This window comes from Staphylococcus sp. HMSC070D05, from assembly GCF_001815595.1.
GTDB classification, from domain to species: Bacteria; Bacillota; Bacilli; order Staphylococcales; family Staphylococcaceae; genus Staphylococcus; species Staphylococcus hominis.
The window spans coordinates 1-49,609 of sequence record NZ_KV821124.1 but is presented as its reverse complement, the minus strand read 5'-3'; the positions used below and the strand labels follow the sequence as shown (position 1 = coordinate 49,609).

Genomic DNA, 49,609 nt, shown 5'->3' with positions numbered 1-49,609 from the left:
TTAAGTTCCCATTTTAAGGGTTCAGTGCCATTCATTTACTGGCTTTTTATTTACAATACTTCGTATTGTTGACTCACTTTCTTAGAGGACAGCTTCAGCCTGTAGTCTTCAGCTTGTCTTGTTTCCTCAAGAGTCTTGACAAAATACTTTGTATTTATATGTAATTTTATATTGAAATACTTTAAAAAAATAAGGCTCCTTCGTATAATTTAATAAATACCAATAAACTAAATTAACGAAGTACTTTATACATAAAGATTATAATATGACTCAACTTACTCTACCAATGGAAACTTCATTTCTTATCCCCACAAATGATATGTCACGACATGTAAATGATATACTATAGAAATAATTCCTAAGACTGAATTCGATGAATTCAGACATCATCGTGGTGCAACACCATACCATCCAAAAATGATGTTAAAAGTATTCTAGTCTACACACAATCTGTGTTTTCAGGACGTAAGATAGAAAAATGACTTAATGATAGCATTCGAATAAGAAAAGTAGCAGCTCAACGAGCTGAAAATAATTAAAAAATTTATAAAAAAGATAATTTCTATTGAAATAATATAGAAATTATCTTTTTTCACTTATTCAGAAACTTTATATTTCGGACTCTTTACTATTAAAGTTCGGCTACGAATGCTTCAAAAGGTCTCATATTAGTGATCTCTAAATCATTTTTATAATTGTGTAGCTTAATATGAGACGGTTCAATTTCGAATGGTAAATTTAATGATGCAACAGTATCTGTTAAATTTCCTGCAACTAGAATTGTCTTATTATTTAGTTTACGTGTGTAAGCAAAAATATTCTCGTTCGCATCATCGATTAAATTAAACTCACCATAAGTATATATATCATCAGATTTTTTTAATTTAATTAGACGTTTATAAAAATTAAGAACGGAATCTGAATCCTCAGATTGTTGTGCTACATTTATTGTTTTATAGTTAGGATTGACTGGGAACCATGGTGTACCTTCAGTAAACCCTCCATTTATTTCATTAGTCCATTGCATAGGTGTTCTAGAATTATCACGATTCTCCATTTTATATTTATCTAATAACTGATTAACATCTCCACCTTGAGATTTAACAATTTGATATTCTGTTTTTACAGCAACATCGTTAAATGTTTCAATACTTTCAAATGGATAGTTTGTCATACCAATTTCTTGACCTTGATAAATAAAGGGTGTGCCTTGTTGTAAGAAATATACCACTGCATGGCTAGTAGCAGATTCAAACCAATACTTTTTATCATCTCCCCAAGTAGAAACACGTCTAGGTTGATCATGATTTTCTATAAATAGTGCATTCCATCCTATGCCCTCTAATTGTTTTTGCCAACGGTTTAATACATTTTTATAAGATAAAACATCAAATTTAGAATCTCCAGTGCTCCATAAACCTAAATGTTCAAATTGGAAAATCATATTGAATTTACCTTCTTTTTCTCCAACCCACTCTTTTGCATTATCTGGATTCACGCCATTTGCTTCTCCAACAGTCATAATGTCATAATGGCTAAGTGATTTGTCCTTCATTTCTTGAAGCCAATCTTGAATGCCTGGTTGATTCATATCAACATCAAATGCTGGCGCGTATTGTTTTCCTTTTGGAACAGGTAAATCACCAGCTTCAAATGTTTTTTTAATATGAGTGATCGCATCGACTCTAAAACCATCAATTCCTTTTTCAAACCACCAATTCATCATTTTAAAAACAGCTTCTCTAACATCAGGATTACTCCAATTTAAATCAGGTTGCTTTTTACTAAACAAATGGAAATAATACTGTTTTGTTGTGTCATCATATTCCCATGTTGAACCATTGAAAATACTTTCCCAATTATTAGGTTCAGAACCGTCAGATTTAGGATCTGCCCAAATGTACCAATCTCGTTTAGGATTATCTTTACTAGAACGAGATTCTATAAACCATGGGTGTTCATCAGATGTATGATTAACAACAAGGTCTAAAATTAATTTCATTCCACGCTTATGAACCTCAGATAACAAATGATTAAAGTCTTCCATTGTTCCAAATTCTTCCATAATATCTTGATAATCACTAATATCATAACCATTATCGTCGTTTGGAGATTTATACATTGGACTAAGCCAAATGACATCAATACCTAAATCTTTCAGATAGTCCAACTTTTCTACCATTCCTGGTAAGTCACCAATACCATCATTATTGCTATCATTAAAACTTCTTGGATACACTTGATATGCTACGGCTTCTTTCCACCAATTTCTTTCCATTTATACCGCTCCTTTGAAAATATTATGTAAATAAATTAAGTTAGTCTTCAATATATATAATCTAAATTTTCTGGATTTATAAAAATATAAAATAATATGTAATAGCATTATATTTCTATAATCCAATTTTTTAGAAAACGTTTACAACTATATTTATCGTACTAATCGAGTTTCTAAATGTCAACTTGGAATATATCGATTAAATATAAATTAAAATAACAAAACTATATTTATTAAGACATTTATACTAAACTGTCATAATAAAAAATCTGGGACACTGAATGATGTCCCAGATTTTTAATCATGCAATAATTATTCTTCAGTCCATTGAGTATGGAAAACACCATTTTTATCTTTGCGTTCATAAGTATGTGCACCAAAATAATCACGTTGTGCTTGAATTAAATTAGCAGGTAGATCTTCTGAACGGTAGCTATCATAATAGCTGATACTTGCTGAGAAACCAGGTGTTGGCACACCATTTTTAACACCAGTAGCAACTACTTCTCTAAGTGCATCTTGATATTCAGTAACAATACCTTTGAAATAAGGGTCTAATAATAAGTTTTGAAGACCTGAATTATTGTCATATGCGTCTTTAATTTTTTGTAAGAATTGAGCACGAATAATACAACCTTCACGCCAAATCATTGCTAAATCACCTAATTTAAGGTTCCATTCGTTTTCATTGCTCGCTTTACGCATTTGGGCGAAACCTTGAGCGTATGAACAAATTTTACTCATATATAACGCTTTACGGATTTTTTCTAAGAATTCTTCTCTATTTCCATTAAAGTTTGATTTAGGACCACTTAATACTTTCGATGCATTCACGCGTTCTTCTTTAATTGAAGAAATGAAACGTGCAAATACAGATTCAGTAATAATTGTTAATGGTATTCCTAATTCTAATGCATTAATTGATGTCCATTTACCAGTTCCTTTTTGACCAGCAGTATCAAGAATTTTTTCTACAAGAGGCTCATTATTTTCATCTAATTTAGTGAAAATATCGCCTGTAATTTCAATTAAATAACTTTCTAATTCTCCAGCATTCCATTCTTTAAAAGTTTTAGAAATTTCTTCATGAGACATACCTAATAATTCTTTCATCATTGCATAACTTTCTGCAATTAATTGCATATCAGCATATTCGATACCATTATGAACCATTTTTACATAATGTCCTGCACCATTTGGTCCAATATATTCTACACATGCAGCTCCATCTTTTGCTTTAGCAGCAATGGCATCTAAAATATCACTTACTTTGTTGTAAGCTTCTTGTTGACCACCAGGCATTAAAGATGGACCAGCTAACGCACCGATTTCACCACCAGAAACCCCCATTCCAATAAAGTTGATGCCACTTTCAGCAAGAGCTTTGTTACGACGAATTGTATCTTGATAGTTTGTATTACCCCCATCAATTAAAATGTCATCGTCATCTAATAAAGGCAATAAGCTATCTATTGTTGCGTCTGTAGCAGGACCAGCTTTAACCATTAATAATATTTTGCGTGGTTTTTCTAAAGAGTTCACAAAATCTTCTAAAGAATACGTTGGATGAATTTGTTTACCTTCTGATTCCTTAATCATTAAATCTGTTTTATCACTAGAACGGTTATAAACAGATACGCTATAACCACGTGATTCGATATTCCATGCAAGGTTTTTACCCATAACAGCTAAACCTACAACACCTATTTGTTGAGTCATATTACTTACCTCTCTTATTCAATAATTTCATTAGTATTGTATCACAAAAATATAAATGTCTTCACTAAAGTAAAATATTATTTCGCTACTAATTCAACAATTTTAATCAATTGACTCGTAAGTTGATTTAAAGCAGCTACAGGAATACGTTCAGAAGTAGTATGAATATGTTCATATCCTACACCTAATATGACAGTTGGAATATGATACGTGTTAATAATACTGCCATCTGAACCTCCACCAGCAATAACAGTTTTACCTGAAAGACCTAAAGTTTTCGCACTCTTTATAGCATACTGAGTTACAGTCTCAGAATCGTTTCTTCTAAAACCAGGATAACTCTTAGAAATTTCAACATTTGTTTTACCGCCTAATTCTTTTGCTGTAGTTTCGAAAGTTTCTTTCATATGGTTGACTTGATACTCTAAACTTTTATCATTATGCGAACGAGCTTCTCCCTCTAAAATGACTTTATCTGCAACAATATTTGTAGCAGAACCGCCATAAAATTTACCAATATTAGCTGTGGTATCTTGATCAATCTGACCTAAATGCATTTTATTGATCGCCTTAGCTGCAATATGAATTGCACTTATACCTTGGTTGGGTTTACTAGCATGTGCTGTTTTCCCATAAATAGTTGTATTAATAATCATTTGAGTTGGGGCACCCACCACTGTTGTTCCAACCGCTTGGCTGGCATCGACAGCATAGCCGAACTCTGCATCTATTAAGTTTTGATCTAATTCTTTAGCACCTTTTAAACCTGCTTCTTCTCCTACAGTGATAATAAATTGAATTTGTCCATGAGGTAATTCTTGTTCATTTATAGTTTGAATCATTTCTAACAAAGCAGCTATACCTGCTTTATCATCTGCCCCTAATACAGTTGTGCCGTCTGAATATACATAGCCATCTTCTTTAAGGATCGGTTTAACGTTAATGCCTGGAACAACTGTATCCATATGGCTAGTAAAATAGATTTTAGAAACATGTTCTTTTCCTTCACTACTTGGTAAGGTACAAATTAAATTATTTGCACCTAACCATTCTCTTTTAGACGCATTATCTTCTACAACATTTAATCCTAAATCTATAAATTTCTTTTTTAGAATGGGTTGTATCGTTTCTTCATTCCCAGTTTCAGAATTAATTTGCACTAACTCTAAAAAAGTATTAAGTAAACGGCGACTATTAATCATTATGAAAACCCCTTTCTTATATAGTTAATATTTTAACTGACTTTGAGAATTAGAGTAAATAAATTGATTGCCATTTTTATCGAAATCATTTAAGGTTATTTTATATATTATAAGTTATTAATATAAAGAATAATTAAATTATTTAAAAGTTTCAAGGAGCGTTTACATTGAATAATAAAGTGCTAAAAATTATTATCATTATCATGTTAATTGCAGTTGTAGCTGCACTGTTACTTACAAGTCTTGTTCCTCTCATGCATTAAAAATTAATTAGATTAGAAACTATCGACAAAAAACCAAATTTGACGATAGTTTTTATTATTATTTCTTAAATTTATGCATATAAAAAAGACAAACTTTTTGTATTTAAAGGAAGTTTGTCTTTTTACTTTGATTAGAAATTATTTTTAGATGTTATATTTCACTATGTAATTTTAAAGAGCCGAATTGAGATTTAATATTTAAATATTCTTCTAATTCATTTAAAATTTGCATCATACTTGCTCTTGATTTTAAAGATTGATGTGATTCTGGCAATGGCAATTCGTCTAATTTTAAACGTATCTCATATAATGAATGTAGTCTTAACACAGTGTAATCATTACTATTAACATTATCTCCAATTTCAGCCATTAAATGGGCAACAGTCTCTATCAAAGGATCATTAGATGAAGTATTATGAATTAATGTTTGTATTCTGCGTAGTATTTCTAGTTGTTCTTCTCTCATATCGAAATAGTGATAATATGAGTTTTCATTTCGCACAAAGTGATTTTTAACGTCTCTAAAAGCAATAGATTTAGCCTTACGAATATTGTTTTCTAATGTATCAAAAGAAATTGACAATTGTTTATTAATATTTAAACACGCTTCACTATATTGTTTAAATATCGTTTTAATTTCATTTTCAATTTTTTTCTTAAAATTACCTAATGTATTATCTAGACTAGGCATAATTAAATTCATTAAAAATGCTATTCCTAAACCAATTATAAGAAGTAAAATTTCATTAATAATTAAATGAAGACCAATCACTTTGGCATTAAATACGTGAAGTAAAATGACACAACTTGTCACTACACCTTCTTGAACATTCAACATCACTGTAAATGGAATAAATAATAAAACAATTAATCCTAAAACGACTGCATTTTGACCAAGTAAATTAAAAATAAATGAACCAAAAAATAACATTAATAAACACGAAACGAATCGAGAACCAATTGCTTGTAGTGAGTGAACTTTAGTATGTTTAATACATAGAACAATGAGGATAGCACTTGAAGCATAGTTATCAAGTCCTATCCATTTAGCTAAAATAACACCTAATGTAATTCCTACAGCTGTTTTAAGTGTTCTAAATCCAATTCTATAAGGATTTAAAGTTAGCATATATTGTTCCTCTTATCTTTCTTCACAATACTTATCAAATAACTTTTGAAGTTGATTGATAACATCCATTACGTCATGACCTTCTATTTGATGGCGTTCTATCATTTCAGTAATCTTACCATCTTTCATAAGTGCAAATGAAGGACTTGAAGGTGCGTATCCTTCAAAATAGTCTCTTGCTTGCTGAGTTGCTTCTTTATCTTGACCAGCAAATACAGTAACTAATCTATTAGGTAACTTATCATAGTGAAGTGCGTGGCTTGCGGCTGGACGCGCTATACCTCCTGCACATCCACAAACTGAATTTATCATTACTAGTGTAGTGCCATCTTGTTTAAATACTTTATCAACTTCATCTGAAGTAGTTAATTGTTCATAACCAGCAGATTCAATTTCATTTCTAGCTTGTTCTACAACACCATTCATATATAAATCAAAATTTAAATCCATTTAGAATCACCTTTCAGTCAATTGTTATGTATTGTCATTTTACTAATTTCCAACATATAGTTCAAATAGGTTGGTTGTAATATAACAAACTTTTAATAAATATTTGTTGTTTCAATTGAATAGCTTTCAATTCGATTTTTTACTTGCGACATAAATCGTCCAGTTTGAACACCATCTAAAATGCGATGATCAATTGAAATACATAAATTAACCATATTTCTTATAGCTATCATATCGTCGATTACAACAGGTTTTTTAACAATTGATTCTACTTGTAAGATTGCTGCTTGAGGATGATTAATAATACCCATTGAAGATACAGAACCGAATGTACCAGTATTATTAACTGTAAAAGTACCACCAGTCATGTCTTCTTGAGACAGTTGTTGATTTCGAGCTTTTTGTGCTAGTTGATTGATTTCTCTAGCAATACCTTTAATTGATTTTTCATCAGCATTTTTAATTACAGGAACATATAATTTGTCTTCATCAGCTACAGCTATTGAAATATTGATGTCTTTATGAATTATAATTTCATTACCATCCCAACTGCTATTAAGTAATGGATTAGATTTCAAAGCTTCTGCTACAGCTTTTACAAAGAAAGCAAAGAATGTTAAATTATATCCTTCTTGTTTTTTGAACACAGTCTTATAATGATTTCTAGTTTTCACAAGGTTTGTAGCATCGACTTCTATCATCATCCAGCCATGTGGAATTTCAGTGGCACTGGTAACCATATTTTGGGCAATTGCTTTTCTCACGCCTTTAACTGGTATGGTATCATCGTCTAATGGTTCATTTGATGATGCGTTATTATTTCTTGAAGTCGTTTCGGAATGATTGGTTATCTGAGTGGCATGTGTTTCTTTTGAATCTTGTTGGTTATTTTCTTGAATATAAGCTTCAATATCTTTTTTTGTTACTCTACCTTCAAATCCTGTGCCTGGTACTTGTGATAAATCAATATCGTTTTCTGAAGCTATCTTAAATACGACTGGAGAAAATCTTCCATTATTGATCGAATTCTTAGATGATTGATTTGTGTTAGAAGACTTAGACTGACTTTTTTCAGAATTGCTTTGTGTTTGACGAGTTGTTTCATTAGTATCATCTTGATTAGAATTTAAAGATGTATCGTCGGGTTGAATTTTACAAATGGTTTGATTGATTTCAATCGTTTCACCTTCAGTAGCAATTAACTCTGTAATTGTACCAGAAATAGTTGAGGGAACTTCTGCTGTTACTTTATCTGTAACTACTTCACATAGTGGTTCATATTCATCCACATGATCCCCTTTAGAAATTAACCATTGTTCGATTGTACCTTCATGAACACTTTCTCCTAATTTTGGCATTTTAACATCCATTATGTTACCTCCCTAAAATTGTGCTAATTCACGCATTTTTTTTAATATCTTATCAGGATTCATCATTACTTCATTTTCTAAGTTAGGAGAAAATGGCATTGATGGAACATCAGGACCAGCTAATCGCATAATTGGTGCATCTAATTCGAATAAACAATGTTCCGCTATGATTGCTGAAACTTCAGACATGATGCTACCTTCAAGGTTGTCTTCAGTTACAAGCAAAATCTTACCATTTCGTTTAGCGCGTTCAATAATCGTTGTTTTATCTAATGGATAAACTGTTCTTAAGTCAACTACTTCAACATTAATGCCATCTGTCTCTAGAATATCTGCTGCTTGAATACAATAGTTAACACATAAACCATAAGTGAAAACTGTAATATCATCGCCTTCACGTTTAACATCAGCTTTACCTAAAGGGATAGTATAGTAAGAATCGGGTACTTCTTCTTTTAAAAATCGGTATGCTTTTTTATGTTCAAAAAATAATACTGGATCATTTGATTCAATTGAAGATAATAATAAACCTTTCGCGTCATATGGAGTTGAAGGGATTACAATTGTTAAACCAGGTGTAGACGCAAAGATACTCTCAATACTTTGAGAATGATATAAACCGCCATGTACGCCACCACCAAATGGTGCACGAACAGTTAAAGGACATTGCCAATCGTTATTAGAACGATATCGCATTTTAGCAGCCTCACTAATAATTTGATTAACTGCTGGTAAAATAAAATCTGCGAATTGAATTTCAGCTATAGGGCGTTTGCCAAGCATTGCTGCACCAATTGCAGTACCGATAATATTTGATTCTGCTAAAGGTGTATCAATTACGCGCAGTTCTCCATATTTTTCTTGCAAATCACGTGTAGCACCGAATACCCCACCTTTTCGTCCTACATCTTCTCCTAATATAAAAATATTATTATCTTTTTCCATAGCCAAATCTTGTGCATTTTGAATGGCTTCTATATAACTCATTTTAGTCATTGAAAATATCTCCTTCCGGATCATACACATAGTGATATGTTTCTTCTACATCTGGATATTGAGCATTTTCAGCATCTTTTGTAGCCTTATCTATAATAGATTTATGTGTGTTATCTAATTCGTTTAACCAATCTTCATCAATAATGCCTAAATCGAGTAACTCATTTTTGAATTTAAGATTACAATCAGATGTCTTGAACGAATCTCTTTCTTCTTTAGAACGATATGTATCATCATCATCTGAAGAATGAGGAGTCATTCGAATAGTCACTGCTTCAATCAGTGTTGCTCCTTCCCCATTCAGTGCTCTTTCTCTTGCTTCTTTCATCGCTTTGTACATAGCAATTGGATCATTTCCATCTACAGTTTCTCCATGAATACCATAACCTATTGCTCTATCAGATAGATGCGTTGCTGCGTATTGTAATGAATCTGGTACTGAAATTGCATATTTATTATTAATAATTACACATACAAATGGTAATTTATGGACTCCAGCAAAATTCAATCCTTCATGAAAATCTCCTTGATTAGAACTACCTTCTCCTACAGTAGCAGTTGCTATATTAGATTGTTGATTCATTTTTAATGCTAATGCTGCTCCTACTGAGTGCGGGATTTGTGTTGCTACCGGAGAACTTTGAGATAAAATACCTTTTTCTCTATGACTAAAATGAGAGGGCATTTGTTTCCCTCCAGAATTAATGTCATCCTTTTTACCGAAAGAAGCTAACATTGTATCATAAGGTGAAATCCCCATATATGTAACAAAAGCTAAATCTCTATAATACGGAGATGAAATATCTCCTTCTTTCATTGCATACGCCATACCAATTTGAGTGGCTTCTTGTCCCTGACCACTTACTACAAATGGTATTTTTCCAGCACGGTTAAGTAACCAAAGACGTTCATCTAGCTTTCGTCCTAAATCCATCCATTTATATATTTCTCTCAAATCTTCATCTGTAAGTCCCACAGATTTGTAGTCAATCATTTTTACTTCCTCCTTTAAACGTGTATTGCTCTGTTTTCAGCCTTTAGCCCAAGTTCCATCAATATTTCAGATAATGACGGATGTGCATGAGTCGTTAACCCTAATTCTAATGTTGATCCATTCATAAATTGTAATAAAGCAACTTCATTTATCAACTCTGTGACATGTGGGCCTATCATACTTATACCAATAATATCTCCATTGTCCTTATTTAATATAATTTCACAAAAACCACGGTTATTTTTAGTTTCTTCAATAACTGCTTTTCCAATAGCATTAAATGGCACTTTATAACTTATTGCCTTAATATTTTGAGATTTAGCAGTTTCTATATTTAAACCGATAGATGCGACTTCTGGATAAGTATAAACACATTTGGGCATTAAATGATAATTCAATGGAAGCGGATGATCATTAAACATATGTTCAACTGCAGTGATTCCTTCTTTAGAAGCTACGTGAGCTAATTGTAATGTTCCGATACAATCACCTGCTGCATAAAGATGCTTATCACTCGTTTGTTGAAATTCATTTACTTTGATATAACCATGAGTATCTAATTGAATTTTAGTATTTTGAATACCAATATCACTTGTATTAGGTACGCGACCTACTGCAACTAATATTTTATCAACTGTAATAGTAGTTTTTTCATTTATATGTATTTGGATGACATCATTTTTATGTATGATATTCTTTTCACTTAGCTGGCAATCCTCAAAAAATTCTACACCCCGTTCAATTAAACTGTTTCTTAAAAATGTAGAAATGGATTTACTTTCAGAAGGTAATATACGTTTACCTGCTTCAATCACTTTAACATTTACATTTAAATCAGTGAGTAAGGAAGCAAATTCAAGACCAATCACGCCACCCCCAACAATAGCAATACTGTCTGGAAGTGCATCAATTTGTAATATATCATCACTCGATAAAATATTCCGGTGATTCATTTCTAAAAATGGTAATGTTTGGGGGCGTGATCCTGTAGCGATAAGTACAAATTGATTTGGAAGTAACTCTGAGCTACCATCTTCGTATTCAACAGAAATTGTCCCGCTTTGTGGAGAAAATATAGAAGTTCCCATAATACGTCCTGTACCATTATAAATATCAATATGATTTTTTTGCATTAAACTTTGAACGCCATTATGCATTTGATTAACAATATCCGCTTTTCGATTCATCATTGCTTCAAAATTAATATATAAACCGTTTGTGTCTATACCAAATTCTGAAGATTGTCTAACAGTGCGAGTCACTTCAGCAGATTTAAGTAGCGCTTTAGTAGGAATACACCCTTTATGTAAACATGTGCCACCTAATAAAGATTTCTCTACAATTGCTACCTTTTTCCCTAATTGAGAAGCACGAATCGCTGCTACGTATCCTGCTGTCCCACCACCTAAAACAACTAAGTCATATTGTTTTTCAGACATTTTGCTACTCCTTATTAATCAGATTTAAAGGTTAGAATTGAAAAGCGTGAATAAACAATTTGAATATAAAAAATAATATTATACTCAATATGGTCTATTTCTTTTCGACATCCAACCTTAATTTAAATTTTTCAATTATAATCTATTTATGATTTTGAGCAATCATTTCTCTAGCATTTTCTCTTGTTAATTCAGTTACACTTGCTCCAGAAATCATACGAGCAATTTCGTCAATTTTATCTTCTTTTTTTAACTCTTTCACTTGAGTTGTTGTACGATCATTCTTAGACATTTTACTAATTAATAAGTGATGATCACTCATAGAAGCTACTTGCGGTAAGTGAGATATACAAATAACTTGAATATATTTTGCAATATCTCTCATTTTTTCAGCCATTTTTTGAGCTGCTTGACCAGAAACACCCGAATCAACTTCATCAAACAAAATAGCGGTTTGACCTCTTGATTCAACGAATATACTTTTTAACGCTAGCATAATACGAGAAAGTTCTCCTCCAGAAGCTATTTTATTTAAACTTTTAAGTGGTTCGCCCTTGTTAGGACTAATTAGAAACTCTACAAACTCAATTCCTTCTATTGTAGGAGTTTCTAATGGCTGAAATGAAATTTCTAGGTTAGCATCTTTCATTTGTAAATTTTGAATTTCAGTCACAATATGATCCCGTAATGTTCGAGCTACAATTCGTCTTTCCTTTGATAATGACTGTCCATATTTTATTACTTTTTCATAAAGTAGGTCAATTTCTTCTTTTAATTGAGAAGTACTTTCTTCATAATTTTCAATCTTAGCAATTTCATTTTCTAATTTAGATTGATAAGTAATAAGTTCATCAATGTTTTTACCGTATTTACGTTTGAGATTATTCAGTAAGTTCATTCTAGATTCTAATTCATTAAGTAATTGTTCATCGAATTCAGTATTTGACATTTCATCGTATAGTTCATGTTTAGCATCCTCTAAGGTATAGTAGAACTGATCAATATCTTCTTTAAGTTTTTTAAATCTACCTGGAATAATGTCATCAATAGTTTGTAAATGATTACTTAATTCATATAAACGGTCAGTGATAGCATGTTCATCTGTAAGTGTGACATGTGCATTGTTTAATGCTAAACTTAATTTTTCAGAATTCTGGATTCGTTTTATATCAGATTCTAATTGAGTAATTTCACCTTCTTTTAGAGAGGCTTCTTGCAATTCCTCAAATTGAAACTTCATTAAATCAAGACGTTGCAATAATGCTTGATCAGCAGACTGTAACTCTTCAAGTTCTTTTTTCTTTTCTTTATATTCATTAAATGTAGTTTCATATTGTTCTTTAACACTGCTATATTGATTTTCAGCATAATCATCTAATAATTTCAAATGATATTTTTGTTTTAATAACGTTTGCGTTTCATGTTGGCCATGTATGTCTAAAAGTTCTTGCATCACTTTTCTTAGATCTTGAAGAGTAACAATTTGATTATTAATACGACAAATACTTTTTCCCGAACTAAAAATCTCTCTTTTTACTAATAGAAAGTCTTCATCAATATCAATATCTAACTCATTTAAAACTGAAATGGCCTCTTTACTATTATCAATATCAAAAATTCCTTCAATAATTGCTTTTTTTTCTCCATGTCTTACAAAATCAGAAGAGGCACGCATACCAATAAGTTGGCCTATTGCATCTATAATAATTGATTTACCAGATCCAGTTTCACCGCTAAGCACAGTTAAACCATCAGAAAAGTGAATTTCGAGTTCATCTATAATTGCAAATTGCTTTATTGATAAGGTTTGTAACATAGATTAATCGCATCCTTATAATAAATTGAAAATTCTTGTTTTAATTGTAAGACTTGCTTCTTCATCTCTGCATATTAATAGACAGGTATCATCACCACAAATAGTTCCTAATACTTCATCCCAATCAATTTGATCTAAGATTGCTCCGATAGATTGAGCATTACCAGGAAGCGTTTTTAGCACGAGTAAGTTTCCTGTTCCTTCAATATTTACAAATGAATCCATTAAGTATCTACCTAATTTTTCTAAAGGATGGTACTTTCTATCGTTAGGAAGGCTGTATACATATTGTCCTGATGAAGCAGGTACTTTAATTAATTGTAATTCTTTAATATCACGAGAGACAGTCGCTTGAGTAACATTTAGGTCGTATTCATTTAGACGTTTTACAAGTTCATCTTGTGTTTCAATTTGTTCACTTGAAATAATCTCTCTTATTTTTATATGTCTTACAGATTTTTTTGCCATTATGAACACTCCTAGTTTCGAATATTTATACAATGATTTTAACACAACGTTATTTTAACTACTACTAAAGTTATCCTTTAGAAAGGTTGATTTGAAGAATGATATTATTATTTATGATACTTATCATCATATTTTCTATTTAAATTAAATTTAAATTTATATACATTTATGCATTTAAAATCATTAAAAGTAGAATACTAAAACAAAAAACTCTTTAAAGATTATTGTTTTAATAATCTTTAAAGAGAAAAACTCTAACTATTAATGGTCACGTGAATAAAATAAATCTACAATTTCTAGAAGTGGTTCCACATCATATTGTAATTTCAATTGATTAATTGCATCTATTGCAGCATCTTTATGATATTTTAATTTTTCTTCAGCACCTGATTTACCAAGTAAAGAAACATAAGTACTTTTATGGTTTTCTAAATCGCTTCCCACTTTTTTACCCAATTTTTTCTCGTCACCATAAACATCTAATAAATCATCTTTTATTTGAAACATTAGGCCTAAGTGTTCACTGAAACTATTTAAAGTATTTAAAATTTCATCGTTTACATTGGCAATATCGGCAGCACTTAAAATAGAAAATTTTAAAAGAGCTCCAGTTTTTGTCCTATGAATTTGCTCTAGAGTATGTAATTCTATTGGAGTATTCTCACTATCCATATCTAAGGTTTGGCCACCAACCATGCCGAGATTGCCACTATCATGTGCAAGTCTTGAAATAACTTTTACTTTTGTTTCAGCATCTAAGTTTTTATCATTTGCAATTAATTCAAATGCTTTTGTTAGTAAGGCATCTCCCGCTAAAATCGCTTTCCATTCTCCGTACACTTTATGATTTGTTAATTTTCCTCTTCTAAAATCATCATTGTCCATTGCAGGTAAATCATCATGTATAAGTGAATAAGTATGAATCATTTCTAATGCCAATGCGGTTTGTAAACCTTTTTTATAATTTTCATTTAACACTTCTAAAGTCAGTAATACAAGCACTGGACGAATTCTTTTACCACCAGCATCAAGTGAATATTGCATACTTTCCTCTAGTTTAGTATTTAAAGGAGACGGTTTTATAATACCGTCAAGATTATTATTTATAATTTCAATCAATTCATTCATTGATTTCTTCAACATCATCTTCATCCTTTGCTTCTTCTTTGATTAATTGATTTACTTTATTTTCAGCATCTTTCAAAGTTTTGTCACAAGCAGATGATAATTTCATACCACGTTGATATAAATCAAGAGATTCTTCTAATGAAACAGTTTCATTATCTAACTTTTGAACTATACTTTCTAATTCTTTCATCATTTCTTCAAAACTTTGTTGTTCTTTACTCATCTTCACACCTTACTTTCTTAACTATAGCATCTACATTACCGTCTTTCATTGATAATGTGATTTCATCTTGTTCATTTAAATCATGTGTGCTTGTAATGACTTTATTATCCTTATTAACAATTGAATATCCTCTTAACATTGTATTAGTTGGACTAAGTTGATTTAATTGTTCAATTTTATTTTTTAAATTAGCTTTATTATGATTAATTAAGTTATATGTTAAATTTATTAATCTATTTTCATTATTACGGCTCATTTTTTGATATTGTACAATTGAATCATTTAATCTTCTTATATTAAAATGTTGACGCAATATAGCGATATTGTTTCTTTTTTTGTCAATATTTAATATTAAAAGTTGTGTTAGTTTTTTCTCTAAATCATCTCTTCGTTGAATCTGTTGATCATATAACAATGTAGGTTGTTTAAATTTATAATATGATGATAAATAATCTAATTGTTTATGTTGTTTTTCTACTAGTTGTTTAATACTTTTAGTAAGAGAAAATCGATACTGATGTATTTGTTGAATGAGTTCGTACTGATCTGGTGTGGCGATAACAGCAGCTTGAGTAGGAGTTGCTGCTCTTATATCTGCTACAAAATCACTTAGAGTAAAATCAGTTTCATGTCCTACAGCTGAGATAATTGGTGTATGACACTCATATATAGCTCGAACAACTGCTTCTTCATTGAAATTCCATAAATCTTCAATAGAGCCGCCTCCACGACCTAGAATGATGGTATCTACTCCTAAAGTATCTGCATACTTAATTTTTTCAATAATATCATTTTTAGCATTAATACCTTGTACTAATGTACTAATTGATATTTTTTCTACTAGAGGGTATCTACTGTCTATGGTAGTATGAATATCTCTGATTGCTGCTCCAGTATCAGCTGTAAGAATAGCAATCTTTTTAGGGAATCTAGGGATTGCTTTTTTATGATCTTGATTAAAAATCCCCTGCTTATTTAGTTTTTCTTTTAATTGTTCTAACTTTTGGTATAAATTTCCTATACCGTCAATTTCCATTTTATTAACATAAATTTGATAATTTCCTCTACGTTCATAAACCGAAACTCGAGCTTCTAATAAAACTTCGTCTCCTTCTTTAGGATCAAATGTCAGTTTAGAAGCATTTCCCTTAAACATCATAGCACTTATCACACTATTTTTATCTTTCACATTAAAATAAAGATGACCACTAGAATGTTTTTTAAAGTTTGAGAGTTCACCTTTTAATAGGATAGATTGCAAGTGTGGATCTTGATCAAATTTATATTTAATATATTTAGTTAAAGTAGAGACACTTAAATATTCTGACATGATTCATCACTCAAATATGTTTATTTTATATTACTTAAGACACCGTTTATAAATTTATAATGACCTTCATCACTAAATTGTTTTGTTAGCTCTACTGCTTCATTAATGATTACTTTAGGAGGCGTATCACTATGAAGCAATTCAAATGTAGCCATTCTTAAAATAATACGATCCGTTTTTAATAATCGTTGTATAGACCAGTCTTTTAATTTTGGTTCAATTGTTTGATCTAAAACTTGTTCATGATCTTTAACCCCTGTAACAAGCCAATGGATGAACTCAAAATCTAAGTCTGGGTAATCGTCTTTTATAAAATTGATAGCTTCATTGATTGTTAAATCTGTATTTTTCATTTCTAGTTGAAACAATGTCTGAAATGCTTGTTTTCTTGATTCTTTACGACTCATAAGAAACTCCTTTGTGTTATGGTAACTTTAATTTATTCAGCTGTGATGTGCATGATATGAATGTTAATTTCTTTTGGTTCAATAGATGTCATTGTTTTAATGGAATTAAAAATAGAAGTCTGAATTTTACTTGCAACTTTAGCTATTTTTATTCCATGTTTAATAGAGCAATAAACATCAATATGAATACCATCATCTTTAGTATTAACTTTTAAATTTTTATTTAAATTTTTACGACTTATTTTTTCAATATTACTATTTTTTAGTTCATAAAAGTGCCCAGTTACTCCTTCAACTTCAGAAACAGCAATACTTGCTATTACTGAAATAACTTCTGGTACAATTTCTACTTTACCTAAATTAGAATGTGAATAATCTGCTACATTTACCATTGTTTTATCCTCCTATTCACTCTCAGCCATAATATTATACTTTTCTAAAAAGTTTGTATTATAATCTCCAGATTTAAAAATATCATTATTCATTAATTTAAGATGGAATGGAATTGTTGTATCTATTCCTAGAATTAAATATTCACTTAGTGCTCGAATCCCAGTCATTATTGCTTCATCTCTAGTAGGTTCATGCACAATCAATTTTGCTACCATTGAGTCATAATAAGGAGGAATCGTATAGTTTGTATAACATGCTGATTCGATTCTCACTCCGTATCCTCCTGGCGCAAGGTATTGTGTAATTTTACCTGGTGAAGGCATAAAATTTTTATATGGATTTTCAGCATTAATTCTATATTCAATAGCATGGCCACTTATTGTAATATCCTCTTGCGCATAAGGTAGTGGTTCGCCCATAGCAACTTTTAATTGCAATTTCACTAAATCTACACCTGTTACCATTTCAGTAACTGGATGTTCTACTTGAATTCGTGTATTCATTTCCATAAAATAGAATTTATTTTCATTTAAATCATATATGAATTCTATAGTACCAGCATTTTCATAATTCACTGCTTTAGCTGCTCTAATAGCGGCTTTACCCATTTCTTTACGTTTTTCATCTGTAAGTATTGGCGAGGGTGACTCTTCTACTAATTTTTGCATACGTCTTTGAATTGTACAGTCACGTTCACCTAAATGAATTACATTACCGAATTGATCACCAATCACTTGAATTTCAATATGACGGAAATTTTCAATGAATTTTTCTAAGTATAATCCACTATTACCGAAAGCTGTTTGTGCTTCTTGTTGTGTCATACGGTAACCATTTTCTAACTCTTTCTCATTTCGTGCAACACGAATACCTTTACCTCCGCCACCAGCAGTAGCTTTAATAATAACTGGATATCCTATCTTTTTAGACACTTTTTTAGCATCTTCAATCGAATCAACTAATCCATCACTTCCTGGTACTACAGGCACGTTAGCTGCTATCATTTCAGCTTTAGCTACATCTTTAATACCCATTTTTTGAATAGATTGATAACTTGGTCCAATAAATTTTAATTGGCAAGCTTCACAGAGTTCAGCGAAATCACCATTTTCGGCTAAAAATCCATAACCTGGATGAATTGCATCACATCCTGTTGAAGTCGCTATAGATAGGATGTTTGGGATATTTAAATATGAATCTTTAGACTGAGTTGGACCGACACAATATGCTTCATCAGCGATTTGAGTATGTAATGCATCTTTATCTCCCTCAGAATATATAGCAACAGTTTGAATACCTAAATCATGGCAAGCTCTAATAATTCTAACTGCAATCTCACCACGATTTGCGATTAATACTTTTTTCATTATTTCACCTTAAATAACGGCTGGCCATACTCTACCATTTGTCCGTCTTCAACTAAAATTTCAACAATTTCTCCTGTAACTTCTGCTTGAATTTCATTAAATAATTTCATGGCTTCTAAGATACATACAGTTGAATCATTAGTGACTTTATCTCCAACTTGTACATAAGCTTCCTCTTCAGGTGATGGAGATTTATAAAAAGTCCCTACCATCGGAGCATTAATTGTTTCGTAGTTTGACGTTTCATTTTCTTGGTTTACTTCACTAGTTTGAGACATTTCATTTGCCATTGGTGTTTGTACAGATGGTTGAGATGCCATCACTGTTGGTTGTTGGGAATATTGAGGCGTAATAATTTCAGTTTCTTTTTGTTTTTTTAAATTAACTACGCTACCTTTATTATCTTCTATATTAATTTCAGTTAAACTTGATTCATCAAGAATTTGAATTAATTCTTTAATTTCTTTAAAGTTCATAATTTAATGACTCCTCGACTTAGTTTTCATCTACCCGTCTATTTTACTTGAGTGTGAAAATCAATTCAAGCTTGTTCATTTAACTGAGATCTAACTTATGATTAAAAAAGTATATCAATAATTATAATATAGTAAATTTATATTAAAAATTAGATACTAAAATATTGATTATTCTTTTTAATTACTTATATAAAAACAGGTTAATCCATAATTAAATATGCATTAACCTGTTTTAATTTAAATTTTTAAAATTATTAATTATGCTCTTGAAATGTAACTACCATCGCTTGTATTAATAACTAACACATCGCCTTCGTTAACGAATAATGGTACATTTAAAGTATAACCGGTTTCAACTGTAGCAGATTTTGTAGCACCAGTTGCAGTATCACCTTTAATACCTGGCTCTGTTTCAGTAACTTCAAGTTCAACAGTTTTTGGTAATTCAATACCAATCGTTTCACCTTCATATGACTGAATTTGAACTTCCATATTCGCTTTTAAATATTTTAATTCATCTTTTAAGTAATCGCCAGATAATTCTGTTTGATCAAATGTTTCATTATCCATGAAGACATGAGTATCTCCATCAGCATATAAATATTGCATACGACGATTTTCAATCATTGCTTGTTCTACTTTTTCACCAGCTCGGAAAGTTTTTTCTTGAATAGCACCTGTTCTTAAATTACGTAATTTTGAACGAACAAAAGCAGAACCTTTACCTGGTTTTACGTGTTGGAAATCAATTACTTTCCAAATTCCATTATCTACTGAAATAGTTAAACCTGTTTTAAAATCATTAACCGAAATCATTCAGTTTCCTCCTCAATTATACGCTTACTATAAAATAATAAGGTCTTTTGTGCATTTAGTAAAGACTTCACACCCATTTTCAGTAATTAAAATGTCATCTTCTATACGCACTCCACCAAGACCATCTACATAAATACCTGGTTCAATAGTAACACAATTATTAACTTGAACTGTATCATTAGTATTTTTAGATAATACTGGGCCTTCATGAATATCCAAACCAATACCATGACCTAAAGAATGACCAAATTCATTACCATAACCATGTGCTTTAATATAATCTCTAGATAATGCGTCAGCTTCCTTAGTTGTCATACCTGGCTTGATTTCTTTAATTGCCTTTATTTGAGATTGAAGCACGATAGTATAGATTTCTTTCAATTTTTTATCAGGTTCACCAATCGCAAATGTTCTAGTAATATCTGAACAATATCCTCTATAATATGCACCAAAGTCAAGAGTAATCATGTCACCTTTTTCGATTACTTTATCACTAGCAACTCCATGAGGCAATGCCCCTCTATAACCAGAAGCAACGATTGTATCAAATGATGGACCATCAGCGCCTAGTTCTAACATTTTGCTTTCAAGCAATGCTTTTAACTTTCTTTCAGTCATTCCAACTTTTGCAATGTTTAAAATGTAGTTATAAGTATCATCCACGATCTTAGCCGCATATTTTATTTTATCGATTTCTTCAGGTGATTTAATTTCTCTAATTTTTTCAATGGCATTGCCTATACTTACGTAATTCGTATCAATTTGGCTTAATTCTCGAAACGTATCATAGCTAACTAAATGACCTTCAAAACCTACTGTTTTATACTGCTCGTTTTTTATAATTTCTTTTATCTCATCAATAATCCCACTACGTCGATTTACAATTTCAAAGTGAGTGGCTTGATTTGTGGCTTGTTCAATATAACGGAAATCTGTAATCAACTTATTTTCATTATTAGAAATGATTAAAGCGCCACTTGTTCCAGTAAAATCAGAAATATAACGTCTATTATAGTCAGATAATATAACAAGAGCATCAAGATGTTCACTTTCTAATATATGACGAACTTTAGCTAATTTATCCATTTAATCCACTCCTAGTATAACGTTTGTACATTTTTATTATATACATTAAAATAATAACATACTTAAAATATTAAAGATATTTTGATTTAGGGAGATTTACATGAAACGATTATTAACGATTTTAGGAGCTTCTTTGTTTTTGGTTGGCTGTGGCTCTCAAAATTTAGGACCTTTAGAAGATAAAACAACCAATTTAAGAGATGAGAATCATCATTTAAAATTAAAAATTCAACAACTAAATCAAGATATAAATAATCAAAAATCTCAGTTAGAAGCATTAAACAAAGATAAAAAGGATGTATCTAAAACTGTTGATAATAATAATGAAGCCAATTTTTTACAAGCTTCTTCAAATTATTATCAAGATATTGCTAAGATTATCGATAAATTTAATCAACTTGATTTAAATAAAACTAAAAAAGATGATAAAAATCAAAATCTTGAAAAGCTAAATTCATTATCAAATGATATAGATGATACCTACAGTAAATATAAAAGTGATACCGATAAAGGTAATATATCAAATGATAATACTAACGAAGACAGAAATATTAAACAAATAAATAAAAATCTTCAATCTGCTTTTAAAGATATTAAAAATGGATATGAATCTAATAATAAAAAGAAAATAAATCAAGGTAAGATGAAGTTATCACAAATTAATGTTTCTAGTAGTTCATAAAATAGGAGTTTTTTAGTTGAAAAATATTATATTTTATTTCGTTTTAATTATAGCAGCTATAGGTTTACTGCTAAATCTAAATATTTTTGTAATGTCGTTCATGAAATCAATTTTCACACTTATAATTATTGCTCTTATTATTTATTTTATCTATTATTTTTTCTTCCTTACAGAAGATCAGAGAAAATACCGAAGAGCAGTCCGAAAATATAAAAAACGACAACGAAAATAAAAACAAGGAGGTTCAAGAGTATTAGTACTCTTAAGCCTCCTTGTTTTATATTTATTTTTTATATAACCACTCTTCTGAACGATATTTTTCTTCAAGATCTTTTACTTCGGCTAGTTGATTTTCAGTTAGAGATAGTGGTTTAAATTCGATATCTAATCCTTTTTTAAATCCTTCTTCAAATGCTTTTTCCATTTCTTCAATAGAGATGTGTCTATCTGATATATCATTTATTGCTACAGCTTTATCTACGAAAGCTTTTTTCATTTTTTCTTTCAAGCGATCATTCTTAAAAATAAACATATCAAATAATTCGTCTACATCTACATCTTGAAGTAGTGATCCGTGTTGAAGAATAACGCCCTTTTGACGTGTTTGTGCACTACCTGCAATTTTACGTCCTTCAACGACCAATTCATACCAACTTGGAGCATCAAAGCAAACGGCACTTCTTGGTTGTTTTAATTTTTCTCTTTCTTCTTTAGAACGTGGAATAGCAAAATAAGCATCAAATCCTAATAATTTAAAGCCCTCTAAAAGCCCCTCTGAAATGATACGGTAAGCTTCAGTAATTGTAGAAGGCATATTTGGATGAGCTTCAGGTACGATAACACTATATGTTAATTCTTTGTCATGTAGAACGCCTCTGCCCCCAGTTTGACGACGAACTAAACCAAATCCTTTTTCTTTTACTTTATCGATATCAATTTCTTTTTTTAATCTTTGAAAATAACCTACAGATAAGGTAGCAGGATTCCAAGTATAAAATCTAACTACAGGATCAATTTCCCCTCTTGAAACAAAATTTAATAAGGCTTCATCCATCGCCATATTATAATAAGGGTCGTGGCTTCCAGTATTGATAAAATTCCATGTTTCAGTCATATAAAAACTCCAATCACAACTTAATTTATATCAATTCAACGTTAATATTACGTTAGAATGTATCAGTAATAGAAACAATAAAAAAATTTTGATAAATTGGGCTAACACCTTTATAATTAATAATATCGGGTAATTAGGGAGGATGCAATATGAATGTATCTTTGATTATAGCATTAATAATTATAGTTTTAATAATCCTTTACATGGTTGGAAATTTCTTTCTTAATCGACGAGCTGTAACTGAACTAGATCAAAACGAATTTCACAAAGGTTTAAGAAAAGCCCAAGTCATTGATGTACGTGAAAAAGTTGATTATGATTATGGTCATATTAATGGTGCTCGCAATATTCCAATATCTATGTTTAGACAAAGATTTCAAGGTTTACGTAAAGATCAACCTGTATATCTTTGTGATGCAAATGGTATTGCCAGTTATCGTGCTGCTCGCATTTTAAAAAAAAATGGATATAAAGATTTATACATGCTTAAAGGCGGCTATAAAAAATGGACTGGTAAAATTAAAACTAAAAAATAATTATCAGAAATAAAACTCTCAAGAAATTTCTTGAGAGTTTTATTATTTCTGAAATTAAACCATTCATTATTAAAGTTTTTCTTGATGTAAATCTTCAAATTTAAGAATAGGTTTACGAGCTGCAGTTGTTTCATCCAATCTATCAATGATAGTTGTATGAGGTGCTTCTAATACTTTATCAGGATCACTTTCAACTTCGTCTGCAATTTGAAGCATTGCATCAATGAAGTAGTCTAAAGTTTCTTTAGATTCAGTTTCAGTTGGTTCAATCATCATACCTTCTTCCACATTTAGCGGGAAGTAAATTGTTGGTGGATGTACGCCAAAGTCTAGTAAACGTTTTGCCATATCCAGAGTACGGACACCATATTCTTTTTGTTTAGATCCACTTAAGACAAATTCATGTTTACAGTATTGTTCATAAGGGATTTCATAATGATCTTTTAATCGCGCTTTAATGTAGTTCGCATTTAAGACAGCTGCTTCAGATACTTCTTTTAATCCTTGTGCACCCATAGTTCTAATATACGTATAGGCTCTTAAATAAATACCAAAGTTACCATAAAATGGTTTTACTCGACCGATTGAATTTTCAATATCATTATCATATTTAAATGTATCACCGTCTTTAATCACCATTGGTTTTGGTAAATAACTTGCTAATTCTTTTTTTACGCCGACTGGGCCTGAACCAGGGCCACCACCGCCATGAGGACCTGTGAATGTTTTATGCAAGTTTAGGTGCACAGCATCAAATCCCATATCTCCAGGACGAACTTTATCCATAATAGCATTTAAGTTTGCTCCATCGTAATAGAGTAACCCACCTGCTTCATGAACAATTTCACGGATGTCCATAATGTTTTTCTCAAAGATACCTAAAGTATTTGGGTTAGTTAACATAATAGCAGCGGTATTTTCGTTAACGACACGCTTTAAGTCTTCGATATCAACTTCACCGCGTTCATTAGATTTTACAGTTACTGATTTAAATCCAGCAAATGAAGCTGAAGCAGGGTTTGTACCATGTGCAGAGTCTGGAACAATAACTTCATTACGATGCCCCTCACCATTTTTTATATGATATGCTTTAAAAATCATTAAAGCTGTCCACTCACCATGAGCACCTGCTGCTGGTTGTAGAGTTACTTCATCCATACCTGTAATTTCTTTTAGTTCTTCTTGTAAACTATATATAATTTCTAATGAACCTTGAATTTGTTCTTCCTCTTGAAGTGGGTGAGATTCTGCAAATCCAGAAATACGAGCAACTTTTTCGTTGATTTTCGGATTGTATTTCATAGTACAAGAACCTAAGGGATAAAACCCAGAATCTACCCCAAAGTTTTTATTCGAAAGTTCCGTGTAATGACGTACTAAATCTAATTCTGCCACCTCAGGAAACTCTGCTTTATTTTTACGAATAAATTTATCATCTAAAATACTTTCAACAGAGTCTGTTTTAATATCACTTTGTGGTAAAGAGTATGCATATCTACCTTCTCTAGATCTTTCGAAAATTAATGGACTAGATTTACTTACTACCATTTAGCTCACCAGCTTTCTCAACAAATGTATCAATCTCTTCTTTAGTTCTTAATTCAGTAACAGCAATTAACATGTGATTATCAAAGTCTGATGAAGCTTCACCTAAGTCAAAGCCTCCGATAAAACCATGATCTGCTAAGTTTTTATTTACATCTTTGATAGGTCGATCAAACTTAACAACAAATTCATTAAAAGATGTACCATCTAGAACTTCAAAACCGTTGTTTTTAAATTGATTTTTAGCATAATTAGCATGTTCTAAGTTTTGAACCGCAATATCATAAATACCTTGTTTACCAAGAGCTGACATAGCAATTGAGGACGCTAAAGCATTCAATGCTTGGTTTGAACAAATATTTGATGTGGCTTTATCACGACGGATATGTTGTTCACGAGCTTGTAAAGTAAGAACAAATCCTCTATTACCTTCATCATCTTGAGTTTGTCCTACTAATCTGCCAGGAACTTTACGCATTAACTTTTTAGTAGTAGCAAAGTAACCACAATGAGGACCGCCAAATTGAGTAGGAATACCAAATGGTTGTGTATCACCAACAACAATATCTGCTCCAAATTGTCCTGGAGGTGTTAAAACGCCTAATGCTAATGGGTTAGAATAAACAATGAATAACGCTTTTTTATTTGCAATATAAGAATGAATTTTTTCTAAATCTTCAATTGATCCATAGAAATTAGGATATTGTACAGCAACTGCTGCAGTATCATCATCAATGGCTTGTTCTAATTTTTCTAAGTCAGTAATCGTTCCATTTAAATCAACTTCAACAATTTCAAATTCTTTTCTTACTTTAATATACGTTTTTAATACTTGTAGAGCCTGATAATGGAGACCTTTAGATACTACAATTTTGTTCTTTTTAGTATGATTGAAGGCTAATATACAAGCTTCGGCAAAGCTAGTTACGCCATCATACATAGACGAATTTGCGACATCCATTTGAGTAAGTTCACAAACTAATGTTTGGAATTCAAAAATTGCTTGTAGTTCACCTTGAGAAATTTCAGGTTGATAAGGTGTATAAGCAGTATAAAATTCAGAACGAGAAATCATAGCGTCTACTACTGCAGGTGTGTAATGATCATATACGCCTGCACCTAAAAAACTTACATGTGTTTCTTTAGTAATATTTTTATTTGCAATAGTATTCAATCTTCTTAAAAGTGAAGTTTCAGCTTCTGAACTATCTATATTCAAATCTCTATTAAGTAAAATATCTTTTGGAATATCTCCAAAGAGCTCGGTAATTGAACTTGCTCCAATTGTTTCTAACATTTCTTTTTTATCTTTATCAGTTAATGGTATATAACGATGACTCACACTGCACACCCCTTAGTTATTTTTCGATTTGATTTTTCTTAACAACTTTAGCTTTTAATTGTCTTTTACGAACTTGAACTAGTAATTCTTTACCTAACTCAAATTCATCACGATCAATAATAGCCATAGCAATTGATTTTCCTGAAGAAGGTGATTGAGTTCCTGAAGTAATTTCACCTATTTCTTTTCCATCAAGATTCATTACTGTATAACCAGTTCTTGCAATGCCTTTATCTATAAGTTCTAAACCCACAGTACGTCGTTTTGACCCATTCTCTTTTTGATCTTTTAAAACAGATTTACCAATAAACTCATCTTCAATTAAAGGTTTAGCAGCAAAAGCAATTCCACCTTCATAAGGTGTGATTGATTCAGTGAGATCTTGTCCATGAAGAGGTAAACCAGCTTCTAATCTAAGTGTATCTCTTGCACCTAAACCACAAGGGACAACGCCTTTATCAATAAAACCATTCCAAATGTCAACTGTATCACTTGAATTACAATAAATTTCAAAACCATCTTCACCTGTATATCCAGATTGAGATAAGATAACATTTTTTCCAAAAATAGTTACATTTTGTTTGAATTCAAAAGGCTTCATTCCACTTACATCAACATCAACAAGTTCACTTACTAAAGTTCTTGCTTGAGGGCCTTGAATCGCTAATTGACCATATTGTTCAGATACATTTGTTACAGCAACATTAAATTTAGATTGATGTTTTTGAATCCATTCGAAATCCTTATCAGTATTGGCTGCATTAACAATTAATAAGTATTTGTTATCAGCAATCTTATATGTTACTAAATCATCAATAATACCACCTTCATCATTACATAAAGCTGTATATTGAGCTTTAGTTTCAGATAAATTAGTAGTATCATTTGAAAGTAAATATTGAACAAATTTACTAGCATTTTCACCTTCAATTAAAATTTCTCCCATATGACTTACATCGAACATACCCACTTTGTATCTAACTGCGTTATGTTCTTCTTTAATACTAGTAAATTGGACAGGCATAGCCCATCCACCGAATTCAACTATTTTAGCACCACTATTTACATAAGTTTCATATAATGGTGTCTTTTTTAATTCGCTTGTCATTTAAAAACCCCCTATTTTTTATAAAAAAAGCAGAGTAGCAGAAGCTACCCTGTCTAAATAACAAATCCAGGACTGCGTAACAGTATTATCCTTTTGCCTGAGAGTTTCGTAGTTTACTTGCACCTTCGGCGATAACATGACATAATTTCAAAACAACTATAGAATCAGTTCAAGTTATTCTCTCTAATACTGATCATTCGCATGGTATATGATTTAAAATTGTCTTATATACACATTCAATTGTTTTACTACTATCTACTTTTGTGGATGCGATTTCATTATATCTTGAAACTCTCGATAAATACAAGTCTTTTAATTGTTTTTCACTTTTGTTTTTCGCATTTGGTCTATGTGGATCATTAGCAATTCTATTATAGATAATATCAATATCACAATCTAACCAAATAACTGTTTTATTTTTTAAAAGTGAGATAGAATCATCGTTTTCTATAATTCCTCCCCCCGTTGATATAATATCGTATTTACCAATACAATCCTTTAAATATTGATATTCTACCTTACGAAATCCTTTTTCACCAATTTCATTAAAAATATCTGGTATTGTTTTAAATTCTTTCATTTCTATATATGTATCTAAATCAATATATGAACAGTGTATTTTTGAAGCCAAATATTCGCCAATAGTACTTTTACCAGTACCCATAAAACCTGTTAATATAAGTGGTAAATAAGAATGAGTCATCCTAATCGCCTCTCTTAAGTTTATCACTTATTATATTATCATAATATATTTGAATATTATGGATTGTTTTTAATTTTATACTATATTGAGCAGAATAAGTAGATATAATTATAAAATATATACTAAGAATAAATAATGTATAGCTACTTATATATCCTTTCATTTTATAAAAATAAGTTTTTTTCATAGTAGTCGTTTTTATCACCTATTTTTAGATTTAATTTTATGATGCTAGAAGGTAAAATTTGAAATTCTGCATTGATGACATTATTTAGTAAAACGATATTGCCATTCCCATTAATTTTGTAAAATAGTTTGCTGTTTTTAAATTCTATGTAATTTTTAGACGATTCATTATCAATAATAATTGTATGTTTATCCTTAATTATAAGAGAATGATGTTTTTTCGAAATAATTTGAGTTATATTTGTCTGAAAAAAAGCATATTCTGTTTGATAACTATTATATGATTCGTATATATAGGAATGAGTCATTTTAATTAATTGAGGAAAAAATGTTAACATCATTGTTGTTAAAAATAATGAAACTAATATTTCTAATAAAGTGAATGATTTTAATTTAATATTCAACGCATGATTCGATTTCAGTTTCTTTGTGAAGTCCACATATTTTATTAGAATAAAGTTTAATATGATAATCACCTAAATTTATACCTTTTGAAATGGTTTTTTTATCATAATGGTTGAGACTACTCATTATGATTTGCTTAATTTCAACAATTTGGTATTCTTTTTTTAATGTATGATTTAAACTGATTAGTAGTGGAATTAAAGTGAAAACTATAGTAGTGAATATATATAAGCTAAATAAACTATCGATGAGTAACACTGCTTTAAATTTTAAAATATCTAATTCTTCCTTTTTCAATATTAATGATCAACTTATATTGGTGTTGATTAATTTTCAATATTAAAGAGCCAAACTGATTTATTCTTCCTTCTTTATTAAAAGTGATTTTATCTAAATTTTTAACTTCAACTATTTTTCCATCTTCAATATCATAGTTGTACCGCCCACCATGTGCTTCTATTACTTTTATAATTGAAGAATGTTTTGAAATTAACAATGTAATAGATTGATGATCACGCATCGCTTTAGATTTAAAATATTCTAATTGATTAACAAATTGTGTTGCTTTTATATCGTCTGATAAAGAAATATTATTAAAAACATTTCCCCTTAAAGTTGTATTAAGTAAGACTGTTAAAATCAAAATGATTAATAGGCTCTCTATAAAAGTGAACGATTTAATATTCTTACTCTGCAACTGCTTCTCCATTTTTAATACTGATAGTTTCTCCAGACTTACAAGATGATTGTCCTTGTTTTATAAACCCTTCAGTTATTAAATCCTCAATAGAATTAGGAACTCTATTATGTTTTAAAGTATAAGCTTCAATTTGACTATTGACCATTTTTACTTGAGCTTCACAGCCTGTTGATTGAATATGTGACATTTGTTTAGCTATATTTGGAATAATGAGAATGAGTAAAACACTAATTATTAATAGTACAAGTAACATCTCAATTAAAGTAAAAGCTTTTAATTTATTTTTGAATTTTTTCATAGAAAAACTCCATTTTACTTTACTTAATATTTTGCATAAGTTGGAACATGGGTAACATGATCACTAGATACAAACAGACTATAAAGGCTCCTAAGAATATAAATACGATAGGTTGGATAATTTTTGATTGTTTTAAAGCTGTTTGTTGGAGCCTTTGAATTAATATTTGACAATACATTTTCAACTCAATATCTAATTTATTATTTTTCTCACCTTGCTTAATAAACTGTATTAAATCATATTGATAACATGGTATTTTAACCAAAATATTGGGTAAATTAATGCCTCTATTTAGTTCATTTTGAATAACGATACCAATATAGTTCAAAAATGTGTTGTTTTGTAGATGAATGTACATATCTACAACTTGTTGAATACTAATGCCATTTTTATAAAATAAAGCTAAATCATTAGCAAGTTGATATGTTTTTATAGTCGAATAATAAAAACGTACAATTGGTATGTAAGAAATGAATGTAAGTTTTTTGGGTATATCTAATTTATTGAGAAAGATAAATATAATGATGGATAAAGTTAGTAAAATAGAAAAAACAAAAAGAAAAATTTGCGGTAAATGACTTATTAAATATGTAATAATAATTTGTAATAAATTAAATTTAACATCCATCATTGAATACAGATGTTCAAATTGAGGTAAAACTGTATAATTTAATATACTTAACATAGTTATAAATATTGCAATTAAAATAATGGGATATTGAATAGCTTTTAATATTCGTTGTTTAGCTTGAAGATTGGTTTTTAAATAATTCACTGCTTCCTCTAGTGCTTCATTTATATTCCCATATTTCTGCGCAAATTGAATTTGAGTGATAATAGATTTAGGATAGCCTATCAATTCTAATATTTGATCGCATTCTCCTCCCGTTTTTATTATTTTAACTATTTTATTTGCTATATCTTTATTTTTATAATTAAAATACAAATTTATAAAATTAAAACATTCTAATAATGTAAATCCACTCTTAAGTAAGTTATTCAAATTATTTAGAAGTATAATTTGTTGATTTTCGCTAAGAACTTTAGAATGTTTGTTAAATATATTTGTCAACCACATCTTCACGTATAAGTCCTTCTTTCGATAGCGATAATAATTTTTCTTTTAAATTATTAAATGTCTCAGGAAGCGTATGGTTATGTTCAAAAAAATATTGAATTTGATTATTTGTAATGGACTCACAAACAAGCTTTCTTTGATTTGAAGTAGTTGTAACTAATCTTTGATTTGAAATGACATTTATTGCTTGTGAAATTTCTTGAACACTAATCCCCATCTCTAGCAATCTGAGTATTGCACCCTTACAATTGCTTGAATGCATGGTAGTTAGCACTAAATGACCACTTAAACTTGCTTGAATAACACATTTTGCCACTTCAGCATCTCTAATTTCACCAATTAAAATAACATCTGGATCACATCTTAATATTGCTTTAAATGAACTAACATAATCTATACCGGCTTTATGATTTACTGACACTTGTGTTATGCCTTTTAATAATTGTTCAACCGGATTTTCAATTGTAATAACATTTAAATTTAATTCTTGAAAAGCATAGAGTACTAATTGATACATCAAAGTACTTTTACCTGAACCTGTTGGACCAGTTAGTAAAATGAGACCCTGCTTTTTATTCATTAACGGTTTAAAGTCATTAAAGTTCTTATACTCTCTTTTAGAAGTGAAATATTGAGGGATAAGTCTGATTGAACAATGATAAAAATAAGGGTAAATAAAAGTATAAAAGCCTATTAAATCAACGTTTTACAATTTTAATACTCCTATTATTTTCAGTTTTTCTATTCTGTTATGTCATAATTATGTCATGACATAAACTGCAAGTAAAAGATGTCGCTACCCTTAACTACCACAGTTGAATTACCAACAAATACATAATTTGCACCGTCAGAAACTTTTAAATCATGTATGTTGTCTATCTCAACATTTGTCACTCGTTCAGAATGTGGATATGAGTATTTAACTTCTTTTACTTCTTCAATATCAACATACTTATCATTTTTTAATTGGATAAAACAATTCATCGTAAAACCTCCTTATATACATATGTAATTATACACTGTTTTAACTATAAATAAAAGTTATCATATTTAACATTATCTATAACTTTATGTTATAATAAAGATGTACCGAAAAGGTACACGTTTCATAATTTTTCGTCTATAACGTTTTGCGACCATGCAACAATGTTTTTCATTAGTTCTTGTCACCGGGCTTTTCACCCGGTGTTTTTTTATGTTTCTACTTATCCGATATGCGTATAAATATATTATCTTGCAACACAGACCCTCTCTCAGCGTCTTATTTATACGCTTTACCATAAATAGTTAATGTTCTATTCAAGCCATTATCATTTTGAACAGATTCAATGTTAAAATCTAGATCTTTCCACTTAATACGCTGTTTTGAATTTATACCCTCTCTATATCTGATAATGAATCTTATAGGAATTTCTGACGCTTTGAATCCAGAACCCAAATACTCATTACCACGAATTGTTTTGATGTCTGCCCACGGTTCTGCAATTACTTCCTCTTTATAATCATTAGGCATTGGCCCACCACTTACCCTTTCAATTATTTTTATTTTATTATTAAAATGATATGCCATTGTTTATCCTCCTCACATCGCTCTTAAAAAACTTTCATAGTTATCAAATAAACCTACATATGCGTCTAACATAGACGCTGTACCGTCAATACGTCTTTTAGGTGACTGATTCTTAACAGGCACAATGTTTCCGTTTCTATCTGTTTCAATTCCTGTATTCGTTAAGCACCACTTTAATATAGGGTGGTTATTATAATTAATCTTTTTCTTTTGCAGGTCTGCCCCCATATTCTGCATTGGTAAGCTAAGCGTCTTAGCCCCTTGTGGCGTTCTAATCATCTTAAATCCGTTTGCTTCCATTTCATCTACCCAGTATCTTGCTGAATAGTTATCATAGTATATCCATAATGGTGTTATATCGTACTCATTGAGCATTTCTTTAAACCATTCTGTAATGTCGCTATAATCAATCGTATTGCCACTACATAAGCGTAATAGCCCCTGTTCGTGCCATTTGTCATAAGGTATTTTGTCCTCATCTACACGCTTACGCAAGTTGTCCTCAGGTAGCCAATACATTTGATGAATGTAACGCTGCTCAGTTTGTGGATCTAAGAATAACAATGTGGCACAACTTAGGTCAGTCGTAATACTTAAATCTGCACCACCTATGGCATAAGTGCCTTTAAATTTTGTGATGTCGAATGTATCAGTATTATTAATATCTTCAAATGTGAGCCATGCTTTATTAGTCGTTTCACGTATGTTGAAATCTTTTGTAAGTATTCCTGTTAAGTCATTAGGATTATTTTTAGCACGTGACACTTTACGTTCTAAGTCCTCAACTTTTTTAGAAATATGTAGTGAAGGATTAGCTTTTTGCCAACACTCAGGATTTTTATATTCTTCCTTATCATCAAGTTCATACATAATCGGTAAAAAGTTATCATCTTTAAATTGACCGTCTACCACATTACACGCATACTCATATAAATCATCAAAGATAGTACCCCTATGTGTTCCAGCTGTTGTAATCATGATAAGTAATGGCTGTGTACGTGCCGACTGTGATTGTTTCATTACTTCATATAAATTTCTATCTTGAATAGAATGTAGTTCATCAATCACAACCAAATGAGCATTTAATCCGTCTAATGAATTGGAGTTCTTTCCTAGTGATTGCATTTTGCTAAAGTTATGTGGAAAGTATAAATCAGCTTTACGCTTACGGATATTTCTATTTAAATCAGGACTTTGCATAATCATCTCGTGTGATTGGTCGAATAAAATATTTGCTTGATCCTTTTTACTAGCCACAGAATAAACTTCCGCCCCACTTTCCCCGTCTGCAATCATCATATATAGAGCAATTGCTGATAACATAGTTGTTTTACCATTCTTACGACCTACAAAGAAAAATGATTCAGTATAGCGTCTGTGACCTGTTTCTTTATCTATAAAGCCAAATAGAGCCGATATATACGCCTTTTGAAATAGTGCTAGTTTTAATGGCTTGCCAGCTAGTTCACCTTTGGAATGTCTGCAAAATGATTCTATAAACTGGATAGGTCGCTCTGCTTTCTTTTCATCATACACATATTTAGGGTGGTAGTTCATATCTTCAATAAGTTTCTCATACTGCTTATAGATACGCTTTGATACAGTCACACGCCCCTCTTTCATCTCTTGCCAGTATTCTAAGATGTAATTAGGCATTTTCTACAAATTCCATAAATGCGTCTGATTCTTCAACTTGTGCAGGAATGAGAGATAAAAGTTGTTTGAGTGTCGCATTGTATTTTGTAACTGTTGTATTGTATGACTTCATTGCAGGATTTTCTTTTAGATATGATTGCTCGCCCTGTGTAAATACATAGGTTGCCCCTTCTTGTCTTACTGTTCTCTTGAGTTCGTTCATGGTTTCTTTCATAAATGCTAGTTCTTCTAGCAAGTCATAAGCGACCGATTTATTTTTCATATCTTCTTTATCTATTTCTTTTTTAAGTTGTTCTAAATTAATTGAAATACTTTTCTTATTCATAAATTCACCTTCTTAATTTGATTATCTTACCCCTAAATTTTTAAAATCTCGAATGGAGGAAAAGTTAAGTCCCACGCCGCTCCTTAGACTTATGAAATTTTAATTAGTAACTGGGGGGACTAAATTTGTGTAATATTACCCTTTTCATCAAACATTAATCCGTCTGCGATTGTTCCACCTGCAAAATGTTCTTTATTGTGACAGTCCAAGCATAATGCTTCCAAGTTATCCCAACCATAAGCGATATGTGGATTGATATAATTATCTTCATTTAGCCATTCTTTGTGGTGACAAATGACTGCTAAACCTCCACAACGCTCACATATATAATTTTGTGATTGCATATAAGCGTTTCTGCACTTCTTCCATGTGTTCGACCTATAAAAAGACTGCGATATACTTCTAGTCATTGTAATTCAGCCCTAACGCTTTCAGTGACATCAATAATCCGTCAATTGTACGCTTTAAACGTTCAGAATCTTGTGTTTGAGGATCAAACCACAGTTGCAAGATGAATTTAGCTGTTGTTTGTGCTAGTGGTACATCATCATCAAGCCATGTGCGACCAGTTGTAATATATAAATAGTTTGGTATGGCTTCAATGAGTGGCTCGATAATATCATCATTAAAATCTCCGTCAATGCGTAATGCTTCACGACCTTCTTCTAAACTAATAATTGTTTTATTCATATACTCACTTCCTTATATTTAATAAAAGGACACCAGCTACTTACTGATGTCCTCACTGTTCAATATTGCTTATGCTTCTGCTGGTACTGATAACTTCACAAATGCCTCATCAACTAATACACGTGTATCTGCAATAGCCATGGCTCTATAATCTACTAAGCCACTTCTGAATGATGATTCTCTTGATTGCTCAAGCATAACGCCCTCAGGTAAGTTATAGCCCATGTAGTTGAAGTCACCTAAGATAATAGTGCCATCTTCGATATTGTCATCAATAATAACCTCTTTACCTAAGATATGACCTACTGTTTCATTTTGTGCGTCTGTGATAAATATAGGTCGATTGTTGTTATCCATGACACTATAAACTGTGTTATATAATGTTGCATTGCTCATAGCGAATTTTGCACCTGCTGAGTAGCCACGTTTCAATAATGCTAATGCTTTTGTGAAATCAGTATAAGCACCTGTCATATCAAATGAGTTTGCAGCGTTCCATTTGATACCTGTTAAAATACCTTCACCTTGATTTACGCCTGTGCCATTAATTAATGCATAATCAATCGTTTCTACAACTGCATTAGTTAGTTCTTCTACTAAGTAGCTTTCAAATGCTGAGATACTCATTGTCTTAGCTTTAACTGAGATAGAGAATACTTTTAAGATTTCATTGCCTTCGAATTGTACAAATGCTGTATCAGGCTTTTCTGCTTCTACATACTCGCCTTCTGTATGCCACATTGCACGATCTGTTGGCGTACCAATTGGAATACGAATCTTAGTAGGCATATTGAAGTTTCTCACATGAGCAATTAGTCCACCTTGAGTACGTGCCTTTTTGATTACTTCATTTAAAGTTTGTTCAGGTAATACTGCACTTGAATTACTAGATGAAGCAAAGCTATCTGCACGATGTTCAATATCTTGTTGTTCCATTGCTCTATTGAATGTACGTTGTTCTACATCTGAAAGTTTTTGTCCTAACATTGTTTTAAAGAAAGCCGAACGATATTCATTTGAGCCAAAGATATTTTCTTTAGGTACTTCATTTTGTCGTGTGAAGTTCATATTAGTAATTGGATTAAATGAGCGTTGCTCAGTTGATTCATTGCTTGATTTTTCTTTATCTTGAATATTTTGTTTAGCTTGATTTAAGCCCTCAATCTCAATATTAAGTTTAGTCACATCTGCATTAGGATCATTGTCAATTGTTCCTTTAATTTGTGCTGCACGTGTTTCAATTTCTTCTAATGACGCATTTCTATAATAGTTAAATGCTTCTTGTACTGTTTTAAACATAATTATCTAATCTCCTTAATGAATAGTTTATTTAAATTGATTTTTGCTTGATTGATTTGTTGTTGTCTTATTTCTGCTTCTTGCATTTCACTTCTTGCCTCTACTGACGTTTCAGCATAAGCAGGGAAATTCACGACTGAAAACTCTAATACCTTATCTATTTTGTTGATAGTTCTTGTTCTTGTTTCCACATCATAGTCAAAGCCTTGACTACTACACGTGAAACCGAATGACATGCCTGTCATATCGCCCCGTTTTACTGCCGTATAAACAGAGCGTGCTTCTTCGGTATTAGGTAAGGTTGCCCGAATGTGCAAACCAACATCGCTAGTCCACACTTTCATAGTCTTAGGTGCTTTTGCTAAAGGTAATCTGTTTTGGTCGTGTGACACTAACAGACGTGTATCATTCAGATTTACACCGTCTAACGCATTACGTTTAATGACTTCGGTATATGAGCCATTAGGTGTATTAATGAGTGCTGGTTTATTAAATACGATTGGTGTACCTTCTAGCACAAGTTCATCATCTGAATGATCTGTTTTGATTTCTGCACTTCTAATTTCCTTCATTCGTTTGTCCCTCCTTATCCTGCATTTGATACGCATTAGCGATTTTCTTATTTATATAGTTAAGTGATTGAATCCGTTCATCACCATTTTCTACACGTGGTAAATTGAGCAAGTCCAATGCTTGATTGATACTTAACACGCCTAGTGGTAACAACTCTTTAATCACATTAGTTTTTGATTGGTTGCTGGCATATTGTAATTTAGAAGCCTCAAATATAATACGATTAGCGAATGCTTTTTCACGTTCTGAGAATATCTTTTCAGTTAGTTCTGATGATATTTGTATCGCAAAAGGCTCTATGATTGATTCAAAGAATGCTTGCCAACCATTCTCATCATATGAGCCATTAACAATTGATTCATTAATTCCTAGGTAGTCGTATATCTTTTTCTTCACGACTTCCATTTGAGGCGTATCTATTTGAACATCAGTAGGCTTTAACGGTGTATAGTCAATCATATTATCCAATGTGATAACGCCACCGTTATTACTCATCGATAAAAACTCTTTCATAAAATTTTCTTTATATTCTTTTAGCTTTGAATCTGATAATGTTTGATTATATTTAACCAGTCCTCTAATTTGTGCTGAGTTCTTAATGGCTTCACGCATGCCCTCATTTTGAGTATGTGCCAACTCAATAGATGACATAATAGCGTCATTGTTATCACCTAATAATTCATTGCCATTAAAGTGTCGTCTTAATATGGCTACTTCATTTATATGGAAATACACTTCTTTTCCGTCTTTGAATAAGAATTTAATATACATCTCATCAGTAGTATCTACCACATATTCAACGCTTGCAGGTGTCAAAGGATATAAGCCTGTTAAGTTGCCCTTACTATCCTTTTGTACAAGTATGAACGCATTGTTAAATAGAAAATATTGCGTTGCGACTTTATACAAAAAATCAAAGCTACTCATATATGGATTAGGTCTATCTTGCAATATCCGATTAAGTTTAGAATATCGGTTTGATTCATTTTGATTATCGACCACATGCTTACCTGATAGCTTAGCAATATGTCGTGCAATAGAATCTACTGCTGATCTATATACATCACTTTGATAAGCGTCACCTGTAAACTGAGAAAAGCCACTAAATCCAGTATTGAGCATTTCATAGTTTTTCCGTTGTCCTTCTCGTATCTTGTCTAGTCCTAATAATTTATCAATTAACTTCGGCACATTGTCACCTCTTACTTTTAATATATTGTTCACGTTCTTTTTTAGTACCTGGTACTAATTATTTACTTAAAGTATACCACAAAAGGCTCTATAAAGCCAATTGTGGCAGGTTTTGTAGTCTAATTAAGCAGCAATTAAAAATGCTAATTTATTTTTGTAGCTTTGTAGCTTTTTTAATCACAATTAGCTACATGAATAAAGCCTGTTATATCAATGGTTTTAAGTCATTTCGTAGCGTAGCTACATTTCTCTATACCCACGTATATATTTTTATAGGTATATGTATATATTAAATATATATACAATCTTTAATATATAAAGCTACTGCTACAAATAAAGATACAACCCTTGATATGACTGCGTTCAAAGTTGTAGCTTACTTGTAGTTTTTTGTAGCTAAAAGCTACATTTTATTTTTTCTTAAATCCTGCTCTAACTACTTTCTTATTATTAACGTTAAATCTAATAGAGTGTTTCCAAACTACATTATATTGAGATTCAATAATTGTGATAAAATCAGACTTATCAATTGGATTTCTTACAAAGTTATTGCTACACCAAATTTTATAATCTTTATATACAATCGTTCCAGGTGTATTTAAAAAATAATCTATATCTTTAAGTTCAAGGTACTCGCTCAATGGATTATTGTTTTCTGTGAACATCTCAATACTTCTATCAGATCGTTCGTTAGGTGTGATATACGCACCATTGCGATTTAACATATCAGCTAAGGTATCAATCGCTAGTTTTAATATATATTCTTTAGCATTATCGTTATAAATAATGTTAGTGCTTTCTGATACTGTTAAACGTTCATCATCTTTAAAACTGTATTCAAATGGTATAATGTGTAGACGCTTATTTATTTGTTTACCACTTTCTTTAAACTTAGGATAATGATTGCTGGCGATGATAAATGGCGTTTGCATACGAACAGAATGGCTTCCTTTTCCTTTTTCTTCAATTTCAAGATAACCACCTGTGACTGCTGATTTAATATTTCCAGTATCTTCAATTTCCATATTAGGTAAGTCATCAACTATATTCGCCATTTTTCCGTACATACTTGAGCCAGCAAAGTTGTTATTAGCTAACCTTTGTGGACTAACTGAGGATATTTGACCTCCACTATCAAAAGTAGCTTTAATCATGTGTATTACTGTTGATTTTCCATTATCTGCCACAGTTCCTAATAGATACATAATTTGATCTATAAGTATTTCAGGATATAAAACTTGAGCGAACATTTCATATATATTCATGAGTGTAGCCTCATGTTCACATGATACTTTTCTAAGTGTATTATCTATAAATTCATCGTAAGCATTAGGATTATATACTGTTGGTATTTTGCTAGTAAGAAATACATCAGGCGTAAATTCTTTAAACGCTTTAGTTTTGTAATGTACTAATCCATTTTGAGTTGCTACATATTCATTGTTAATTTCAGTTTCAACATTACATAAATCAATAATGTAGTTTCTTACTTCTTTAACTGCATTATCTTTCAGAAATTCTAAATTTCTTATGATTCTGCGTAATCTACGACCTGTTTTATCCATTTCATAAATGCCACTCTGTGAGTTATAAATATAAACTTCACCGTCTGCGTCAGGGTATCTCACTATTGAATGTTCTTGCATGACATATCTTGCCATTATTGTATGTGCAAAAGTCGGCTTTTTATTTAAATCGTTATCAGGATATACCCACCATGAGCCTTTTTTTATTTTCTTTGAGTGTGTTTCATCAAATTTAAATTCATATTTAGGTTTCGTATATACCTCACTTTGATTATTAATTGCTTTATCAAGTTCTAATTGTCCCCACGTTGTATTTCCACGCTTACTGTCCCATTTATCAGTTAAATTATTATAGTTTAAAAATATCTGTTCCATTTGCTGCTTATCTTTATTGGTGTAGAAAGCTAAATAATGTAGTAGGCTTTGTACTGCCTCGCTAGGACTATCAAAATGTTTTTCATAGTTACCTTTTAATAAATCACTAATCTTATCTTTTTGTTTAGATTTAAGCATAAGGTCGATAACTTCATCATCTGACAGTTCGCTTTTATGGTTAGGATCATATTTGAATGTAGTCTCCAGTTTCGGCTCTACTTTAAAATAACGTTCTACTAAATTGTTTAACACTTCCTGCTCTTCATAAATTTCAGATTGTCCGATTGTTTCACCTGTGACAGTTATAAATCTCACGTCATTATAAAGTTCTATATCTAAATCTTTACGTTTCTTTTTACGTTGTTCAGGTAATTCACCTTTAAAGAAGCAATGTAATCCAGTTCTACTTGGTGAAGTTTCACAGTAAGTGAGTTGTATCATATCTAACGCTAAATCTGAGTTTGCTAAATCTGAAATTATTTGACCGTTTTCATCAATCACATTATCTATATCTAATACTGCATAATTATCATTATTGCTCAACATGAAGCCTATACCGTCATAACTGTTATTTTGTTCATATATATTGTAAATAGCGTCAAATACAGTCCACGTATCGCTATTAGTTGAGCTTGCTTTGTACCCTGCATAGCTATAAGGTACTTTTTTATATTCTTGTTTCTTGTTATCCCATTCAGCACGCCATAATACCCATTGTGGCAATTCTTTTAGTTCTTCGGGTATTTCTAGCGTATTGACTTCTAATATTTTTTCTTTTTCTTTTATTGCCATGAAATGCCTCCTTAGTAATTACAATCAGAGCGAATAGGTGTTATACTATGAATAGAGTATTTCCTAATCGCTCTGATAATTAAAAATATAACTTTCTATGCGTTATCTTGGCTTTGGTCGGTGCAAGATGACGCTTTTTCTATTTCACGGATTTTCTTCATAATGTCATCAAAATCTCTCATATACATAAGCATCAAATCAATGACTTGTGTGTTTTTGATACGATGCTCGTGATATTTCCAGCCATGCGTATTTACTTCCTCTTTAGTTAACACGTGATTAGGTTCATGTGTGAAATACTCATCATCAAACCATACAAAAGATGTTACGACATCATTAATTTTTTCTTGTACTACTTCTAAATCATCAAATAAATTTCTTAATTCCCAATTCATTATTGCTTAACTCCTTAACTAATTTTTTGCTTATTATAAATTTCTTTAGCTTCAATTAAACTTTCTAAAGTACGTTTGCAGTAGTTAATTTTCTCTAAATCTTCCTGACTAAAGAAACTTAATTGATTTTGACTTTCAAATATAATTTGTTCTTCATTTTTAATAATCCAGTTGATAGCGTGCATGATATTTTGTTTATTCACATCTAATTTAGCAGCCATTGAATCACTCCACTTCAATATTTCCTACAATATAGTCTAATGCCCATTCTAAAATTCCGATTAAATGCCCTTCACGATCTGTCGTGTGTTCATGTTCACCTGTGCTATCTGTTACGGTATAGTAGTAAATTTCTTTGTCTTCATTCATAACATCGCTTAATGTCATTGTTACTTCGTCAAGAATAGAAAACGCCTCATCTTCAAAATCTAATTCAGCAAGAATATTAAATAACTCTTTATGAATTAGTTTTAAAATATGTTCGTAAAATACTGTATCGTCATAGCGATAATCTGTATTAGAATGAAATCTATCTTTTGCTGATAAAAATACGTCTTTATCTTTTTCATATAATACTTTCTCTAATACTTTTACTACTTTTGATAATTGATATTTTTGTTTAATTTCCATTTCCTACACGCTCGCTTTCTTCTTTTTCTTTTCTTTTAGTTCTACAATTCGATTTAATTCCAATTCCATACATGCAATAGAAATATCAGGACTTACTTCAGGAAAGTTTTCTTTAAATACATCAGGTGCAACATTTAGAAGTAAATTCCCTTTAACATCTTTCACATTGAACCAACCTACTACACTTTTTGTAATTACTACTTGTTGCTGCATTCTTATCCCTCCTACTTTGTGCTAAGTAATTTCTTAATATTAATCTGTTTTAAATCATTGTTGTGTATATCCATGTGAGATGTGATTTTCTCCATAAATTCATCAACATCAGATTTCTTGAATCGGTATGTGCTGCCTACCATGTAATACTTCATACCGTTATTAATAAGTAGTTCCTCAATCGTTGGTTTACTTAAATTTAGGTATTCAGCTAATTCTTTGTAGGTCATGAAGAATTTTTCTCTTGCCAATTCATCTACACGTTGATTAATGGCTTGTTCTAATAATTCACGTGCTTCTTGTTCATCAATATTAATGTTGAACATGGTTTAATCCTCCTTTACTTCAAATTCAAAAATGTCTTCAATATCCACATTTAAGTTATCTGCAATTCTTTTGGCCATTTTGGGGCTAGGAATTGCTTTGTTATTAATTATTAAACTTAAATATGATAACGAAATACCACTACTTTTCGAAAAGCTACGCAAAGTGTGACCATTTTTAGCAATTAATCCACGTAATTCAAGTACTTTAGTTTTTGTCATGTTAATCACCTCAATTTTTTGTTACTTAAATCAGTAACAATTATTTATTACACTCTAAATATATACCTATTTTAGTAACATTTCAAGTACAATTTTAAAAATGTTATCTTTTTTTGTTACATTTATGATAGAATTCTTGCGAGGTGGTTAATATGCAAAACGATGGAACAATTGGTTCTTCTATTAAGAAAGCTAGAAAAAAATATCCTTATACATTGGAAGAATTAGGTAAAAAAATCGGAGTTACACATGCTTTTTTATCAAGGGTTGAAAATAACAAAGCAACCCCTAGTGACGAATTATTAGAAAAAATCGCTGGTGCTTTGGATCCTTTTAATAGTGCAGATTTATTAAATGAATTCAAAATACTAACTGGTAAGTTTAAAGATATAGATAAAAATAATGAAGTATATAAAGAGCTAAAAGCAAGCGGAAGATTAGAGATGCTACAATATAATCATGATAAAAGCAAACCGTTATTAGTAGATAAACCTTACTATAAATTAAATTTCTTATTTGAAAATGATTATAGAGTCTTTTATGACTTAAAAACTTCAATATTAGGCGAAAATATAGCTACGATTGAGATACCTCCTAGCATGTTGGACGACATTTATAAAAAGATAAATTTGACTATTATTGAACATATCAAAGAACACCCTTACATTTTAAAAAGTATAGAAGATTCTAGTGTTTTAAATGATTATTTAGATAAAGAACAACAGAAACACGATGAACTAATTGAACACGTTAAATATATGAATCTTAATGATTCTATGGAAAAACTTATGAGTAAATTGGTAAAAGAAGATGATTTACTATAAGAAAAGGTGATTAAATGGCAAGTTATGACCAAATTGCTAAAAACAATTGGCGTTACCGTATTTCACTTGGTAAAAATACAAAAACTGGAAAATATGAATATATCTCTAAGACTGGATTTAAACGTAAATCAGACGCTAAACATCAAGCTGAAATGATTGAACGCCAATTAAGAAATGGTGAATATATCGCTCCTTCTTCCAGCACCTTCAAACAGGTCGCTGATGACTGGTTATCACAGTACGCTAAAGATGTGAAAATAAGCAGCGTCAGAACACGTGAGAAAGCCATTAAGCACGTATTAGAGCATTTTGGTACTAAACCTATACAAAGTATTACTAAGCGTGATTATCAAGCGTTTATTGATAATATATCAGCTAAATATAGTGATAGTTATGTTACTGGTATTATGACTACTACTAATATGATATTTAAGTATGCACTTGAAATGAGATTGATAAAAACATTGCCTACTGAGAATATTAAACGACCTAAAAAGCAAGTCACAGTTGAAGAGTTAGAAGGTACGGAAATCAAACAAAAGTTTCTTGAAAAAAATGAATTACTTCAATTTTTAAAGGTTGCTAAGAATCATCATTCGCCACAAAATAGTTTTGAAGTATTCACTACTTTAGCTTATACAGGATTACGCATCGGCGAATTACAAGCGTTGAAGTGGTCTGATATAGACTTTGAAAACAACACAATCAGTATTACTAAGACATACTTTAATCCAACGAATCATAAAAAGAAATATCAGCTACTCCCACCAAAAACTGAATCATCAGTAGGAAAAATTTCAGTAGATCATAATGTAATAGAAATGCTCAAAGATTATAAAATAAACAAACAAGACACATGGAAAAATGAACTGTATGTAGATAATAATTTTGTGTTTACTGATGTGAATGGTTACCCTCTAGTGCTTACAAAATTACAAAACTGGATTCAGGCAATAATGGAAAAGACAGATATAACCAATAAACAAATCAGTACACATTCGTTCCGTCATACAAATTGTGCATTGCTTATTGAGGCAGGTGTACATATCAAAGAAATACAAGAACGCTTACGCCATAAAGATATAACTACCACAATGAACATCTATGCTAAGATTACCAACTCATACAAAAAAGACGCTTCCGAAAAGTTTAGTAAACTCATGGAAAACGTCAGCAAAGAATTATTTTAGAATTTTTATGTCATTATTATGTCATACGAAATATTGAAACGCCTTTAAATCAACGTTTATAGGCGTTTTTATTGGATAAGTCTGATAACACAACTTTCTATTCCTAATGACAAAGGTAACGTAGAAATTCTTAAATAAAATATTGTTTTAGCATGATAAGTATATCTACCACTTTGAGCTATTTGATGTGTTGATACATCTAAATTTGCTTTAAATTTCATATAAATTAATAATTTGTTATAAATATCATTACTAAACATTTCATATGTCTCTAACCTATCATTCACTCTGAATTTAATATGTACTTTATCCTCTGAAGGAATAAAGTGTATGTCACTTGCATTTTTTGAAATTGCTTTATTAATTATTTCTTGAAATAATAATTTCAAAAAAAACACCTCCTACATATATAAACGTAAAAGGTGTTTAAATTACTTCTTTTATTGTCCATCTAAATATGGATTGAGTTGTTCATCATCTACCGTAGTGTATTGACCGTGACCTGGGAATAAAGGCAAATCTCCGTCTAATTCAAATAATTTGTCTTTAATTGAGTCTACTAATATTTCGTAGTCCCCTCTATATAAGTCTGTTCTTCCAATACCGTTATTAAATAATGTATCTCCCACTACTGCAAAATCGTCAAAAACGTAAGTTAAACTTCCTGGCGAATGACCTGGCGTATGAAGAACATTGAATTTAAATTCATCGATTGTAAAGTTACCTTCATCTAAAGCAATTGGTTGAGCTTTACTAGTAATGAGTGGCATACCATATTGCTTAAACTTTGAAGAACCATTTTTTTCAGGATCAGTTAAGAAAGAGAATTCTTCTTTATGTATATAAACAGGTACATCATATTTGGATAATACATCGTCTAGAGCACCAATATGATCAAAATGAGCGTGTGTAAGTAGTACTGCTTTTAAAGGTTTATTGATTTGATTTAATTTCTTAAATATTTTATCAGATTCTCCAGCAGGATCAACTAATAACACACTATTATCGCTTTCTATAAAATATGCATTTGTATCAACTAATCCTAAAGATAAATTAGAAATTCTCATATTACTCACCTTGTTTATCTATATGTTTTTGAACAGACTTTAACTTATCATTCATTTTACGAGACTTATCTCTTCTATCATCAATACGGATGTTTGTACATACTCTATCTAATCCTTTATCAAATGGTAATTCGTGAATTGCTTGAACTACTTCAAATAAATCTTTAAGGTCACCTTCGATAAGCGTATTCATAGGTGTTAATTGATAGTCAATTTTACCTTGCTTTTTAAATTCTTCTAGTTTCATTTGGATTTCTGCAATATATTTACTAACACTAGGACCTTCCGTTCCGACTGGTATAACAACTACATCAACAATAGCCATTATTTAACACCATCCTTTTCAATTATATATGTTTTTATTAGTCCAGCAGCACCAGTGATACCAGCATCATTTCCAAGTTTTGCTTGGACAATTTCAGTATTTTTTTGAGCAGGAGTAAATGTTAAATTATGATATTCTGTTTTAATATTTTCAATTAATATTAATCCTGCTGTAGACATTCCTCCACCTAAAACAATATATTTAGGATTGCTTGTAGCACTAATTATACTACATAAATAAGCGATATGATTTGCAACCTTCTCTGTTATAAATATACAGAATTGATCTCCTGCTTTTGCTGCATCAAATACAGCTTTAGCAGTTACTTTATTTTCTTTTATAAGTGATAAAATAGATGATTTAAAAGTAAGTTTAGGATAATAAAAATTGACTAAATTAACAACTCCCGTAGCTGAAGCAACAGTTTCAATACATCCTGATTTGCCGCAGTTACAATTAAAACGTTGATCAAAATCAGTTCTAATATGACCTATTTCCGCACCTGAACCATTATGACCATGTACAATTTCACCATTTGAAATGATGCCCCCACCAAGACCAGTACCAAGTGTAATAGCAACTACATCATTTGCACCTTGACCAGCACCTTTATGCTTTTCACCCAGTGCAGCTACGTTTGCATCATTATCAACATATACAGGACAATCTACAAATTCACTAAAAATTTCTCTCACATTTACATTTCCAGGCCAATGTAAATTAACAGCCCCATGTACGATTCCCGTTTCAAAATCAACAGGACCGGGAACTCCTATACCAACTCCGATAACATTTTGAAGATCAAAATGATAAGATTCAGTTGCTTCTTTAAAAGAATCAAAGACTTGCCTTAATAATGTTCGACCTGTATGGTCTGAAGTATCAGTTTCAATAGACCATTTATGTAATCGTTCTAATTTCGTATCAAAGATACCTAGTTTACATGTTGTTCCACCTATATCAGCTGCTAAAATAATATTTTTCATTTATGCTCATTCCTTTTTTGATTAATTATTAAAATACATTTTAGATATTCTTCATTTGATAAAAGATCATAATTGTAAAGAGAACGTATTTCTTGTTGCATCATTTCATACATATCGTCTTTATCTTTAAAATATATAATAAAACCATAACGTTTCAAAAGTTGCAAGACATCATAAAAATTGTTAATTTTTAGATTCATTACTATCTTTCAATTCTTTTTCTAAATTTTTATAGCTTTGGTTATTAGCATCAATTTTCAAAGCTTTTTTTATATATTTTAAAGATTTATCGTTATCATTTAATGCTCTATTAGCTATGGATAATTCATAGTTTAATAATGCAGAGTTAGGATGACTTCTTAGACCTCTTTCCCAATCCGCCATTGCTTCTGCTTTAGAACTTTTAGTAGCAGTTATTAAACCTTTTAAGTAATATGTTTCATCATCATCGTATCCTTTATTGATTGTATGCTCAACAATTGATAAAGCATCATCATAATTATAAGATATCATTTCGTCTTTAATAAGTTTATCGTAAATATTTTCTTCTTTAATTGAAAATATTCTAATTTGTAATAAAACAAAAAGTACTAATAATAAAATTAAAAATAGCCAAAATAAATTACGATTCTCATGAAAATAATAGCCTATTAATGTAATAAGGATACCACCTATGAAACCACCTAAATGAGCCATTAAATTAATATTCGACATAAATAGCGAGACAAAAATCAATATTAATACAACCACTAACAATTGTATTATCATTTTCTTATTAAAAGTCTTACTCAAGTACATCATCGTTAAAATAGCCCCTATAAGACCAAAAACAGCTCCACTTGCACCAACAGATATTGTACTTATATTAAAGGATAACGAAGCAAAGTTTCCAAATAAACCAGAAATTAAATAGATACCTAACATTTTATATGGACCAACGATAGTCTCTACAATTTTACCAAAAATAAATAAAGATAGCATATTCATTAAAATATGTTCAAAATTAAAATGTAAAAACATCGAGGTAATAAGACGGTACCATTCTCCATGCACTACATTGAAGTGTACTAATCCCCCAACATCTAGTAGCTTAATATCTGAAAAATGATTTAGATACATCTTCATATATAACCATACTAAGACGTTTATAGCTATAAGTGTATAAGTCATTGGTGAAAACATCATCATATACTTATCAACGAGGTTCGTATTAAGTACACGTTTTTTATAATCTAAAGATGATTTTTTATCTTTTTTATTAATGCGATTTTTTAAAATAAAATTAGGCATAGTATTTTCTAAGTCTTTTTCGTTAGTGATACTATGATAAATCAACTTAGTAGGATGCATTTCGTCGAGATTATCAATATTCATCGATGTTTCTAAAAAGTAGAAGAACTCAACTTTTTTAATTTTAAATCCTAACTCTTTTTGTAAATTCTCTTTATGATCATTTATTTTAGATTTGTCAAAGCGTATCTCTTGAGTTGAATTCACTTCTTTTCTAAATACAATAAGTTCTTCTCTTTTCTTATTGGATAACCAAATTTCATTTGTATTTTTATCTGTGTGTTCTAATTTATAGTTAAAATATTTGATCCAATAATAAATTGATTTCCAATATAGTTTATCAATATTCATTAATTCCTCCCAAATTTAGTGTTACATATAATTAAATTATCTACAGGTTGATCATGTTTTTCCACATCGAAATCTGATATTTGGAAGTCATATATAAGACTAATCGAGTTAATATCGTGTTGATTTAAAAATTTATCATAGTAACCTCCTCCGTATCCTATACGAAAACCATTTGTTTGAAAAGCTACTCCTGGTACAATAAGCAAATCCAAATCATTACTAATAGATGTGTCTTCATTAACATAATTAATGCCTTTATCATCAGTAGCGATTGATGACAAATCTAATAGTTGTTTAAAGTTCATATTACGCCTTCTGTAATCTGTATCGGGCACAAAAATTTCTTTTCCATTATCTAAAGCGAAATTAATAATATTGTATGTATTAATCTCGTGTGGCATAGACAAAAATATACCGATACGATGTGCTTTTTTGAATTTTTCGTTTTCAATTAATTGTTTCATTAACCAAATATCAGCTTTATGCTTGTTTTTTTTATCAAAGTCTTTCATTTGTGATAAAATATTTTTTCTAATTTGTTTTTTACCCATTCTTTCTCCCATCCTTTAATATATATTATAACGTTATTATATAATGATGTCATTTATGATAATTCAAATTATTTTAAGTTAAAAAATGATGTTAATTTATATAAAAATAAATATAAACGTTAATTATATATTTAGGATTATTAATGGTTGGATGAGCTACTAAAGTAAAAAGAGGGTGGGACATAATTCCTAACAAAT

57 protein-coding genes, 3 pseudogenes and 1 riboswitch are annotated in these 49,609 nt (G+C 30.6%); of the genes and pseudogenes, 7 read left to right on the top strand and 53 right to left on the bottom strand.

The window, feature by feature from the left end:
• Window positions 1-247: 247 nt before the first annotated feature.
• Window positions 248-479: pseudogene (locus HMPREF3046_RS10970) on the top strand (IS5/IS1182 family transposase); the annotation flags it as partial.
• Between the two features lie 152 nt (window positions 480-631).
• Here HMPREF3046_RS10970 and HMPREF3046_RS05575 read toward each other — a convergent pair.
• From HMPREF3046_RS05575 to HMPREF3046_RS05565, 3 genes are all read right to left on the bottom strand, one after another.
• Complete coding sequence (locus HMPREF3046_RS05575; RefSeq protein WP_070717348.1) at window positions 632-2,278, bottom strand: glycoside hydrolase family 13 protein; 1,647 nt, start codon at window positions 2,276-2,278, stop codon at window positions 632-634.
• 312 nt (window positions 2,279-2,590) lie between these two features.
• Complete coding sequence (gndA, locus tag HMPREF3046_RS05570) at window positions 2,591-3,997, bottom strand: NADP-dependent phosphogluconate dehydrogenase (RefSeq protein WP_070717345.1); 1,407 nt, start codon at window positions 3,995-3,997, stop codon at window positions 2,591-2,593.
• Window positions 3,998-4,074: 77 nt separating this feature from the next.
• Window positions 4,075-5,199 (bottom strand): M20/M25/M40 family metallo-hydrolase, encoded by a 1,125-nt coding sequence (locus HMPREF3046_RS05565; protein ID WP_070717341.1) that lies wholly within the window; start codon window positions 5,197-5,199, stop codon window positions 4,075-4,077.
• A 167-nt stretch (window positions 5,200-5,366) separates the two neighbouring features.
• On the opposite strand from HMPREF3046_RS05565, the gene prli42 reads away from it, so the two are divergent.
• Window positions 5,367-5,462, top strand: a complete 96-nt coding sequence (gene prli42 / locus HMPREF3046_RS11325; RefSeq protein WP_017176262.1) for a stressosome-associated protein Prli42 — start codon at window positions 5,367-5,369, stop codon at window positions 5,460-5,462.
• Window positions 5,463-5,613: 151 nt separating this feature from the next.
• Here the strand turns inward: prli42 and HMPREF3046_RS05560 are convergent, their stop codons facing one another.
• The 17 genes from HMPREF3046_RS05560 to HMPREF3046_RS05480 all read right to left on the bottom strand — a co-directional run bounded on the left by HMPREF3046_RS05560 (window position 5,614) and on the right by HMPREF3046_RS05480 (window position 21,350).
• Window positions 5,614-6,591, bottom strand: a complete 978-nt coding sequence (locus tag HMPREF3046_RS05560) for an aromatic acid exporter family protein (RefSeq protein ID WP_070717337.1) — start codon at window positions 6,589-6,591, stop codon at window positions 5,614-5,616.
• Window positions 6,592-6,603: 12 nt separating this feature from the next.
• Window positions 6,604-7,041 (bottom strand): bacilliredoxin BrxB, encoded by a 438-nt coding sequence (gene brxB, locus HMPREF3046_RS05555; RefSeq protein ID WP_017176260.1) that lies wholly within the window; start codon window positions 7,039-7,041, stop codon window positions 6,604-6,606.
• 92 nt (window positions 7,042-7,133) lie between these two features.
• On the bottom strand, window positions 7,134-8,411 hold the full coding sequence (locus HMPREF3046_RS05550) for a dihydrolipoamide acetyltransferase family protein (RefSeq protein ID WP_070717335.1): 1,278 nt from the start codon (window positions 8,409-8,411) through the stop codon (window positions 7,134-7,136).
• A 12-nt stretch (window positions 8,412-8,423) separates the two neighbouring features.
• Window positions 8,424-9,407, bottom strand: coding sequence for an alpha-ketoacid dehydrogenase subunit beta (locus HMPREF3046_RS05545; RefSeq protein ID WP_070717331.1), 984 nt, complete (start codon window positions 9,405-9,407; stop codon window positions 8,424-8,426).
• Window positions 9,400-10,401, bottom strand: coding sequence for a thiamine pyrophosphate-dependent dehydrogenase E1 component subunit alpha (locus HMPREF3046_RS05540; protein WP_070717329.1), 1,002 nt, complete (start codon window positions 10,399-10,401; stop codon window positions 9,400-9,402). Before HMPREF3046_RS05540 ends, HMPREF3046_RS05545 begins: the two co-directional genes overlap by 8 nt.
• Before the next feature lie 14 nt (window positions 10,402-10,415).
• Window positions 10,416-11,840, bottom strand: coding sequence for a dihydrolipoyl dehydrogenase (gene lpdA, locus HMPREF3046_RS05535; RefSeq protein WP_070717327.1), 1,425 nt, complete (start codon window positions 11,838-11,840; stop codon window positions 10,416-10,418).
• 142 nt (window positions 11,841-11,982) lie between these two features.
• Window positions 11,983-13,656: a DNA repair protein RecN gene (gene recN / locus HMPREF3046_RS05530; protein WP_070717324.1), complete on the bottom strand. Its 1,674-nt coding sequence runs from the start codon at window positions 13,654-13,656 to the stop codon at window positions 11,983-11,985.
• 15 nt (window positions 13,657-13,671) lie between these two features.
• A complete protein-coding gene (ahrC, locus tag HMPREF3046_RS05525) occupies window positions 13,672-14,124 on the bottom strand; it encodes a transcriptional regulator AhrC/ArgR (protein ID WP_070717322.1) in 453 nt (150 codons plus the stop codon).
• A 261-nt stretch (window positions 14,125-14,385) separates the two neighbouring features.
• Window positions 14,386-15,267 carry a polyprenyl synthetase family protein gene (locus HMPREF3046_RS05520; RefSeq protein WP_070717319.1) on the bottom strand — a complete coding sequence of 294 codons (882 nt, stop codon included), beginning with the start codon at window positions 15,265-15,267 and terminating at the stop codon, window positions 14,386-14,388.
• The gene (locus tag HMPREF3046_RS05515) at window positions 15,245-15,475 is read right to left on the bottom strand and encodes an exodeoxyribonuclease VII small subunit (protein WP_002449791.1); all 231 of its coding nucleotides are present in this window, start codon (window positions 15,473-15,475) and stop codon (window positions 15,245-15,247) included. Before HMPREF3046_RS05515 ends, HMPREF3046_RS05520 begins: the two co-directional genes overlap by 23 nt.
• Window positions 15,468-16,805 (bottom strand): exodeoxyribonuclease VII large subunit, encoded by a 1,338-nt coding sequence (xseA, locus tag HMPREF3046_RS05510; protein WP_070717315.1) that lies wholly within the window; start codon window positions 16,803-16,805, stop codon window positions 15,468-15,470. The genes HMPREF3046_RS05515 and xseA overlap by 8 nt, the downstream gene beginning before the upstream one ends.
• A gap of 20 nt (window positions 16,806-16,825) precedes the next feature.
• Window positions 16,826-17,212 (bottom strand): transcription antitermination factor NusB, encoded by a 387-nt coding sequence (gene nusB / locus HMPREF3046_RS05505; RefSeq protein WP_017176252.1) that lies wholly within the window; start codon window positions 17,210-17,212, stop codon window positions 16,826-16,828.
• A gap of 32 nt (window positions 17,213-17,244) precedes the next feature.
• The gene (locus HMPREF3046_RS05500) at window positions 17,245-17,604 is read right to left on the bottom strand and encodes an Asp23/Gls24 family envelope stress response protein (protein ID WP_070717313.1); all 360 of its coding nucleotides are present in this window, start codon (window positions 17,602-17,604) and stop codon (window positions 17,245-17,247) included.
• A 12-nt stretch (window positions 17,605-17,616) separates the two neighbouring features.
• On the bottom strand, window positions 17,617-18,972 hold the full coding sequence (gene accC / locus HMPREF3046_RS05495; protein ID WP_070717310.1) for an acetyl-CoA carboxylase biotin carboxylase subunit: 1,356 nt from the start codon (window positions 18,970-18,972) through the stop codon (window positions 17,617-17,619).
• Window positions 18,972-19,448 (bottom strand): acetyl-CoA carboxylase biotin carboxyl carrier protein, encoded by a 477-nt coding sequence (gene accB / locus HMPREF3046_RS05490; protein ID WP_002449862.1) that lies wholly within the window; start codon window positions 19,446-19,448, stop codon window positions 18,972-18,974. Before accB ends, accC begins: the two co-directional genes overlap by 1 nt.
• Before the next feature lie 258 nt (window positions 19,449-19,706).
• Complete coding sequence (gene efp, locus HMPREF3046_RS05485; RefSeq protein WP_002449752.1) at window positions 19,707-20,264, bottom strand: elongation factor P; 558 nt, start codon at window positions 20,262-20,264, stop codon at window positions 19,707-19,709.
• Window positions 20,265-20,291: 27 nt separating this feature from the next.
• The gene (locus tag HMPREF3046_RS05480) at window positions 20,292-21,350 is read right to left on the bottom strand and encodes a M24 family metallopeptidase (protein ID WP_070717308.1); all 1,059 of its coding nucleotides are present in this window, start codon (window positions 21,348-21,350) and stop codon (window positions 20,292-20,294) included.
• A gap of 100 nt (window positions 21,351-21,450) precedes the next feature.
• Between HMPREF3046_RS05480 and HMPREF3046_RS05475 the strand changes: the two genes are divergently transcribed.
• Complete coding sequence (locus tag HMPREF3046_RS05475; RefSeq protein ID WP_070717304.1) at window positions 21,451-22,032, top strand: putative periplasmic lipoprotein; 582 nt, start codon at window positions 21,451-21,453, stop codon at window positions 22,030-22,032.
• A gap of 16 nt (window positions 22,033-22,048) precedes the next feature.
• Window positions 22,049-22,264: an SA1362 family protein gene (locus tag HMPREF3046_RS11505; protein WP_070717302.1), complete on the top strand. Its 216-nt coding sequence runs from the start codon at window positions 22,049-22,051 to the stop codon at window positions 22,262-22,264.
• A gap of 51 nt (window positions 22,265-22,315) precedes the next feature.
• On the opposite strand, the gene HMPREF3046_RS05465 is transcribed toward HMPREF3046_RS11505, so the two are convergent.
• Complete coding sequence (locus tag HMPREF3046_RS05465) at window positions 22,316-23,146, bottom strand: lipoate--protein ligase family protein (RefSeq protein WP_070717300.1); 831 nt, start codon at window positions 23,144-23,146, stop codon at window positions 22,316-22,318.
• A gap of 149 nt (window positions 23,147-23,295) precedes the next feature.
• Here HMPREF3046_RS05465 and HMPREF3046_RS05460 point away from each other — a divergent pair, with 149 nt between their 5' ends.
• The gene (locus tag HMPREF3046_RS05460) at window positions 23,296-23,682 is read left to right on the top strand and encodes a rhodanese-like domain-containing protein (RefSeq protein ID WP_002449897.1); all 387 of its coding nucleotides are present in this window, start codon (window positions 23,296-23,298) and stop codon (window positions 23,680-23,682) included.
• A gap of 69 nt (window positions 23,683-23,751) precedes the next feature.
• Here the strand turns inward: HMPREF3046_RS05460 and gcvPB are convergent, their stop codons facing one another.
• The 25 genes and pseudogenes from gcvPB to HMPREF3046_RS05325 all read right to left on the bottom strand — a co-directional run bounded on the left by gcvPB (window position 23,752) and on the right by HMPREF3046_RS05325 (window position 42,827).
• Window positions 23,752-25,230: an aminomethyl-transferring glycine dehydrogenase subunit GcvPB gene (gene gcvPB, locus HMPREF3046_RS05455; protein WP_070717297.1), complete on the bottom strand. Its 1,479-nt coding sequence runs from the start codon at window positions 25,228-25,230 to the stop codon at window positions 23,752-23,754.
• The gene (gcvPA, locus tag HMPREF3046_RS05450) at window positions 25,217-26,569 is read right to left on the bottom strand and encodes an aminomethyl-transferring glycine dehydrogenase subunit GcvPA (RefSeq protein WP_070717294.1); all 1,353 of its coding nucleotides are present in this window, start codon (window positions 26,567-26,569) and stop codon (window positions 25,217-25,219) included. The genes gcvPB and gcvPA overlap by 14 nt, the downstream gene beginning before the upstream one ends.
• A gap of 16 nt (window positions 26,570-26,585) precedes the next feature.
• Complete coding sequence (gene gcvT, locus HMPREF3046_RS05445) at window positions 26,586-27,677, bottom strand: glycine cleavage system aminomethyltransferase GcvT (RefSeq protein ID WP_070717290.1); 1,092 nt, start codon at window positions 27,675-27,677, stop codon at window positions 26,586-26,588.
• Window positions 27,678-27,752: 75 nt separating this feature from the next.
• Window positions 27,753-27,874, bottom strand: a riboswitch (glycine riboswitch).
• Window positions 27,871-28,380 (bottom strand): shikimate kinase, encoded by a 510-nt coding sequence (locus HMPREF3046_RS05440; RefSeq protein ID WP_070717288.1) that lies wholly within the window; start codon window positions 28,378-28,380, stop codon window positions 27,871-27,873. (Overlaps the previous riboswitch by 4 nt.)
• A 164-nt stretch (window positions 28,381-28,544) precedes the next feature.
• Window positions 28,545-28,970: a type IV pilus minor pilin ComGF family protein gene (locus HMPREF3046_RS11415; RefSeq protein WP_256278219.1), complete on the bottom strand. Its 426-nt coding sequence runs from the start codon at window positions 28,968-28,970 to the stop codon at window positions 28,545-28,547.
• Between the two features lie 263 nt (window positions 28,971-29,233).
• Window positions 29,234-29,668: a competence type IV pilus minor pilin ComGD gene (gene comGD, locus HMPREF3046_RS05420; protein ID WP_070717278.1), complete on the bottom strand. Its 435-nt coding sequence runs from the start codon at window positions 29,666-29,668 to the stop codon at window positions 29,234-29,236.
• Complete coding sequence (gene comGC / locus HMPREF3046_RS05415) at window positions 29,658-29,969, bottom strand: competence type IV pilus major pilin ComGC (RefSeq protein ID WP_070717276.1); 312 nt, start codon at window positions 29,967-29,969, stop codon at window positions 29,658-29,660. Before comGC ends, comGD begins: the two co-directional genes overlap by 11 nt.
• A gap of 19 nt (window positions 29,970-29,988) precedes the next feature.
• Entirely contained in the window at window positions 29,989-31,053 is a 1,065-nt protein-coding gene (comGB, locus tag HMPREF3046_RS05410; protein ID WP_070717273.1) for a competence type IV pilus assembly protein ComGB, read from the bottom strand.
• Window positions 31,025-31,702: pseudogene (locus tag HMPREF3046_RS05405) on the bottom strand (ATPase, T2SS/T4P/T4SS family); the annotation flags it as partial. The pseudogene HMPREF3046_RS05405 and the gene comGB, both read right to left, overlap by 29 nt.
• Before the next feature lie 110 nt (window positions 31,703-31,812).
• Window positions 31,813-32,031 (bottom strand): hypothetical protein, encoded by a 219-nt coding sequence (locus HMPREF3046_RS05400; protein WP_070717271.1) that lies wholly within the window; start codon window positions 32,029-32,031, stop codon window positions 31,813-31,815.
• Between the two features lie 277 nt (window positions 32,032-32,308).
• Window positions 32,309-32,617: a phage head closure protein gene (locus HMPREF3046_RS05395; protein WP_070717269.1), complete on the bottom strand. Its 309-nt coding sequence runs from the start codon at window positions 32,615-32,617 to the stop codon at window positions 32,309-32,311.
• Between the two features lie 12 nt (window positions 32,618-32,629).
• Window positions 32,630-34,273: a terminase large subunit gene (locus HMPREF3046_RS05390; RefSeq protein WP_070717265.1), complete on the bottom strand. Its 1,644-nt coding sequence runs from the start codon at window positions 34,271-34,273 to the stop codon at window positions 32,630-32,632.
• Complete coding sequence (locus HMPREF3046_RS05385; RefSeq protein ID WP_070717261.1) at window positions 34,266-34,598, bottom strand: hypothetical protein; 333 nt, start codon at window positions 34,596-34,598, stop codon at window positions 34,266-34,268. The genes HMPREF3046_RS05390 and HMPREF3046_RS05385 overlap by 8 nt, the downstream gene beginning before the upstream one ends.
• A gap of 119 nt (window positions 34,599-34,717) precedes the next feature.
• Window positions 34,718-34,942: an HNH endonuclease gene (locus tag HMPREF3046_RS05380; RefSeq protein ID WP_256278218.1), complete on the bottom strand. Its 225-nt coding sequence runs from the start codon at window positions 34,940-34,942 to the stop codon at window positions 34,718-34,720.
• A 58-nt stretch (window positions 34,943-35,000) separates the two neighbouring features.
• Entirely contained in the window at window positions 35,001-35,288 is a 288-nt protein-coding gene (locus HMPREF3046_RS05375; protein ID WP_070717255.1) for a head-tail connector protein, read from the bottom strand.
• Window positions 35,289-35,357: 69 nt separating this feature from the next.
• Window positions 35,358-36,590, bottom strand: a complete 1,233-nt coding sequence (locus tag HMPREF3046_RS05370; protein ID WP_070717252.1) for a phage major capsid protein — start codon at window positions 36,588-36,590, stop codon at window positions 35,358-35,360.
• A complete protein-coding gene (locus HMPREF3046_RS05365) occupies window positions 36,590-37,159 on the bottom strand; it encodes an HK97 family phage prohead protease (protein WP_053026193.1) in 570 nt (189 codons plus the stop codon). The genes HMPREF3046_RS05370 and HMPREF3046_RS05365 overlap by 1 nt, the downstream gene beginning before the upstream one ends.
• On the bottom strand, window positions 37,146-38,351 hold the full coding sequence (locus tag HMPREF3046_RS05360) for a phage portal protein (protein ID WP_070717250.1): 1,206 nt from the start codon (window positions 38,349-38,351) through the stop codon (window positions 37,146-37,148). The genes HMPREF3046_RS05365 and HMPREF3046_RS05360 overlap by 14 nt, the downstream gene beginning before the upstream one ends.
• 410 nt (window positions 38,352-38,761) lie before the next feature.
• Window positions 38,762-41,044 carry a phage/plasmid primase, P4 family gene (locus HMPREF3046_RS05355; protein ID WP_070717247.1) on the bottom strand — a complete coding sequence of 761 codons (2,283 nt, stop codon included), beginning with the start codon at window positions 41,042-41,044 and terminating at the stop codon, window positions 38,762-38,764.
• Between the two features lie 95 nt (window positions 41,045-41,139).
• Window positions 41,140-41,439, bottom strand: a complete 300-nt coding sequence (tscT, locus tag HMPREF3046_RS05350) for a type II toxin-antitoxin system toxin TscT (RefSeq protein ID WP_070717245.1) — start codon at window positions 41,437-41,439, stop codon at window positions 41,140-41,142.
• A 14-nt stretch (window positions 41,440-41,453) separates the two neighbouring features.
• On the bottom strand, window positions 41,454-41,660 hold the full coding sequence (locus HMPREF3046_RS05345) for a hypothetical protein (RefSeq protein WP_070717242.1): 207 nt from the start codon (window positions 41,658-41,660) through the stop codon (window positions 41,454-41,456).
• Window positions 41,661-41,664: 4 nt separating this feature from the next.
• Window positions 41,665-42,069, bottom strand: a complete 405-nt coding sequence (locus tag HMPREF3046_RS05340; RefSeq protein WP_070717239.1) for a TscA family type II toxin-antitoxin system antitoxin — start codon at window positions 42,067-42,069, stop codon at window positions 41,665-41,667.
• A 3-nt stretch (window positions 42,070-42,072) separates the two neighbouring features.
• Window positions 42,073-42,282, bottom strand: a complete 210-nt coding sequence (locus HMPREF3046_RS05335; RefSeq protein WP_049335089.1) for a hypothetical protein — start codon at window positions 42,280-42,282, stop codon at window positions 42,073-42,075.
• A gap of 11 nt (window positions 42,283-42,293) precedes the next feature.
• Entirely contained in the window at window positions 42,294-42,608 is a 315-nt protein-coding gene (locus tag HMPREF3046_RS05330; protein WP_070717237.1) for a helix-turn-helix domain-containing protein, read from the bottom strand.
• A gap of 3 nt (window positions 42,609-42,611) precedes the next feature.
• Window positions 42,612-42,827, bottom strand: coding sequence for a helix-turn-helix transcriptional regulator (locus tag HMPREF3046_RS05325; protein WP_070717234.1), 216 nt, complete (start codon window positions 42,825-42,827; stop codon window positions 42,612-42,614).
• Window positions 42,828-42,979: 152 nt separating this feature from the next.
• Here HMPREF3046_RS05325 and HMPREF3046_RS05320 point away from each other — a divergent pair, with 152 nt between their 5' ends.
• Together HMPREF3046_RS05320 and HMPREF3046_RS05315 are read left to right on the top strand one after the other, a co-directional pair.
• Window positions 42,980-43,651 carry a helix-turn-helix domain-containing protein gene (locus tag HMPREF3046_RS05320; protein WP_070717231.1) on the top strand — a complete coding sequence of 224 codons (672 nt, stop codon included), beginning with the start codon at window positions 42,980-42,982 and terminating at the stop codon, window positions 43,649-43,651.
• A gap of 14 nt (window positions 43,652-43,665) precedes the next feature.
• Window positions 43,666-44,841 (top strand): tyrosine-type recombinase/integrase, encoded by a 1,176-nt coding sequence (locus tag HMPREF3046_RS05315; protein WP_070717227.1) that lies wholly within the window; start codon window positions 43,666-43,668, stop codon window positions 44,839-44,841.
• Between the two features lie 74 nt (window positions 44,842-44,915).
• Here HMPREF3046_RS05315 and HMPREF3046_RS05310 read toward each other — a convergent pair.
• The 7 genes and pseudogenes from HMPREF3046_RS05310 to HMPREF3046_RS05280 form a co-directional block, all read right to left on the bottom strand.
• Window positions 44,916-45,230, bottom strand: a pseudogene (locus HMPREF3046_RS05310) (ATPase, T2SS/T4P/T4SS family); the annotation flags it as partial.
• Window positions 45,231-45,281: 51 nt separating this feature from the next.
• Complete coding sequence (locus HMPREF3046_RS05305; protein WP_070717222.1) at window positions 45,282-45,908, bottom strand: MBL fold metallo-hydrolase; 627 nt, start codon at window positions 45,906-45,908, stop codon at window positions 45,282-45,284.
• 1 nt (window position 45,909) lies between these two features.
• The gene (locus HMPREF3046_RS05300; protein ID WP_070717219.1) at window positions 45,910-46,233 is read right to left on the bottom strand and encodes an MTH1187 family thiamine-binding protein; all 324 of its coding nucleotides are present in this window, start codon (window positions 46,231-46,233) and stop codon (window positions 45,910-45,912) included.
• On the bottom strand, window positions 46,233-47,219 hold the full coding sequence (locus tag HMPREF3046_RS05295) for an ROK family glucokinase (protein ID WP_070717217.1): 987 nt from the start codon (window positions 47,217-47,219) through the stop codon (window positions 46,233-46,235). The genes HMPREF3046_RS05300 and HMPREF3046_RS05295 overlap by 1 nt, the downstream gene beginning before the upstream one ends.
• Window positions 47,216-47,419 carry a YqgQ family protein gene (locus HMPREF3046_RS05290; protein ID WP_070717214.1) on the bottom strand — a complete coding sequence of 68 codons (204 nt, stop codon included), beginning with the start codon at window positions 47,417-47,419 and terminating at the stop codon, window positions 47,216-47,218. Before HMPREF3046_RS05290 ends, HMPREF3046_RS05295 begins: the two co-directional genes overlap by 4 nt.
• On the bottom strand, window positions 47,403-48,860 hold the full coding sequence (locus HMPREF3046_RS05285; RefSeq protein WP_070717211.1) for a rhomboid family protein: 1,458 nt from the start codon (window positions 48,858-48,860) through the stop codon (window positions 47,403-47,405). The genes HMPREF3046_RS05290 and HMPREF3046_RS05285 overlap by 17 nt, the downstream gene beginning before the upstream one ends.
• Complete coding sequence (locus HMPREF3046_RS05280) at window positions 48,860-49,411, bottom strand: 5-formyltetrahydrofolate cyclo-ligase (RefSeq protein ID WP_070717208.1); 552 nt, start codon at window positions 49,409-49,411, stop codon at window positions 48,860-48,862. The genes HMPREF3046_RS05285 and HMPREF3046_RS05280 overlap by 1 nt, the downstream gene beginning before the upstream one ends.
• Window positions 49,412-49,609: the final 198 nt, after the last annotated feature.

Bases quoted from the DNA above. Each gene is read 5' to 3' on its own strand.
- HMPREF3046_RS05385 (WP_070717261.1), bottom strand. From the start codon at position 34,598: ATGAATAAGAAAAGTATTTCAATTAATTTAGAACAACTTAAAAAAGAA.
- HMPREF3046_RS05550 (WP_070717335.1), bottom strand. From the start codon at position 8,411: ATGGATGTTAAAATGCCAAAATTAGGAGAAAGTGTTCATGAAGGTACA.
- HMPREF3046_RS05285 (WP_070717211.1), bottom strand. From the start codon at position 48,860: ATGAATATTGATAAACTATATTGGAAATCAATTTATTATTGGATCAAA.
- efp (WP_002449752.1), bottom strand. From the start codon at position 20,264: ATGATTTCGGTTAATGATTTTAAAACAGGTTTAACTATTTCAGTAGAT.
- tscT (WP_070717245.1), bottom strand. From the start codon at position 41,439: ATGAATTGGGAATTAAGAAATTTATTTGATGATTTAGAAGTAGTACAA.
- recN (WP_070717324.1), bottom strand. From the start codon at position 13,656: ATGTTACAAACCTTATCAATAAAGCAATTTGCAATTATAGATGAACTC.
- HMPREF3046_RS05305 (WP_070717222.1), bottom strand. From the start codon at position 45,908: ATGAGAATTTCTAATTTATCTTTAGGATTAGTTGATACAAATGCATAT.
- HMPREF3046_RS05380 (WP_256278218.1), bottom strand. From the start codon at position 34,942: ATGCAATCACAAAATTATATATGTGAGCGTTGTGGAGGTTTAGCAGTC.
- HMPREF3046_RS05515 (WP_002449791.1), bottom strand. From the start codon at position 15,475: ATGAGTAAAGAACAACAAAGTTTTGAAGAAATGATGAAAGAATTAGAA.
- HMPREF3046_RS05315 (WP_070717227.1), top strand. From the start codon at position 43,666: ATGGCAAGTTATGACCAAATTGCTAAAAACAATTGGCGTTACCGTATT.
- HMPREF3046_RS05300 (WP_070717219.1), bottom strand. From the start codon at position 46,233: ATGGCTATTGTTGATGTAGTTGTTATACCAGTCGGAACGGAAGGTCCT.
- HMPREF3046_RS05475 (WP_070717304.1), top strand. From the start codon at position 21,451: ATGAAACGATTATTAACGATTTTAGGAGCTTCTTTGTTTTTGGTTGGC.
- HMPREF3046_RS05330 (WP_070717237.1), bottom strand. From the start codon at position 42,608: ATGTTCAACATTAATATTGATGAACAAGAAGCACGTGAATTATTAGAA.
- HMPREF3046_RS05560 (WP_070717337.1), bottom strand. From the start codon at position 6,591: ATGCTAACTTTAAATCCTTATAGAATTGGATTTAGAACACTTAAAACA.
- HMPREF3046_RS05365 (WP_053026193.1), bottom strand. From the start codon at position 37,159: ATGAAGGAAATTAGAAGTGCAGAAATCAAAACAGATCATTCAGATGAT.
- HMPREF3046_RS05355 (WP_070717247.1), bottom strand. From the start codon at position 41,044: ATGGCAATAAAAGAAAAAGAAAAAATATTAGAAGTCAATACGCTAGAA.
- HMPREF3046_RS05345 (WP_070717242.1), bottom strand. From the start codon at position 41,660: ATGGCTGCTAAATTAGATGTGAATAAACAAAATATCATGCACGCTATC.
- HMPREF3046_RS05480 (WP_070717308.1), bottom strand. From the start codon at position 21,350: ATGGATAAATTAGCTAAAGTTCGTCATATATTAGAAAGTGAACATCTT.
- HMPREF3046_RS05295 (WP_070717217.1), bottom strand. From the start codon at position 47,219: ATGAAAAATATTATTTTAGCAGCTGATATAGGTGGAACAACATGTAAA.
- ahrC (WP_070717322.1), bottom strand. From the start codon at position 14,124: ATGGCAAAAAAATCTGTAAGACATATAAAAATAAGAGAGATTATTTCA.
- HMPREF3046_RS05400 (WP_070717271.1), bottom strand. From the start codon at position 32,031: ATGAATTGTTTTATCCAATTAAAAAATGATAAGTATGTTGATATTGAA.
- lpdA (WP_070717327.1), bottom strand. From the start codon at position 11,840: ATGTCTGAAAAACAATATGACTTAGTTGTTTTAGGTGGTGGGACAGCA.
- HMPREF3046_RS05290 (WP_070717214.1), bottom strand. From the start codon at position 47,419: ATGAATCTAAAAATTAACAATTTTTATGATGTCTTGCAACTTTTGAAA.
- comGC (WP_070717276.1), bottom strand. From the start codon at position 29,969: ATGAAAAAATTCAAAAATAAATTAAAAGCTTTTACTTTAATTGAGATG.
- HMPREF3046_RS05335 (WP_049335089.1), bottom strand. From the start codon at position 42,282: ATGCAGCAACAAGTAGTAATTACAAAAAGTGTAGTAGGTTGGTTCAAT.
- accB (WP_002449862.1), bottom strand. From the start codon at position 19,448: ATGAACTTTAAAGAAATTAAAGAATTAATTCAAATTCTTGATGAATCA.
- HMPREF3046_RS05500 (WP_070717313.1), bottom strand. From the start codon at position 17,604: ATGGTAAATGTAGCAGATTATTCACATTCTAATTTAGGTAAAGTAGAA.
- HMPREF3046_RS05440 (WP_070717288.1), bottom strand. From the start codon at position 28,380: ATGACTCATTCTTATTTACCACTTATATTAACAGGTTTTATGGGTACT.
- HMPREF3046_RS05340 (WP_070717239.1), bottom strand. From the start codon at position 42,069: ATGGAAATTAAACAAAAATATCAATTATCAAAAGTAGTAAAAGTATTA.
- HMPREF3046_RS05565 (WP_070717341.1), bottom strand. From the start codon at position 5,199: ATGATTAATAGTCGCCGTTTACTTAATACTTTTTTAGAGTTAGTGCAA.
- HMPREF3046_RS05520 (WP_070717319.1), bottom strand. From the start codon at position 15,267: ATGTTGAAGAAATCAATGAATGAATTGATTGAAATTATAAATAATAAT.
- HMPREF3046_RS05280 (WP_070717208.1), bottom strand. From the start codon at position 49,411: ATGGGTAAAAAACAAATTAGAAAAAATATTTTATCACAAATGAAAGAC.
- xseA (WP_070717315.1), bottom strand. From the start codon at position 16,805: ATGTCAGAATATTTAAGTGTCTCTACTTTAACTAAATATATTAAATAT.
- HMPREF3046_RS05465 (WP_070717300.1), bottom strand. From the start codon at position 23,146: ATGACTGAAACATGGAATTTTATCAATACTGGAAGCCACGACCCTTAT.
- gcvPB (WP_070717297.1), bottom strand. From the start codon at position 25,230: ATGGTAGTAAGTAAATCTAGTCCATTAATTTTCGAAAGATCTAGAGAA.
- gndA (WP_070717345.1), bottom strand. From the start codon at position 3,997: ATGACTCAACAAATAGGTGTTGTAGGTTTAGCTGTTATGGGTAAAAAC.
- HMPREF3046_RS05540 (WP_070717329.1), bottom strand. From the start codon at position 10,401: ATGATTGACTACAAATCTGTGGGACTTACAGATGAAGATTTGAGAGAA.
- brxB (WP_017176260.1), bottom strand. From the start codon at position 7,041: ATGGATTTAAATTTTGATTTATATATGAATGGTGTTGTAGAACAAGCT.
- nusB (WP_017176252.1), bottom strand. From the start codon at position 17,212: ATGAGTCGTAAAGAATCAAGAAAACAAGCATTTCAGACATTGTTTCAA.
- accC (WP_070717310.1), bottom strand. From the start codon at position 18,972: ATGAAAAAAGTATTAATCGCAAATCGTGGTGAGATTGCAGTTAGAATT.
- HMPREF3046_RS05545 (WP_070717331.1), bottom strand. From the start codon at position 9,407: ATGACTAAAATGAGTTATATAGAAGCCATTCAAAATGCACAAGATTTG.
- HMPREF3046_RS05575 (WP_070717348.1), bottom strand. From the start codon at position 2,278: ATGGAAAGAAATTGGTGGAAAGAAGCCGTAGCATATCAAGTGTATCCA.
- HMPREF3046_RS05390 (WP_070717265.1), bottom strand. From the start codon at position 34,273: ATGCCTAATTACATCTTAGAATACTGGCAAGAGATGAAAGAGGGGCGT.
- HMPREF3046_RS05325 (WP_070717234.1), bottom strand. From the start codon at position 42,827: ATGACAAAAACTAAAGTACTTGAATTACGTGGATTAATTGCTAAAAAT.
- HMPREF3046_RS05395 (WP_070717269.1), bottom strand. From the start codon at position 32,617: ATGGCATATCATTTTAATAATAAAATAAAAATAATTGAAAGGGTAAGT.
- HMPREF3046_RS05460 (WP_002449897.1), top strand. From the start codon at position 23,296: ATGAATGTATCTTTGATTATAGCATTAATAATTATAGTTTTAATAATC.
- gcvT (WP_070717290.1), bottom strand. From the start codon at position 27,677: ATGACAAGCGAATTAAAAAAGACACCATTATATGAAACTTATGTAAAT.
- HMPREF3046_RS05320 (WP_070717231.1), top strand. From the start codon at position 42,980: ATGCAAAACGATGGAACAATTGGTTCTTCTATTAAGAAAGCTAGAAAA.
- HMPREF3046_RS05375 (WP_070717255.1), bottom strand. From the start codon at position 35,288: ATGAATAAAACAATTATTAGTTTAGAAGAAGGTCGTGAAGCATTACGC.